Source organism: Spirosoma profusum (assembly GCF_014699005.1).
GTDB lineage: Bacteria > Bacteroidota > Bacteroidia > Cytophagales > Spirosomataceae > Spirosoma > Spirosoma profusum.
Genome location: NZ_JACWZY010000006.1, coordinates 173014 through 230684 on the forward strand (window position 1 = coordinate 173014; position 57671 = coordinate 230684).

The 57671-nt window shown below is 48.4% G+C and carries 50 protein-coding genes (2 of these 50 only partly in view); 30 read left to right on the top strand and 20 right to left on the bottom strand.

The window, feature by feature from the left end:
* The 3 genes from IC229_RS09595 to IC229_RS09605 all read left to right on the top strand — a co-directional run.
* On the top strand, positions 1-1147 hold the 3' portion of the coding sequence (locus tag IC229_RS09595) for a S9 family peptidase (RefSeq protein ID WP_190886865.1). It extends 935 nt beyond the left edge of the window; the window shows 1147 of its 2082 coding nt (coding positions 936-2082); its start codon lies beyond the left edge, outside the window; it ends in the stop codon at positions 1145-1147.
* A gap of 2 nt (positions 1148-1149) precedes the next feature.
* Positions 1150-2787 (top strand): M1 family metallopeptidase, encoded by a 1638-nt coding sequence (locus tag IC229_RS09600; RefSeq protein WP_190886748.1) that lies wholly within the window; start codon positions 1150-1152, stop codon positions 2785-2787.
* Between the two features lie 174 nt (positions 2788-2961).
* On the top strand, positions 2962-3597 hold the full coding sequence (locus IC229_RS09605; protein WP_190886749.1) for a transposase: 636 nt from the start codon (positions 2962-2964) through the stop codon (positions 3595-3597).
* A 62-nt stretch (positions 3598-3659) separates the two neighbouring features.
* On the opposite strand, the gene IC229_RS09610 is transcribed toward IC229_RS09605, so the two are convergent.
* Both IC229_RS09610 and IC229_RS09615 read right to left on the bottom strand, forming a co-directional pair.
* The gene (locus IC229_RS09610) at positions 3660-4607 is read right to left on the bottom strand and encodes a carbohydrate kinase family protein (RefSeq protein ID WP_190886750.1); all 948 of its coding nucleotides are present in this window, start codon (positions 4605-4607) and stop codon (positions 3660-3662) included.
* Positions 4608-4706: 99 nt separating this feature from the next.
* Positions 4707-6086, bottom strand: coding sequence for an MFS transporter (locus IC229_RS09615; RefSeq protein WP_190886751.1), 1380 nt, complete (start codon positions 6084-6086; stop codon positions 4707-4709).
* Positions 6087-6207: 121 nt separating this feature from the next.
* Here IC229_RS09615 and IC229_RS09620 point away from each other — a divergent pair, with 121 nt between their 5' ends.
* The 5 genes from IC229_RS09620 to IC229_RS09640 all read left to right on the top strand — a co-directional run bounded on the left by IC229_RS09620 (position 6208) and on the right by IC229_RS09640 (position 14160).
* Complete coding sequence (locus IC229_RS09620) at positions 6208-7644, top strand: BamA/TamA family outer membrane protein (RefSeq protein WP_190886752.1); 1437 nt, start codon at positions 6208-6210, stop codon at positions 7642-7644.
* A gap of 234 nt (positions 7645-7878) precedes the next feature.
* A complete protein-coding gene (locus IC229_RS09625; RefSeq protein WP_190886753.1) occupies positions 7879-9837 on the top strand; it encodes an SPFH domain-containing protein in 1959 nt (652 codons plus the stop codon).
* 158 nt (positions 9838-9995) lie between these two features.
* Complete coding sequence (locus tag IC229_RS09630) at positions 9996-11744, top strand: ABC transporter ATP-binding protein (protein WP_190886754.1); 1749 nt, start codon at positions 9996-9998, stop codon at positions 11742-11744.
* On the top strand, positions 11728-13491 hold the full coding sequence (locus IC229_RS09635; RefSeq protein WP_190886755.1) for an ABC transporter ATP-binding protein: 1764 nt from the start codon (positions 11728-11730) through the stop codon (positions 13489-13491). Before IC229_RS09630 ends, IC229_RS09635 begins: the two co-directional genes overlap by 17 nt.
* 102 nt (positions 13492-13593) lie before the next feature.
* On the top strand, positions 13594-14160 hold the full coding sequence (locus tag IC229_RS09640) for a hypothetical protein (RefSeq protein ID WP_190886756.1): 567 nt from the start codon (positions 13594-13596) through the stop codon (positions 14158-14160).
* A 45-nt stretch (positions 14161-14205) separates the two neighbouring features.
* On the opposite strand, the gene IC229_RS09645 is transcribed toward IC229_RS09640, so the two are convergent.
* The 6 genes from IC229_RS09645 to IC229_RS09670 form a co-directional block, all read right to left on the bottom strand.
* On the bottom strand, positions 14206-14970 hold the full coding sequence (locus IC229_RS09645) for an SDR family NAD(P)-dependent oxidoreductase (RefSeq protein WP_190886757.1): 765 nt from the start codon (positions 14968-14970) through the stop codon (positions 14206-14208).
* 25 nt (positions 14971-14995) lie between these two features.
* Entirely contained in the window at positions 14996-15772 is a 777-nt protein-coding gene (locus IC229_RS09650; RefSeq protein ID WP_190886758.1) for an SDR family oxidoreductase, read from the bottom strand.
* Positions 15773-15866: 94 nt separating this feature from the next.
* Complete coding sequence (locus IC229_RS09655) at positions 15867-16772, bottom strand: helix-turn-helix domain-containing protein (protein ID WP_190886759.1); 906 nt, start codon at positions 16770-16772, stop codon at positions 15867-15869.
* Between the two features lie 176 nt (positions 16773-16948).
* Positions 16949-17638 (bottom strand): porin family protein, encoded by a 690-nt coding sequence (locus tag IC229_RS09660; protein WP_190886760.1) that lies wholly within the window; start codon positions 17636-17638, stop codon positions 16949-16951.
* Positions 17639-17692: 54 nt separating this feature from the next.
* Complete coding sequence (locus IC229_RS09665) at positions 17693-18151, bottom strand: hypothetical protein (protein WP_223833933.1); 459 nt, start codon at positions 18149-18151, stop codon at positions 17693-17695.
* A 5-nt stretch (positions 18152-18156) separates the two neighbouring features.
* A complete protein-coding gene (locus IC229_RS09670; RefSeq protein WP_190886761.1) occupies positions 18157-18750 on the bottom strand; it encodes an RNA polymerase sigma factor in 594 nt (197 codons plus the stop codon).
* Positions 18751-18910: 160 nt separating this feature from the next.
* On the opposite strand from IC229_RS09670, the gene IC229_RS09675 reads away from it, so the two are divergent.
* Positions 18911-19222: a hypothetical protein gene (locus tag IC229_RS09675; RefSeq protein ID WP_190886762.1), complete on the top strand. Its 312-nt coding sequence runs from the start codon at positions 18911-18913 to the stop codon at positions 19220-19222.
* 19 nt (positions 19223-19241) lie between these two features.
* Here the strand turns inward: IC229_RS09675 and IC229_RS09680 are convergent, their stop codons facing one another.
* Both IC229_RS09680 and IC229_RS09685 read right to left on the bottom strand, forming a co-directional pair.
* A complete protein-coding gene (locus tag IC229_RS09680) occupies positions 19242-20435 on the bottom strand; it encodes an AsmA family protein (protein WP_190886763.1) in 1194 nt (397 codons plus the stop codon).
* A 192-nt stretch (positions 20436-20627) separates the two neighbouring features.
* Positions 20628-21404, bottom strand: coding sequence for a pentapeptide repeat-containing protein (locus IC229_RS09685; protein ID WP_190886764.1), 777 nt, complete (start codon positions 21402-21404; stop codon positions 20628-20630).
* A gap of 172 nt (positions 21405-21576) precedes the next feature.
* Here IC229_RS09685 and IC229_RS09690 point away from each other — a divergent pair, with 172 nt between their 5' ends.
* The 4 genes from IC229_RS09690 to IC229_RS09705 all read left to right on the top strand — a co-directional run bounded on the left by IC229_RS09690 (position 21577) and on the right by IC229_RS09705 (position 25694).
* The gene (locus tag IC229_RS09690) at positions 21577-22047 is read left to right on the top strand and encodes a MarR family winged helix-turn-helix transcriptional regulator (protein WP_190886765.1); all 471 of its coding nucleotides are present in this window, start codon (positions 21577-21579) and stop codon (positions 22045-22047) included.
* A gap of 12 nt (positions 22048-22059) precedes the next feature.
* Complete coding sequence (locus IC229_RS09695; RefSeq protein ID WP_223833934.1) at positions 22060-22650, top strand: nucleotidyltransferase; 591 nt, start codon at positions 22060-22062, stop codon at positions 22648-22650.
* A gap of 41 nt (positions 22651-22691) precedes the next feature.
* A complete protein-coding gene (locus tag IC229_RS09700; RefSeq protein WP_190886766.1) occupies positions 22692-25157 on the top strand; it encodes a 3-hydroxyacyl-CoA dehydrogenase/enoyl-CoA hydratase family protein in 2466 nt (821 codons plus the stop codon).
* Between the two features lie 114 nt (positions 25158-25271).
* Positions 25272-25694, top strand: a complete 423-nt coding sequence (locus IC229_RS09705; RefSeq protein ID WP_190886767.1) for a hypothetical protein — start codon at positions 25272-25274, stop codon at positions 25692-25694.
* A gap of 33 nt (positions 25695-25727) precedes the next feature.
* Here the strand turns inward: IC229_RS09705 and IC229_RS09710 are convergent, their stop codons facing one another.
* From IC229_RS09710 to IC229_RS09725, 4 genes are all read right to left on the bottom strand, one after another.
* On the bottom strand, positions 25728-26369 hold the full coding sequence (locus IC229_RS09710; RefSeq protein ID WP_190886768.1) for a DedA family protein: 642 nt from the start codon (positions 26367-26369) through the stop codon (positions 25728-25730).
* An 88-nt stretch (positions 26370-26457) separates the two neighbouring features.
* Complete coding sequence (locus tag IC229_RS09715) at positions 26458-28353, bottom strand: ABC-F family ATP-binding cassette domain-containing protein (protein ID WP_190886769.1); 1896 nt, start codon at positions 28351-28353, stop codon at positions 26458-26460.
* A gap of 28 nt (positions 28354-28381) precedes the next feature.
* A complete protein-coding gene (locus IC229_RS09720; protein ID WP_190886770.1) occupies positions 28382-28759 on the bottom strand; it encodes a PIN domain-containing protein in 378 nt (125 codons plus the stop codon).
* Positions 28752-28910: a hypothetical protein gene (locus IC229_RS09725; RefSeq protein ID WP_190886771.1), complete on the bottom strand. Its 159-nt coding sequence runs from the start codon at positions 28908-28910 to the stop codon at positions 28752-28754. The genes IC229_RS09720 and IC229_RS09725 overlap by 8 nt, the downstream gene beginning before the upstream one ends.
* A gap of 98 nt (positions 28911-29008) precedes the next feature.
* Between IC229_RS09725 and IC229_RS09730 the strand changes: the two genes are divergently transcribed.
* From IC229_RS09730 to IC229_RS09740, 3 genes are all read left to right on the top strand, one after another.
* On the top strand, positions 29009-30013 hold the full coding sequence (locus tag IC229_RS09730) for a formylglycine-generating enzyme family protein (RefSeq protein ID WP_190886772.1): 1005 nt from the start codon (positions 29009-29011) through the stop codon (positions 30011-30013).
* Positions 30014-30110: 97 nt separating this feature from the next.
* Positions 30111-30599, top strand: coding sequence for a 2-amino-4-hydroxy-6-hydroxymethyldihydropteridine diphosphokinase (gene folK / locus IC229_RS09735; RefSeq protein ID WP_223833935.1), 489 nt, complete (start codon positions 30111-30113; stop codon positions 30597-30599).
* A 115-nt stretch (positions 30600-30714) separates the two neighbouring features.
* Positions 30715-31773 carry a M48 family metalloprotease gene (locus IC229_RS09740; protein ID WP_190886773.1) on the top strand — a complete coding sequence of 353 codons (1059 nt, stop codon included), beginning with the start codon at positions 30715-30717 and terminating at the stop codon, positions 31771-31773.
* 76 nt (positions 31774-31849) lie between these two features.
* Here IC229_RS09740 and rocD read toward each other — a convergent pair whose 3' ends face one another.
* Positions 31850-33103, bottom strand: a complete 1254-nt coding sequence (gene rocD / locus IC229_RS09745; protein ID WP_190886774.1) for an ornithine--oxo-acid transaminase — start codon at positions 33101-33103, stop codon at positions 31850-31852.
* A 108-nt stretch (positions 33104-33211) separates the two neighbouring features.
* Here rocD and IC229_RS09750 point away from each other — a divergent pair, with 108 nt between their 5' ends.
* The 4 genes from IC229_RS09750 (at position 33212) to IC229_RS09765 (ending at position 34915) form a co-directional block, all read left to right on the top strand.
* Positions 33212-33382 (top strand): DUF5522 domain-containing protein, encoded by a 171-nt coding sequence (locus IC229_RS09750; protein WP_190886775.1) that lies wholly within the window; start codon positions 33212-33214, stop codon positions 33380-33382.
* A 60-nt stretch (positions 33383-33442) separates the two neighbouring features.
* Positions 33443-33682: a 50S ribosomal protein L28 gene (gene rpmB, locus IC229_RS09755; protein ID WP_190886776.1), complete on the top strand. Its 240-nt coding sequence runs from the start codon at positions 33443-33445 to the stop codon at positions 33680-33682.
* 136 nt (positions 33683-33818) lie between these two features.
* Positions 33819-34541 carry an RluA family pseudouridine synthase gene (locus tag IC229_RS09760; protein ID WP_190886777.1) on the top strand — a complete coding sequence of 241 codons (723 nt, stop codon included), beginning with the start codon at positions 33819-33821 and terminating at the stop codon, positions 34539-34541.
* A 74-nt stretch (positions 34542-34615) separates the two neighbouring features.
* Positions 34616-34915, top strand: a complete 300-nt coding sequence (locus IC229_RS09765; RefSeq protein WP_190886778.1) for a Dabb family protein — start codon at positions 34616-34618, stop codon at positions 34913-34915.
* Between the two features lie 78 nt (positions 34916-34993).
* Here the strand turns inward: IC229_RS09765 and IC229_RS09770 are convergent, their stop codons facing one another.
* Positions 34994-35407, bottom strand: coding sequence for an Ohr family peroxiredoxin (locus IC229_RS09770; protein ID WP_190886779.1), 414 nt, complete (start codon positions 35405-35407; stop codon positions 34994-34996).
* Between IC229_RS09770 and IC229_RS09775 the strand changes: the two genes are divergently transcribed.
* The 6 genes from IC229_RS09775 (at position 35406) to IC229_RS09800 (ending at position 41747) form a co-directional block, all read left to right on the top strand.
* The gene (locus tag IC229_RS09775) at positions 35406-35573 is read left to right on the top strand and encodes a hypothetical protein (protein WP_190886780.1); all 168 of its coding nucleotides are present in this window, start codon (positions 35406-35408) and stop codon (positions 35571-35573) included. The genes IC229_RS09770 and IC229_RS09775 overlap by 2 nt on opposite strands.
* A gap of 192 nt (positions 35574-35765) precedes the next feature.
* Positions 35766-37541, top strand: a complete 1776-nt coding sequence (locus IC229_RS09780) for a tetratricopeptide repeat protein (RefSeq protein ID WP_190886781.1) — start codon at positions 35766-35768, stop codon at positions 37539-37541.
* Positions 37542-37600: 59 nt separating this feature from the next.
* Complete coding sequence (locus IC229_RS09785) at positions 37601-38482, top strand: DUF4292 domain-containing protein (protein WP_190886782.1); 882 nt, start codon at positions 37601-37603, stop codon at positions 38480-38482.
* A gap of 166 nt (positions 38483-38648) precedes the next feature.
* Complete coding sequence (locus tag IC229_RS09790) at positions 38649-40004, top strand: murein hydrolase activator EnvC family protein (protein WP_223833943.1); 1356 nt, start codon at positions 38649-38651, stop codon at positions 40002-40004.
* Positions 40005-40108: 104 nt separating this feature from the next.
* Positions 40109-40927, top strand: coding sequence for a 3-methyl-2-oxobutanoate hydroxymethyltransferase (panB, locus tag IC229_RS09795; protein WP_190886783.1), 819 nt, complete (start codon positions 40109-40111; stop codon positions 40925-40927).
* Between the two features lie 88 nt (positions 40928-41015).
* Positions 41016-41747 (top strand): RluA family pseudouridine synthase, encoded by a 732-nt coding sequence (locus IC229_RS09800; protein ID WP_190886784.1) that lies wholly within the window; start codon positions 41016-41018, stop codon positions 41745-41747.
* Between the two features lie 85 nt (positions 41748-41832).
* On the opposite strand, the gene IC229_RS09805 is transcribed toward IC229_RS09800, so the two are convergent.
* The gene (locus tag IC229_RS09805) at positions 41833-42009 is read right to left on the bottom strand and encodes a hypothetical protein (protein ID WP_190886869.1); all 177 of its coding nucleotides are present in this window, start codon (positions 42007-42009) and stop codon (positions 41833-41835) included.
* 329 nt (positions 42010-42338) lie between these two features.
* On the opposite strand from IC229_RS09805, the gene IC229_RS09810 reads away from it, so the two are divergent.
* Both IC229_RS09810 and IC229_RS09815 read left to right on the top strand, forming a co-directional pair.
* Entirely contained in the window at positions 42339-42704 is a 366-nt protein-coding gene (locus IC229_RS09810) for a hypothetical protein (RefSeq protein WP_190886785.1), read from the top strand.
* 122 nt (positions 42705-42826) lie between these two features.
* Positions 42827-45253, top strand: coding sequence for a TonB-dependent receptor (locus tag IC229_RS09815; RefSeq protein WP_190886786.1), 2427 nt, complete (start codon positions 42827-42829; stop codon positions 45251-45253).
* An 82-nt stretch (positions 45254-45335) separates the two neighbouring features.
* Here IC229_RS09815 and IC229_RS09820 read toward each other — a convergent pair whose 3' ends face one another.
* The 3 genes from IC229_RS09820 to IC229_RS09830 form a co-directional block, all read right to left on the bottom strand.
* Complete coding sequence (locus IC229_RS09820; RefSeq protein ID WP_190886787.1) at positions 45336-46553, bottom strand: pyridoxal phosphate-dependent aminotransferase; 1218 nt, start codon at positions 46551-46553, stop codon at positions 45336-45338.
* A 199-nt stretch (positions 46554-46752) separates the two neighbouring features.
* Positions 46753-47775: a WD40/YVTN/BNR-like repeat-containing protein gene (locus tag IC229_RS09825; RefSeq protein WP_190886788.1), complete on the bottom strand. Its 1023-nt coding sequence runs from the start codon at positions 47773-47775 to the stop codon at positions 46753-46755.
* Positions 47772-48578: a Rossmann-like and DUF2520 domain-containing protein gene (locus IC229_RS09830; RefSeq protein ID WP_190886789.1), complete on the bottom strand. Its 807-nt coding sequence runs from the start codon at positions 48576-48578 to the stop codon at positions 47772-47774. Before IC229_RS09830 ends, IC229_RS09825 begins: the two co-directional genes overlap by 4 nt.
* 177 nt (positions 48579-48755) lie before the next feature.
* Here IC229_RS09830 and IC229_RS09835 point away from each other — a divergent pair, with 177 nt between their 5' ends.
* Both IC229_RS09835 and sov read left to right on the top strand, forming a co-directional pair.
* A complete protein-coding gene (locus tag IC229_RS09835) occupies positions 48756-50225 on the top strand; it encodes a cellulose synthase family protein (protein WP_190886790.1) in 1470 nt (489 codons plus the stop codon).
* 374 nt (positions 50226-50599) lie between these two features.
* On the top strand, positions 50600-57671 hold the 5' portion of the coding sequence (gene sov, locus IC229_RS09840; protein ID WP_190886791.1) for a T9SS outer membrane translocon Sov/SprA. The gene runs 557 nt beyond the window's last position; the window shows 7072 of its 7629 coding nt (coding positions 1-7072); its start codon is at positions 50600-50602; its stop codon lies beyond the right edge, outside the window.

Consider the following 57671-nt stretch of genomic DNA (forward strand, 5'->3'; position numbering starts at 1 on the left):
GCACTTGTATCAACTGAGTGCGGATGGTAAGAAAGAAACGCTCTTAACGCCCGGTGATTACGACGTAGCGTCTGTCACTCAGATTAATGAAGTTGCCAGCCAGATTTATTTTATCGCTTCACCCAAAACGACCAATCAGCGCTATTTGTATCGGACGAGTCTGGATGGCAAAGGTAAAGCCGAACGCGTAACGCCTGAAGGCTTGGCCGGAACGCACAGCTACGTTGTCTCGCCCAATGGCCGACTAGCGCAGCATACGTTCACGAATTATCAGACACCACCAGCTACCGAGTGGGTGAGTTTGCCAGAGCATAAAGCTGTTGGGGATGCCATGAAAGTCAGTTCGGTGGCAAAACCGAACGTCAGCTTTTTCAACCTTACGACGGAGGAAGGCATTACGTTGGATGGCTGGATGGCGAAACCCGTTGATTTTGACAGTACTAAAAAATATCCGATCGTTTTCTTCGTCTATGGTGAACCCGCCAACTGTACCGTCAACGACGTTTTTACGGTTGGTTCAAATCGACTTTTCGCGGGCGATATGGCGAAAGCAGGCTACCTCTACGTAGCACTCGATAATCGTGGAACGCCCAATCTGAAAGGCGCTAACTGGCGAAAGTCGATTTATCGGAATATTGGCCGGATTAACATAAAAGATCAGGCGATGGGTGCTAAGAAATTATTCTCGCAGCACTCGTATATTGATACCAGCCGGGTAGCGGTCTGGGGATGGAGTGGGGGAGGATCCACTACGCTGCACCTGCTTTTCCAGTATCCAGACATTTACAAAACCGGCATTGCTATTGCGGCCGTGGGCAATCAGTTGTTCTACGACAACATCTATCAGGAACGCTACATGGGACTTCCACAGGAGAATCGGGAGGATTTTGTTGCGGGATCGCCCGTTACGTATGCTAAGAATCTGAAAGGAAATCTGCTGTTTATTCACGGAACCGGCGATGATAACGTCCATTATGATAATGCCGAAGTGCTCATCAACGAACTGGTGAAATACAACAAACAGTTTCAGGTGATGCCCTACCCAAATCGGACGCACGGTATATTCGAAGGCCCCGGAACTACCGAACACCTACGCACTTTATACACGAATTATTTGCTGAAAAACTGCCCTCCTGGTCCCCGCTAACCATGACTCGACTATTGACACTCTGCCTGCTGGTATTGCCCTTTCTGGCGTCGGGGCAACAGTACGAATTCACGCACGACGATACGTTACGTGGCACTATTACACCCGAACGGGCCTGGTGGGATCTGGCTTTTTATCACCTGAAGGTGCGTGTTGGACCGAAAGACAGTACGTTGAGCGGCTCAACCCTGATTCGTTATCGAGTGGTGAAGCCGGGACAAACCATGCAGCTCGATTTGCAGCGCCCCATGCGAATTATTCGGGTTGAGCAGGACGGCCAGCCGCTGACGTTTCGGCAGGATGGGAATGCATATTTTGTAAAGCTCTCTAAACTTCAACAGCCCGGTCAGACGGAATCTGTTACGGTACAATATGCTGGCAAACCGCGCGTGGCTAAACGTCCGCCCTGGGATGGTGGCCTGGTTTGGTCGCACGACAAAGATGGTAACTGGTTCATTGCCACGGCCTGCCAGGGATTGGGGGCAAGTGCGTGGTGGCCCTGCAAAGACCACATGTACGATGAGCCTGATTCGATGGCCATCAGCGTAACAGTTCCTGAAGACTTGACCGACGTATCGAACGGACGTCTGCGCAAGGTAACGACCAACCCTGATCACACGCGTACCTTCGACTGGTACGTAGCGAATCCAATCAACAATTACGGTGTCAATTTAAATATCGCCCGTTACGAGCATTGGGAGGAAAAGTATCCTGGTGAAAAAGGCTCGCTTGCGCTCAATTACTACGTATTACCCCAAAATCTCGATTCGGCCCGTGTTCAATTTAAACAGGTGCCGCAGATGCTGAAGGTGTTTGAGCACTGGTTTGGTCCTTACCCGTTTTATGAAGATGGTTATAAACTGGTCGAAACGCCCTATTTGGGAATGGAACACCAGAGTTCCGTTACGTATGGCAACCGATACAAAAACGGCTACCTTGGCCGCGATTTATCCAGCACCGGTTGGGGACTCAAATGGGATTTTATCATCGTACACGAGTCGGGTCATGAGTGGTTCGCCAATAACATTACGTATAAAGATATTGCTGATATGTGGATTCACGAGAGTTTTACGAACTACTCAGAGAATCTGTACACGGAGTATTACTGGGGCAAAGCGGCTGGGGCGCAGTACGTTATCGGTTGCCGCGCGCTGATACGTAACGACAAACCTATTATTGGCGTCTATAACGTAAACCACGCAGGTTCGGGTGACATGTATTACAAGGGCGGCACTATGCTCCACATGATTCGGCAACTGGTCAACAACGATGAAAAATGGCGGCAGGTGCTACGTGGTATGAACAAAACCTTTTATCATCAGACCGTTACGACGCAGCAGATTGAACAATACATGATTCGGGAAACCCGCCTGAATCTGAAACCCGTTTTCGACCAGTACCTGCGGGATGTACGTATTCCGGTGCTTGAATACAAACTTGTTTCGGGCGGAGTTCAATATCGATGGGCCAATTGTGTTCCAGGTTTCGATATGCCCGTAAAGATTTGTTTCAACGAAACGGGGCCGTACCAGCAGATTCAACCGACCGCCCAGTGGAAAACGTTGTCAGCTAAAGGCGTTAACACAGTCACAGCCGACCCTAATTACTACGTATTGAGCAAAGGGGTAAGTAACATGTAAGGCAGTGATTTTAGTGAAGTGTGCTACGTTGCCAGTTTTCTTAAAACGTTGTTAAAATCAATACGTTAGACGTAACGTTTACTCAAAATAGTGCGATCTGTATGAGAAGAAAACGTAGCTTGCTTCTCAATAAACGATTACTCCATTCTTAAACTCATAGCATTGATAATGACCATGCAAACAAATCGAAATGTATTCTGGGCTCTACTGATTCCGGCCATGTTGGTGATCGGTTGTGGAAGCGAGAAGGACAAGGAAGAAAAAGAAGAGAAAAAAAAGGATGAAGAGTCTGTGTCGGCGCTGGGTGCGGTGAGTGCCCTGAAAGAAATGGCTAGTCAGGCTGAAGAATTGGGGAAAAACGGCCCCGTAGAAACGGTCGATTTTCGTACCTTGAAAGAATTACTTCCTGCTGACGCTGATGGATTACCTCGTAAAGAAGCAACGGGCGAGAAAAACGGCGCGGTTGGTTTTGTCGTCTCAACGGCTAATGGAAAATACGCCAATGAAGACGGTAGCGAGACAATTGAACTCTCACTCGTTGACGGTGGTGGTTCAGCAATGATGATTGGCCTGGCGGCCTGGTCGGTGGTTGAAATTGATAAGGAAACCGAGCATGGCTACGAAAAAACGGGTAAAATGGGTGATAATAAATCGTACGAAAAATACGATAACGCCAACAAAGATGGTGAAATCGCTCTGCTGGTCAACAAGCGGTTTATTGTGTCGGCGAAGGGACGAGGGGTGAGTATGGATAAAATTAAATCCGCTCTCGAAGATATTAACCTGGATAAACTGGCTGCGCTGAAGTAACAGAATAGTACTCAAACAGGTCGGCCCAATGCTACATAGCGTTGGGCCGACCTGTTTGAGTACTATTCAAAGTCTGTGTAAAGCAGTTTCCGGTCTACGGCGCTGGGTAATGGGCCTTGTCGGGTGAGTTTCAGTTTAGCCATAGCCGAGCCTGCAATGGCGCAGTTACCGGGTGCATATCCATCCAGATAGGCCGTTAGGAAACCGGCCCAATAGGCATCGCCAGCTCCCGTCACGTCCACTACGTCGATTTTTTTACCGGGTATGCGTGACTGTTTGGCCCCCCCATCATACGATACCAGACTACCCTCGGAGCCGAGAGTTAGACAAATAATGGTCGCGCCCATCTGGTGAAAATCAGCCAGTACCTGTTTGGTTTCCTGAGGTTTACCGTAGAGCCGCTCTACGTCGTCAAGGCTAATTTTAACCATCGCACCAGCCGCCAGATAACCACGTAGCACACGCCATGCTTCATCGCGGTCGGGCCAGATGCTGGGCGCGTAGTTGGCATCAATTGTAACCTGACAACCTAACGCTTTAGCACGTTGAGCTGCTTCTACAATGGTGTTCTGAGCGGGTTGGCGGCTCAGCGCAAAACAGGTTGTATGAAAAAGCTGCGTTTTGGCCAGTAGTGAATCGGGTAATTGTTCTGGATCGATCAGCGAATCGGCATGACGATACGCCACAAAATCGGGCGTCGTAGATGTTCGCGACACAACGACAATAGTGGTCGGTTCCAGTAAATCTGCTGTAATGTACTGGGTATCGACACCCGATTCAGCAATTTCGCGGGTCAGGTAGCGGCCAATACTGTCGTGCCCGACACACGCAATCAATGCACATTGATGGCCTAAACGAGCCATATTCGTTGCCATATTAGCCGGACTTCCGCCCTGATAACGACGAAAATCCTGCGTGTCGAGCAGGCTGGTTGATACGTGGTGCCCAATGAAGTCCGCGAGTAGTTCACCGACTGAAAGCAGAGCGTAAGGGCGTTCTGTAGAATTCATGTAGCTAAATTACGAGTTACGATGTGCGAATTACAACGTATTCGTGATACGCTACCTGTCAAGAGGAGCGCAATCACTACGTAGTAACTCTAAAACGCCCTAATTTCCGCCAGGCTCGATGGGAAAAGCAGCTTCTTCGCTCTGTCTATTTTCTTTCACCAGAAAACATGCCCCAGCTGCCAGCAAGAGACAAACACCGGCCAGGGCCAGCGCGTTACGTGGGTCGTTTTTTAGCAACGTAGGGTAGAAGAACTGTACAGTCAGGTTGTTCACGATCTGTGGCACAACGATAAACCCGTTGAAAATCCCCATATAAACACCCATGCGTTCGGCAGGCACCGAACTTGATAATAGTACGTAAGGCATGGAAAGGATGGAACCCCACGAAAGTCCAACCAGCGTCATTCCGACGAAGAAAATGTATTTGTCATCCGACAACAGCATTGATAAGAAACCTAGTCCGCCAATGGTCAGGAAAACGGCGTGCGTGGCTCGTCGGCCAATCATGTTGGCAATAGCGGGTAGGAAAAATGAAATGGTAAAACAGCCGACATTGAACATGGCGAAGCAAAGATTGCCCCACTCCGTACCTTCCTGAAAGCCTGGCGATTCGGCTGTGGGCGCATTAAAAGCATGCCGCGCAACAGCCAGCGTGAGGTATTGCCACATGAGCGGTAGCGCAAACCAGGTAAAGAATTTCACCCACCAGAGCTGTTTCATCGTAGTAGGCATTTCTTTGAAGGCATGGAAAATTTCGTTGAAAGCTCCGCTAATACCGCTGCTTTTCTGCTTCATTCGTTTGAATTCCTCCATGTCTTCGGGCGGATATTCATTCGTGGTGTACATGGTCCAGATCACGGCGAGCAACACCGCAATACCACCGATGTAAAAAGGATATTTGATACTATTGGGAATAACATTGGCGGCAACGACAGCCGTAGATGTGAGGCCAAGCAAACGAAAAATAGTAGGCATCAGGTTGGCGAGTGTTTGCCCGAATCCCACAAAAAAACTTTGAACAGCGAACCCTAAATCACGTTGTTTATCGTTTAGCTTATCACCGATGAACGCGCGAAATGGCTCTTGAGTAATGTTGAGACCAGTATCCAGAATCCACATCAGACTAGCCGCCATCCACAGTGCTGACGAGTTGGGCATCAGGAACAACGCTAAGCTGGTAACGATGGCACCGATCAGAAAGAATGGCTTCCGACGACCCCACTTTGTCGACCAGGTACGGTCGCTGATGGAGCCAATGATCGGCTGAACGATCAAACCAGTTATTGGGCCCGCTAACCATAAAATCGGGATACTGGCTTCGTCGGCGTGGAGGTATCGGAAAATGGGACTCATATTGGCTTGTTGAAGCCCAAATCCGTACTGTATGCCGAAAAAACCAAAACTCATGTTCCAGATTTGCCAGAAACTTAGGTTTGGCTTTGTGGTTTTGCCCGTTTGTGGTACGCTACCGGTTTGCATAGATTGTTGTATCTTTAAAAGGTCATCATAGGTTTTGCTCAAGAGCGAACAATTATACCACCGATTTGCAGGATATAGAGATATTCTTGTCTTATTTTTTTGAATTGACGTATTTTTGAGGATGTTTCCCAAAAAGTGCCTGGCCGTTATTACGCTTCTGACGGTTTTAATAATTTGTTCACAAACCGTCTTTGCCTCTATTTCGGTCGACTCGGCACGGAAGGTTATTGTCCGTTCTGTTACACTCAAAGGAAATATTCGCACCCGTGACCGTATCATTCTGCGGGAAATGACCCTTCATATCGGCGATTCTATTCGCCTGGCCGACCTGCCTGCCCGAACGGCCTGGGACCAACGTAACATCAACAATACCAACCTGTTTGTAACGGTCGACATGGGTACGCAACTGACCCAGCCCGCCGATACCACTCAACTCGCCCAGCTCGACCTGACCGTGACGATGAAGGAGCGCTGGTATTTCATAGCCTACCCCGTTTTTGATATTGCCGACCGAAATTTTAATGAATGGTGGTACGACCGGGGCCACGATTTCCGGCGGGTTATTTACGGAGGTAGACTCAGTTACCGAAACGTAACGGGCACCAACGACCGGCTTCAGGTCGAAATCGTGCGAGGATTTCTGCAACGTACCGTCGTCTCCTACCTGAAACCTTACATTGATCGGGCACAGAAAATCGGTCTTCGGGTAGATGTAGGCTATCTGACCAACAACGAAATACCGTATCGCACTCAGGCTGATAAACTGATCTTTGTTAAGTCGGAAGATCGACTTCGGGAGCGTTTGTACGCGGGCGTACTGCTGACACATCGGCGTGGTTTGTACCATTATCACTCAATCGAAGCACGTTATAATCACAATACAATTGCCGATACTATTGCTCAGATTAACCCCGATTATTTCCTGGATAGTCGAACGGAACAGCGTTATCTGTCAATTGGTTACGGCTACCGCTACGACCGTCGCGACAACGTAGCGTATCCATTGCAGGGAACTCTGTTCAACGCGGGTATTGGCGTGACCGGACTATTGCCAAGCGACAATTTCCGTTTTTTCGAGATGTCTTCCTCTATTACGCGCTACTGGCCGTTGGGTGGGCGTTTTTACGGTGCTATGAGCTTGCGTGGGCGTGCTACGTGGCCTAGCCGACAACCTTATTTTAATCTGCGAGGTCTGGGGAGTGGTAATGACGTAGTGCGGGGTTACGAGCTTTTTGTGATCGACGGACAACGTACCGCCGTCTTTCGTAACAGCCTTCGCTATCAACTATTTAATGTCCGGAAACAACTCAACTGGCTTCACATCCGGCAGTTTAATACGTTACCCATTGCAGCGTATGTGTCGGCTTTTGGTGATGCGGGCTACGTGAGCAGTACGGTGGCGGAGCGGTATCAGAGCCAGCTCGCCAATAAATTGCTGGTAGGTACTGGCCTGAGCCTGGATGTTGTTACGTTCTACAACCTGGTGATGCGCTTTAGTGGCACTATTAACGCGCAGGGCAAAACCGGTTTCTTCTTCAATCTGGTGCAGGAGTTGTAGACGTACATCCACTCATCAATTTCCTCTGCACAATCCAACTGCTACGTAACCAATCATCCGATTCTTGGTGCGCTACGTTCTGCGTTCACTACTTTTGACCCGTCAATCTGACCAATAAATCGCTACTCCGATGTAGACGTATCGGCTTCATTTTCCGCTTAGTAAGTGAGTAACCAACTCTGTTTCAATTCCGCGTACATTTCGTTTTCTTAACCAACAAACCTTGTTTCATTCATGGAACTATTATCGCTTATGTCGGCCTGGGGCTGGGTAATCCTGGTCTTTTTCGCTGTCGTACTCTATAAATGGGTACTACGTTTCCTGTTCGGGATGGTCATCGTGCCCGAAGACCGAATTGGTCTTGTTACAAAAAAATACGTGCTGGTCGGAACCGACCGGGGTTTGCCCGATGGTCGGATTATTGCCACCAAAGGAGAAGCTGGTTTTCAGGCGCAAACGCTGGCTCCCGGACTTTACTGGTGGATGTGGCCCTGGCAATATGGCATCACGATGCAACCGTTTACGGTAGTGCCCGAAGGCAATATCGGCCTTATCCTGTCGAACGATGGCGGTGAACTACCAACAGGTAATATTCTGGCACGACGGGTCGATTGCGACAATTTTCAGGATACCGAACGCTTCCTGTCGAGTGGCGGTCAAAAAGGCCGACAAACCTCGGTGCTGACGCCGGGAACATACCGGATCAATACGTTTGCCTTTACGGTAACGCTTGCCAATATGACCGTCATTAAGGAAAATATGGTCGGTATTATCACTACGTTGGATGGGGCACCTTTGCAGTCTGGACAGATAGCTGGTAAACAGGTTGAGGGACATAATAACTTCCAGAACGTCGATTTATTCCTGCAGAACGGCGGTAATCGAGGACTTCAGCCGCAGGTGGTGCTGGCCGGTTCATATTACATCAATCCGTGGGCAGTGCAAATCGAAGAAATTCCGATGACAACCGTTCCGATTGGGCATGTGGGCGTCGTGATTTCCTACATCGGCGAAGATGGTGAAGACATTACTGGTGATACGTTCAAGCACGGTAACATCGTTCGACGTGGTTTCCGGGGTGTGTGGATGGAGCCGCTGGGACCGGGTAAATACCCGATCAATACGTATACGATGAAAGTAGAGGGCGTTCCGACGACAAACCTGGTGCTCAACTGGGCCAACGCTCGTTCTGAATCACACGACCTTGACCGGAATCTCTCGACCATTACGGTACGTTCGAAAGACGGTTTCCCGTTCAATCTCGACGTAGCACAGATCATTCATATTCCGTCGGCGGAGGCTCCGAAAGTGATTGCCCGTTTTGGCAGCATGGATAATCTGGTATCGCAGGTGCTCGAACCGACAATTGGCAACTACTTCCGTAACTCGGCACAGGATTCTGACGTAATTGCCTTCTTAAGCACTCGGAAAGAGCGTCAGGAAGCCGCCCGCGAACATATTCGTACAGTATTGGAAGTCTACAACGTAAACGCCGTTGATACGTTGATTGGCGACATCGTACCGCCCGACAGCCTGATGAAAACCCTCACCGACCGGAAAATTGCGCAGGAAGAGGAAAAAACCTACGAAACGCAGCGTATGGCGCAGGAAAAACGACAAGGTATGGAACGCGAAACCGCTTTAGCCGATATTCAGCGCGAAGTGGTGAAGGCGCAGCAAAGCGTCGAAATTGCCCAACGTACCGCCGATGCCGCCGTGAAAAAATCAGAAGGGGAAGCCCGCAGCCTGAAATTGCAGGTCGGTGCTGAATCGGAAGCGACCAAAATACGGGCCGAAGCCAACGCCGAAGCGCGCCGTCGTCAGGCCGCTGCTGATGCCGAAGCCACCAAACTAACCGCCGACGCTGAAGCCGAACGTATCGCCAAAACGGGTAACGCCGAAGCCGAGAAAATTCTGGCTATCGGTCGCTCGACTGCTGAAGCGTACGAGTTGCAGGTACGTGCCATGGGCGACGAAAACTTCACCCGTTTCAAAATCACCGAAGAGATTGGCAAGGGACAGATTCGGGTTATTCCCGACATTGTTATCAACGGCGCGGGCAACGGTTCGGAAGGTTCGCTGAATGGGTTGATGGGTCTGAAACTGCTCGAACAGATTGAAGAACGTAAGACCGGGCAGACCACCAAAATTGTGGACGTAGTGAAGGCAGTAGAAAGTAAGCCTGGTAAATAGTAACGTAAATAATAAGTAGCTACCTATAAATCGCGGTTAGCCGACGTAACGCGGCTGGACTAGTACACCAGTCCAGCCGCGTTACGTCGGCTAACCGCGATTTTATCTGCTACGTCCATTCGTTTTATTACCTTTGTCCTACTTCACTCCTCGCCCTTATGGACAAAGCTGCTCCGCAGAGACCAGCGGCCCAAAAGTCTCCGCTACTGGGTCTGCTGAAACCCTATTCCCGAATGATTCTGTTGTTGATTGTTCTGGCGCTGGCCAGTAACGGAATCAACCTGATTTTGCCCATCATCATTTCTAAAGGAATCGACAACTACAGCGCCGGACAGTTTGTGCTGAAAACTGCTGTTGTCCAGTTCATGGGTGCCGCGTTGATCATCTTCGTGTTCACGTACCTGCAAAGTATCGTGCAAACCTATGCCTCAGAGCGCGTGGCGAAAGATTTACGAACTCAACTGGCCGATAAAATTTCGCGGCAGAGTTTCACGTACATCCAGCAGGCTAATCCTTCAAAGTTGCTGACCAACCTGACGTCGGACATTGATTCGGTGAAAACGTTTGTGTCGCAGGCTATCGTTTCCATTGTATCGTCGCTGTGTATCATCGTCGGAGCCAGCATTTTACTCATCAGCATTAACTGGCAATTGGCGTCGGCCGTGCTCATGATCATCCCGATTATTGGCGGTACGTTCTTTTGGGTACTGAAGCAGGTACGGGTACTGTTTATGAAGAGCCGGGAAGTGATTGACTGGCTCAACAAAGTCATCAACGAAAGTATTCTCGGTTCGGGTTTGATTCGAGTGATTAATTCGCAACAGCTTGAGTACGATAAGTTTCTGGCCGCCAATACAGAAGCAAAGGATTTAGGAATTTCCATTCTGCGTTTATTTGCCGGCCTTATCCCCATCATTACGTTCACCGCAAATATGGCTAGCCTGACAATTCTGGTGTTGGGCGGCCATTTTGTGATCACCGATCAAATGTCGCTGGGCGATTTTGCCGCTTTCAACAGCTATCTGGCGCTGCTGATTTTTCCAATCATCGTAATTGGGTTTATGAGTAACGTAATAGCACAAGCATCGGCGTCGTATCTGCGTGTCAATCAGGTGCTTCAGGCACCGGAAACGGTCAAGAACGGTACGTTAAAAACGGCCCTGAAAGGCGACGTAGCACTAGAGAACGTATCGGTTTCGTATGGCGAAAAACCTGTATTGAGAGATGTTACGTTCTCAGTGAAAGCCGGTACGCAAACCGCCATCGTTGGGCCAACAGCCGCCGGAAAAAGCCAACTTCTGTTTCTGCTGACGGGGCTTATCAAACCAACATCTGGTCAGATAAGCTTCGACGGAAAATCGATTGATGAGTACGACGAAGATACGTTTCATCAGCAGGTTGGGTTTGTGTTTCAGGACAGTATCATTTTCAATCTGAGTGTGCGCGAAAACGTTGCCTTCAACGAAACCGTAACCGAAGAATCAATGAACCGGGCGATTGCTACGTCGGAATTGAGTGACTTTGTGGAATCATTGCCTGATAAACTCGAAACGATTGTGTCAGAGCGGGGGAGTAGTTTGTCGGGCGGTCAGAAACAACGTATCATGCTGGCGCGAGCCTTGGCGTTGAACCCGAAAGTATTGCTGCTGGACGATTTTACGGCGCGGGTCGATGCCAATACCGAACAAAAAATTCTGGCGAACATTCGCCAGAATTACCCTGATATGACGGTGATTTCGGTGACGCAAAAGATTGCCGCCGTTGAACATTATGAGCAAATCATTCTGCTCATGGAAGGAGAACTCATTGACAAAGGCACGCACCAGGAACTCCTGACAATCAGCCCTGAATACGTTCAGATTTATCAGTCGCAACGTAGCACGAACCAGTATGAATTACGATCTTAATCAGTTTGTCGGACAGAAAGAAGAGAAAAACGCTACGTATAAAGCCCTGCGTAAATTGCTGGCGCTCATCAGCGACGAACATCGGACGTTGATGCTGGCGTTCGGTGCCATTTTTGTCAATTCGACGCTGAATCTGCTCGGCCCCATACTGATTGGCCGGGCGGTTGACAAATACATACAGACCAGGCAATTTCATGGACTCCTCGTGTATGGCAGCATTTTATTGGCTATGTATGTCTTCACGATTGGTGCGGGGTATCTGCAATCGCGTCTGATGGGAAACGTAGGCCAGCGAACGTTGTTCAAGCTACGTAATGCTGTGTTCAATAAGTTGCAGGAGTTGCCGGTGGCGTTTTTTAATCAGAATAAAGCGGGCGATCTGATTTCGCGCATCAACAACGACACCGATAAACTGAACCAGTTTTTTTCGCAGTCGCTGATGCAGTTTGTGGGAAGTATTGTAACCATGATCGGTTCGGGTTTATTTCTGCTTTTTATCGACTTGCCGTTGGGGGCTGCGGCTTTGTCGCCCGCTATTTTAATCTGGCTTTTTATCAAATTGACGTCGGCTTGGGTGAAGCAGAAAAACGCAGCTAACCTGAAGAGTGTCGGCAATCTCAGCGCCGAAATCCAGGAAAGCCTGACCAATTTCAAAGTCATCATTGCCTTTAATCGGCGCGATTATTTCCGCAAACGTTTTAACGAAGCGAACGAACAAAATTATAAAACCGCCATCGGAGCTGGCCTGGCCAGTAACGTTTACCTGCCTGTGTTCAGTCTGGCGGCAAGTATTGGTCAAATCATTGTACTGGGCTTCGGCATCTATTTAATTTCGACGGGGCATTTTACCATTGGATTGCTAATCAGTTTTTTATCCTACGTAACGCAATTTTATAATCCGCTACGTCAGCTTGCTGTGTTGTGGGCTAATTTTCAGGTTGCACTGGCTGGCTGGGATCGGATTTCGCACATGCTGGCTATGCAAACGAATCTGCAAACCGTCGAAAATCCGCTGACCGTACCTACTACGTCGTTATTGTCGTTTCAGAACGTATCGTTCAGCTATCCGAACGGACACGAAGTCCTGCACAACATAAGCTTTACGTTGGAACGCGGAAAAACCTACGCACTGGTCGGCCCAACGGGTGGCGGCAAAACCACTACGGCCTCGCTGATTGCCCGTTTGTATGACCCCACCAGCGGAACGGTATTACTCGACGGAAAAGATATTCGTTCATATAATGCTGCCGAACGTACCCAAAAAATTGGATTCATTTTGCAGGAGCCATTTTTGTTTACGGGTACCGTTCGCGAGAATATTTTGTACGGGAATGAGCACCATCAACAGTACAACAATGAGCAATTGACGGAAGTAATCCGACAGGCTGGACTGGAGGGTTTGCTGGAACGGTTCGATGAAGGGCTGAATACCAAAGTGCAGACAACCGGCGATTCGGTCAGTTTGGGGCAGAAACAGCTAATTGCGTTTATGCGGGCTGTGTTACGAAATCCAGAGTTGCTTATTCTGGATGAAGCCACTGCCAATATCGATACAGTAACGGAGCAACTGTTGGGCGAAATTCTGCAAAAACTCCCTGAATCGACAACCCGAATTCTGATCGCGCACCGATTAAATACCATCGAAAGCGCCGACGAAATATTCTTCGTCAATGCTGGACAGGTGACGCGGGCGGGCTCGCTGCATGACGCAGTCGATATGTTACTGCATGGTAAACGAGTGAGTTGATTTTCTTTGTCATGCTGAGGCACGAAGCATGACAAAAACACTGCGCAGCGAATATTTTAAATAGGTTCTATATATACCTTTGCCGGTCAATGCCTGAACTATATGAAACAAATCTATTGCCTGTTTATCTTCGCCATCTCATTCACTACGTTACAATCCTGTAACAATCGTAAGCAAACTGAAAATCAATCGCCTGACTCGTCCAACGTAGCAACAGATTCCGCTCCAGCTACGTCGCCGGAAGTACCAATTTCGCCCCGGCTCGCTGAATTGGGCTTAACCGCCGATAGCGATTGGCGTGGTATCAGTTTGGGCGATGATTTTTCGAAGGTAAAAGCAACTGAAAAAGGTGAATCGTTCGAGAGCGATGCCAAACACGTTGGCTATACCTTGGAACTGAAAGAACTTGAAACGGTAGACATGCTGTATTATCAGGCAGGCCAGAAAGTGTCCGCTATTGACGTCGATCTTTTCTTGAATAGTCGTGAAGCCGTTACCGAATTCCAGAAAGATTTAACGACCTATTTTACAGCGCGCTATGGTACTCCTAAATCCGATAAAAACGGTAATAGCTGGTCCAGTTCAGGCACCTTCGTTACGTTAAAAGACGTATCAAAAGGAAAGGACTTCGGCCTGAAAATCAACATGCTTCCATCCAGCGGAGCATAGGGATGTGGGCAGGGGCAAATGCCGGCTAGTTAATGCCCTCCACCATTAAATTCCCTGTCCGCCAGAGACTTCAATACGTTGTGCAGTTACCCAACGAGCTTCTTCTGTACACAGAAAAGCTACTACGCCCCCAATGTCGTCGGGTAACCCAACTCGACCTAGTGCGGTGATGCTGGCAACGGTTTTGTTATACTGTGGATTATCACGTATCACTCCACCCGCGAAATCCGTCTCGATGGCCCCCGGCGCTACGGTATTGACGGTAATACCCTTGGAACCAAGTTCTTTAGCCAGATAACGGGTCAACACTTCAATCGCTCCTTTCATGGAAGCATACGCCGAATAGCCGGGCGTACTGAAACGCGCCAGTCCCGTCGATAGGTTGATGATACGTCCGCCATCGTTCAGCAGCGGTAATGCCTTCTGCGTGAGGAAATAAACGCCTTTGAAATGGATGTTCATCAACGTATCAAAATCTTCCTCTTTGGTTTCGGCGAACGGAGCGTTGATGCCAATACCAGCGTTATTGATCAGAAAATCGAAATGGTCTGTTCCGAACGTATCGTTCAGTACGTTCGCTAGCCGACTGAAGAACGTATCGAAACTTTTTACGTCGCCGGCGTTGAGTTGAAGAGCGGCAGCTTTTAAGCCAATCTGTTCAATTTCAGCGACTACTGCGTCGGCTTCGTCTTTCTGCGTGTTGTAGGTTAATACTACGTTGATACCTTTCTGGGCCAGGTGAATGGCCATGTTTTTGCCTAATCCACGACTACCGCCGGTGATCAGGGCTATTTTTCGAGTAGTTATCATTGTTTACGAATTGTTACTACGTTGGTTATTGGGCCATTGAACGGGCACCTACTTTACTTGTCTGGCTGAGGGCGAGGCTGGGTGCAACTCGGCTTATAATTTTCATTACACAGGCTAGACCCGGGTAAATTTCATGTGTATCGTTTTGCAGTCCCTTAATGGCCTTATCGACCAGTTTTTCAGGCTCCATGAGCATGCTATCATTAAAGCCATCGACGTCACTAAACGTATCGTTCAAAGGCGTTTTGGCTCCAGGTGCGATCAGTTCAAACACCTTAACCGACGTGTTTTTTAGCTGTACACGTAACGACTGCGTGTATGAGCGAAGCCCCGATTTGGTAGCGCCGTAGATGGGCGAAATAGGAAACGGAATGAGGGCGATGCCCGACGTTACGTTGAGAATGGCCGCTGATTTCTGTTTTTTAAGATGAGGCAGAAACTGCTGCACCATGCGGATTGGCCCTATCAGGTTGATATCAATCTCGCGGGTAATGTTCAGTAGATCAATCGAAGGATCGTTCAGGTTGATTTTTCGCATCTCCCCAGCGTTGTTAATCAGTACGTTGAGGTCAGGAAATTTATGAGTGATCTGTTCGTATAGGGAGGCAATGGCCGATGGGTCGCTCACATCACTTTGAAAGGTGTGGACGCCAGGTAAACTGTTGCGGGTTTCGTCGAGTCGGGCCTGATTCCGGCCTGTGATGATAACGGTATTGCCCAGAGCGAGCAGCCGGGCGGCAAATTCGTAGCCAAAGCCACTAGTGCCGCCGGTTATTAAAATGGTGTTGTTTTGCAGTTCCATCGTAGTTGAAAGTTGATGGAACAAAAGTAGACTCGTTCACAACGTAGCTGTTTGCGAACTTCAATCCGAAGTTTGCAAAAATCAAATCTTAGCTTCAAGCTCGGAAAGTTACCGGAGCCAACGTAGTTTGCTTCTTGAAGAAATTAGAGAAGTGAGCCACCTCCTCAAAGCCGAGGCTGTACGCGATTTCGGAAATATTCCAGTCGGTTTGTTTCAGAAGGATTTTAGCTTCCTGAACAATTCGGTGACTGATGAGATCGGTGGTGGTTTTGCCCGTATTTTCCTTTAAAACTTTGTTGAGATGGTTCACGTGAACGGACAATCGTTCGGCGAAATCTTTAGCCGTACGCAGTCCTAATTTCTGCTGCGGAGATTCAATCGGAAACTGCCGTTCCAACAATTCAATAAATAACGACGAAACCCGCGCTGAAGCCGTGTGCGTAGGATACAAAGCCGTAGCAGGCTGCAATTTCTGGCCGTAATGAATTAGTTCAAGGACATAGTTACGTAACAAATCGTATTTGTATATGTAACTGGATGATAGCTCGTTATGCATCTTTTTGAAGATATAGCGAATATCTTCGGTATTTTCATCTGTGAGCTGAAAGATGGGATAGCCGCCCGGCTTGAAAATAGGTAAGTCATCCAGCACGACTCCACTTTTTTGCTGAATTAGAAAATCGTCGGTGAAAATGCAGAAGTAGCCGAACTGCTGGTCGTCGAGCGGAACGTAGTGGTAAGGAATTTTGGGCGTGGCAAATAACAGTGCGTTTTTCTCGATATTGATCACTTTATCGGCATACTCAGCCGTGTTACGTCCGCTTATCAAACTGATTTTGTAGTATGCCCGCCGGTTGTATGGCATCACCGGTTTCTTCTTGTAACTGGCCACAATGTCCTGCATACTAAATACATTAAAGTGGCCGATTTCTTTGTTTATGCCTTCGGGGATAAGAGCGGCTGTTTCCTTGTAAAACTCTTCCAGTGATGTAGTACCCATTGTTACGTCTGATTTGCAAAAATCAAATGTACGTACTTTTTTGTCATGCTTCCTTCGTCAGCATGACAAAAAAGCCGATTGCCATATTACTCAGGAATAAAACCTAAGCATTATGAGAATTGGCTTTTTTGCATTGACCGATGCGTATCAGTCAACGTAGCATTTAACTGTTTTGACTATCGACGGTAACGGCTTGGGTGTTCGCGGCCAACGCCGAAACTGTAGCCTAAGGCCAGCGTAAAAGTCGAGTTTTGCAGCGGACTGCGATTTCCCCATATATTAGGCAGGTTGCTTTGTACATTGCTGAGGCCGAGCGTGTAGCGGGCATCAATCAGGAAATGTTGCCGATTGCCGGTACCCCAGTTGAGCTGAAAACCACCCGCAGCGCCCAGATCAAGATCGTTAAAATCGCTGCCATTGTCGGAATTAATAGCGGGACCCGTACCCGACAGGTATTCGCCGTCGAGTCGCTTGGCGTTGAGCTTAATAGCAAGCGATGGGCCGATAAAAACGTTAGGTCTGAAATTGCCTTCCAATGTCAAAAAATAACGGGCCAGCACTGGAATTTCCAGGTAATTCACCCGCTGCTTAAACTTGATACGCCCGTCGTTATAATCAGTACCCCGTTGTGAATAAAGAAAATCAGCGGAGAGTCCGAAATGGTTCAGCGAACTGTACATCAGAAACACACCAGCTGATACGCCGGGTGTGAATTTCATATTGTCTGATTTTCCCCAATAATTAGACAAATTCAAGCCGACGCGCGGACCGGCACTAAAGCGTTGTTGGGCTAAACTGCCTGATAGACAGGTTGAAATGAGGAATAAAGATAAAGCGATTGAACGTAGTGAATTTGCGCGAAACATGGATGATTCGTTATGATGGTATGCCGGGTTAACGTTGGAGCTTTGCGAATTGTTTTACGAAATACGCAAACAAACCGCATTTTTTAGCGCCCGAACGCCATCAATACGTTCATAGATAAACGCCCGATGGCTATCCGTAAATGGGGTAACCAGCGTAGTTTTGGGGCGCTGAATGGGCTGTGATTTATTCGGCCGTTTCGGCGCAAAATAGATGAAGTAAATAGCCATCGCCAGCATAAACAAAATGGCGGCTGTGGTAGTCGCAATCCAGAGGGGCCACAGTCGTTTTTTATTGGCCGACTCATGAATACGCTGGTGCAGTGTCGTTCGTAAATCAGCGAGTTGGTTCGGCAACGTATCGGCGGCTGTTTGTTGCATGGCCTCCAAACCCGCCAGGGCATCGGCATAGAACGGATTTTCCAATAGCAGCCGCTCCACACGATAGCGCGCCGGGCCGCTGAGTTGACCAGCCCGGTAAGCCTGTAAATCGTCGAAAGTCAGTTTGTCGTTCATGGCTGCTACTTACTCATACAAATTTTCAAATTCCGACGCCCATTTTGCAAATAACTTTTCACCTGTTTCAAATCGTAACCCGTCAGTTCAGCTACTTCTGTATACGTCTTTCGTTCCAGATAGAACAACCGAAGGCAGCTTTGTTGTTCCACGGCCAGCGTTTGCAGGCAAGCTTCCATCCGCGTTAAATCTTCCTCGTGTTCGGCCAGCGTATCGTCATCGTCTGTCAGATTTAATAGTGGCTCGTCGCTGTCGGTTGGCGAGTCACTGACTAACGCTATGTTCGGATGGGCCTGATGTTTACGCAAATGCATCAAACAATAATTCCGCGCTACGCTGTGCAGCCACGGTCCAAACTGATGTACCTCATGCCGTCGTAAATCATTGACTAACTGCTCGAATAGATTCATGACGGCGTCTTTAGCCTCGTCTTCGTCGCGCAGGTAGTTGTAGCAAACGGCGTAAATCATATCCATATGCTGTTCATAGAGTTCACCCAAAATAGCCAGATCACCCGTAGCGCGGTAGCGTGCTACGTAGTCGGCCGCGTCGCGGGGAGAGCGTTCGGTTCTGGATTTACGGAACAGTTTCAGGAACATGTACTAACGAATGCTACGTACGATTTTATCGGTTGTTGCTTTGCAAACGGACATCGTGTTACGTCGTTTCTCTGTAGATGCAGAACCGAGCGAAATTCCATATTTAAACGCATATAGTAATTGATTCGCTTACTAAACGGCACAAATCGTAACCGAACAGGTGCGCGCTTCGTTATTACGTAATACCAATACGTTCAATGTTATGAAACGCTACGTGTTTTTCATCAGTTTACTGACCGGCGGACTGGCCAGCGCTAGTTTCGGGCAGAATAACTCGTTGCCGCAATCAGCTTCCACAACCGAATCATTTCAGACTGCTCCAGTCATGAATAAAGCGGACGAGCAAAGACGATTACAAAGAGATATAAGCCAGGATACGACGAAAACGAAGCCTAAAAATCGCAAACAAAAACGGCTACGTCCAGATTCGCTACGTAGGGGAGGGGCTACCCGCGTTGACACAGTACGTTGATATGTACTGAGTTAAGGCGTTAATTCTTTTTCTTTTCTCGTTCTCGTTTACGGGCTTCCCGTTTCTGCCGACGTTCGGCTTTACGTTCGGCGCGGGCTTCTTTACGTTCCGCTTTGCGCTCTTTACGTTTTTCTTTTAAATCGGCCCTTACGTCTTTCAGGGCGTCCTTAAGCGTTACGTTATTATCGAATTCGCCTTTAAAAGCTTCTACATAAGCGTTACGTAACAGACCGAAAATAGTAGGCCATGTCAACGTTTCGATATTGTCGACAGTACCGGTGAGAGGAATTCGGGTGGCTACCTGATCGTGTCGCTGATTTTTCAGAATGACAGTACCGGCCTGTGCCGCTAGCTCAGTAAAAAACTTGCCTGGCGTACGATTTTCGTGCTCGTTGAGTTTGAAAATCTGCATGCCTTTCGTGAGCGGTTTTACGTAACCGTTCAATTTCTTGTTCAGCATCGCCATCTCACTATAAACGCTCAACGTACCTCGCTCGAAATCAATATTTCCGTATTCGCGGGCAAGAGGGTTGAGTTTAACCATCTGAAGATTAGCAAACTGCATATTGTAATCGAAGTCGGGAACAACTTTCAGCAGGTTCATATTGGCCGAAAATTTCATAGTCCCACCGTAACCCGGTACGTCGCCCGAAGCCACTACCGGCGACGGTAACTGTTTGGCCTTGTCCTCTACGTTACGTATGTTCCGGATTTCGCCCTGAAAGCGTTTCAACGACAAATCGGCGCGGGGGTGAGTAATCAAACTTGCCAGGTTTACGGTGCCATCGATGATCGCAAACCGGTTGATGTTGATAGGCAGCAGTTTTTTCAGGAACTCGGTCCAGTCGACATCGGCACCGGTCTGACTAGTAGCCTCATCATCGCTAAAGGCAAAGTTGATTTCCGGATTATAACACTCTACTTCGCTTACCAGCTTGCCTTTAAAGAGTGATTTCCATTCAACGGATAAATCGATTTTCGGGATGAACAGAAACGGTTCTTTGATCTTCCCGCTGATTTTCCGAATGCGTAAATTGTCTATCTGATACGCCCCGCGAATGAGCTGAATATCAATATCTTCAACGTGTCCTGTATAGTCACCCATGTCGACCAGGGTTTTGTTGACGTAACGTAGCACGAAATACGGCAGCAGCAACCGGGCAATGATGAGCAGGACAACGAGCGCAATCAGAATTTTGTAAGTACGTTTCACAACGTTAAGTGATTGGTTTAACGTTCTGATAAACGAGGAATTAGAGAAATAGTTAAGCTTCTGGTAAAAAGTAGAAAGACGTAAGCGAAAAGATTACGCCTTTCTGAAGAGCAGCCTTTTCACTTACGTCTTACCTATAATTTTTTGTCATGCTGACCGGGCCGGCGGCCCGGTCAGCATGACAAAAACGCTCTAATCCCGACCTGGATTGAATCGCTGGCCGTCGAGTTTGGTGTATTTGAAGTCGGTGATACCCGAAAATTTCGTGTTTTCGAATTGAGTACCCCGAGGGAAATTAGTGTATTTAAAATCGGCGCTTCCCGTAAAACTAGCCTGCCGGAAATCAACGCCTTCGTCGAATTTCGTGTATTTAAAGTCAGCCGCACGGGTGAAACTGGCCTTCTGGAACGAAGACTTTTCGTCAAATTTCGTGTATTTGAAGTCACTATGCCCTTTGAATGTCGAGTTGCTAAAATCAGCTGCGTCGCGGAATTTGGTGTATTTAAATAGTGCTTCGTCGCGGAACGTAGTACCCGTAAAAATGGCGCGCTGGCTGAATGTCGAATATTTGAATGCCGCGTCTTCTTCAAACGTACAGTTTTCGATGGTTACCGATTCCGGGAAATCAGCGTTATAGACAGTGTTGCTGTTGTTAAAGACTCTTTTGACGTTATTCTCTTCTGAGCGATACGCCAGAAATTTTCCCTGGAATACACAGTTTTTGAACGTAATAGGCGCTTCAACAATACTCAGATAATGTTGTGTATCTCCCCAGTTTCCATCCTGTACTTCTTTTCGATTGGCCAGATCTGTCAGGTCCAAATCGCCGGTAATGGTAGCATTTTGATACGTAACGGCCTCTTTACGGTTAATTTTTTCGATAATTTCTTTAGCCGAAACCGACGTTTGGGCAAAGGTGGACGTTAGCGCAACGAGCGTAAGCAGAAAGAACGTAGTAAGAAGTTTCATGAGCAATTGATTTGTTGTGTTGGTTTTTTATAAAGATGCACATTGATCTCGACGGGTTGCATGATGCCGATGCAGTTCACTTTTTTGCGTATAAGAAAATTAGTATGCTTGCATAATAATTCGCGAAAATCTACTAGATTTACACGGCTAACCATGATTGGAGGGCACGACGATGAAGAAGGAAAAGACAGTTGATTTTCATATAAAATGGGCCTGGCATTCCATTTCGCGGATGTACAATGCCTACGCAGCCCGGTTCGGCATTACGATGGCCATTGGCTACGTACTGCTGAACATCGACCTGGAAGAAGGCACGCCAGCCACTAAAATAGGGCCACTGCTGGGTATGGAACCTCGTTCGCTGGTACGTATGCTGAAAAATCTGGAAGAGCGTGGTCTGATACGTCGGGAAGTGGATGATAATGACAAACGCTTTGTGCGCATTTATCTGACGGAAGCTGGTAAAATCAAGCGCGAAATGGCTCGTGATGGTGTGATTCAATTCAACCAGGCCATCCGCGAACGTATACCGCTCGACAAACTGGTTGTTTTTCTGGACGTTATCAAGGAAATCAATCGGATGGTCGAAGAAGAAAATTCGAAGATTAAAACGACTGAAGCAGAAGAGTTATCGTTGGACTAACGCGCTGAAACTATGCCTGAAATTCTCGAAAATCCTGCTGAGAACCGGCTAAAAGCGTTTACGCGACTCATGCATACGGCGTCGAAACTGTATCATGCCAACCCGAAAAATCCGCCGAAATCAATGGATATTGCCGATTCTGACGTAGAGCAGCTGCTGGAAAGTTTGAATCGTCATCAGGTTCAATATTTGCTGGTTGGCGGCATGGCGGGGGTTGTGCATGGGCATGTTCGCACTACGCAGGACATGGATATCTGGCTTAAATCTGACGATCAGAACAAAGCTAATTTGATTCAGGCGTTGGACGAGAATGGCGTGGCTGGAGCGGCTTATCTAAAAGACGTACCACTTATTTTCGGCTGGACATCGGTCGCGGTGGGGAAATATGGCTTCACGCTCGATATGGGCTATTCGCTCAAAGCATTTGGTGAAATTGATTTTGACGTTTGTTATGAACGGGCAATCGATGCTACGTTTGATGGAATTACGTTCAAAGTAATTCACCTGAATGATTTAATTGCTGAGAAGAAAGCTACGAATCGGCCTAAAGATCAAATTGACGTAGACGAATTAATTAAAATCAAAGACAGGAACGCCGAGTAAACGTAGCACTGTTTGATTCGCGTTCCGGGTAAATCAAAACCATGGAAGCTACCTTAGAAAAACCCAAATCGGAGGGTCGCACCCCACAGACAAAAAAACGTACCATTCGGCGGGTCGCCGTGCTCGGTTCGGGTATTATGGGGTCGCGGATTGCGGCTCATTTTGCGAACATCGGCGCCGATGTGTTGCTGCTCGACATTGTCCCGAAAGAACCAAATGCTATTGAACAGGCGAAAGGCCTTACAACCGATAGCCCGCTGGTTCGCAACCGACCTGTAACCGACGCGTTCCAGACGATGCTCAAAGCTAGTCCGGCGTCGCTCTACAGCCCCAAATTTGCCGAACGTATCAAACTGGGGAATTTCGATGATAACCTGAAAGAGATTGCTACGTATGATTGGGTTATCGAGGTGGTTGTCGAGCGACTGGATATTAAACGGTCTGTTTATGAACGGGTTGAACAATACCGCAAACCCGGTACGTTGATTACGTCCAATACGTCGGGGATTCCGATGCATTTGCTGATTGAGGGACGTAGCGACGATTTTCGCCGGAATTTCTGCGGTACACACTTTTTCAATCCACCCCGTTACCTCCGCCTGCTTGAAGTTATTCCCGGCCCCGATACCGATCCGGATGTCATTGATTTCCTGATGAACTACGGTGATTTGTATCTCGGTAAAACCACCGTATTGTGTAAAGACACGCCGGGCTTCATCGCCAACCGATTGGGTATTCAGTCGCTGATTCAGACCATTCGCGTATCCGAAGAACTGGGTTTGACGGTAGAAGAAGTTGACAAACTTACGGGGCCAGTGGTTGGTCGGCCGAAATCTGGTACGTTCCGGCTGTCGGACGTAGTGGGGCTGGATACAACCGTCAACGTAGCGAACAACCTCGTGAAAATGGAGCACGACGAATCACGGGCGTCGTTCGAGTTGCCGCCGTCAATGCAGAAGTTGATGGAAAATAAATGGCTGGGCGATAAAACCGGTCAGGGTTATTACAAGAAAATAAAGGACGAAAAAGGCCAGACGCTAATTCTGGCTCTCGATCTGAAAACCTTCGAATACAAGCCGTCGGTCAAGGTTAAGTTTGCTACGTTGGAGGGCACCAAAGCCATTGATAGCCTGAAGAAACGATTCCCGATACTGCTCGCTGGCAAAGACAAAGCGGGCGAGTTCTACCGCCAAACGTTTGCCGATGGATTCCGCTACGCTACGTATCGCATTCCCGAAATCTCGGACGAACTTTACCGGATCGATGCGGCCATTACAGCGGGCTTCGGGTGGCAAATGGGTTTGTTCGAAACCTGGGATGCTATCGGCGTTCGGAAAGGCGTAGAGCTGATTGAATCGCTTGGGCAGAAGCCTGCTCAATGGGTTTACGACATGCTCGACGCTGGTTTCGATGCATTCTATAAAATCGAAGGGGGCAAGCGGATGTATTACGACATTCCGACGAAAAGCTACAAAGCCATTCCCGGTACGGAAGCGTTTACGATTCTTGAGAATCTCCGGGGGGACGGTCCCAGCAACAACGTCGTCTGGAAAAATAATGACGCATCGATTTACGATCTGGGTGATGGTATTCTGAACGTCGAGTTTCATAGCAAAATGAATACGTTCGGACAGGGCGTATCGGAGGCTTTACAGAAAGGCGTTTCGCTGGCTGAGAAAGATTTCCGCGGGCTCGTTGTTGGCAATGATTCGACTGAAGCGTTTTCGGCAGGTGCCAATCTGGCGATGCTCTTCATGTTTGCCGTTGAGCAGGAATTCGACGAGGTGAATCTAATGATTGCCCAGTTTCAGAAACTGATTACGCGGCTTCGGTATTCGTCTGTTCCGGTGGTGGTAGCTCCACATACACTTACGCTAGGGGGCGGTTGCGAAGCCGTACTTCATGCCGATAAAGTGGTAGCGCACGCTGAAAGCTACATTGGGCTAGTGGAAGTGGGCGTCGGCCTGATTCCGGCGGGTGGAGGTACTAAAGAGATGGCCGCTCGTGCGTCGGACCTGTACCAGACCGGCGACCCAGAACTGAACATTCTTCAGAGTGCGTTCATGAACATCGCTACGGCTAAAGTTTCGACTTCGGCGCAGGAAGCCCGCGACATGAACTACCTCCGTTCCACTGATCAGATTGTCCTGAACCGAAGTCGATTACTGGCCGAAGCCAAACAAGCCGCCATCGAACTGGCCGAAAATGGCTACACGCAGCCCAAGCCACGTAAGGACATTAAAGTTCAGGGAAAAACCGGTATTGCGCTGTTCAAAGCAGGCGTTGCGGCTATGCGCATGGGCAACTACATCTCAGACCACGATGCAAAAATAGCAGATAAACTGGCCTACGTTATTTGCGGTGGCGATTTAAGCAGTCCACAGAACGTATCAGAGCAGTACTTACTTGATTTGGAACGGGAAGCATTCTTATCTCTGACAGGTGAGAAAAAGACGCTGGAACGGATTCAGAGTTTGTTGACAGGTGGTAAGGCGTTACGGAATTAAATGATTGATAGCCTGGGTGTTTGATATATGGCAACTGCTACGTCAAACACCCAGGCTTGTTTTATCCAGATCACTAGAGTCTGATTTGTTGAAGTGCTTACCTAAAATTTTGGTATGAGTACAAGCGTCACTATAAAGGAAGGAATGACGTATCGGCAAATTCAGGAAGCTGTCTCAGCGGAATGGCCTTTGTTGACGCTTGTACTTTATTTCCCTACGACTGCTTTCTATAAAGAAGGGCATTTTGCGGAAGATTGCTACGTTGATCCTGACTATGAACTTGTCAGGAAAAAACCAACCGCCGAACCTATCCACGTAACAGGTGATATGTTTCAGACAACGTTGCGGGATCTGTTCTATAAAGATTATTATTTAGAGGTAGACATTGCCTATCGATACAACCCGAATACGTTCAACCTACCCGGCAAAACGCTGGATCAAAAACAGGAAGATGTTCAGCGCTGGTGGCAAAGGGTTGAAATGACGCATGGCCGAAAACCAAATGCCGCCGACATATTTGAGCCCGTCAATTCCTGAGGAATGTAGTAAGCATGAAAACGGGATTTCACATTATACTTTCTCGACCCGGTTCTCTTTTCTGGCATTCAGGTAACCTTTCACAACGGTGAACGTAGTGACAGCCAGGAAGAAAATAATAATCCAGTGGACGTAGTTGATAATCCACGGAAATTTCTCGCCGAAATAAAAACCACCCCCCACCAACGTAATGACCCAAATCGCACCGCCGATTACGTTATAGAGCATGAAATAGGGGAAAGGCATGTGAATCAGACCCGCCAGCAGTGGCGCAAACGTGCGGACAACCGGCAGAAACCGAGCTACAATCAGCGCACTGTTTCCATAACGTAGGAAAGCCGCCCGCGTATTCTCAATATATTTTTGTTTAAAAAATAGCGAGTCGGGCCGGTCCTTGATTTTTCCACCGAAATAGTAGCCCGTTACGTAGCCGGTAAGTGAACCGAGCACAGCCGCGCCGAAAATGCAGATGAGTAATAGCCAAAGCGGTACGTTTAGCAGTTTAGTCCCGGCAAAAACGCCCGATAGAAACAAGAGATAATCGCCCGGCAGGAAGAAGCCAAAGAACAGACCATTTTCTACGAAGATAATCAACGTAATAAGCACCAGTCCCCCCGTCCGAATAATCTCTTCGGAATTCAACAGATACCGGAAAAATTCAATAATCTGATCCATGGTTAAGAGTGAAACCGGGCCGCCGGTGCGGAGTGAAAGAGTAAAAGAGCGAATGAAGGAGAGAATCACTCATTCGCTCTTTCACTCTTTAAATATAGTCCGCTAACTCCAGCCAGCGGTCTGATTTTTCGGCGATACTTTTGTCAATCTCTTCAATTTCACGTGCCCAGGCTGTTAGCTGTTCGTGATGCCCACCGGTATTCAGTAGACCGACAACTTCGGCTTTCCGTTGCTCCAGCGACTCAATTTCTTTTTCAAGAGTTTCGTACTCGCGTATTTCCTTGAACGACAGCTTTTTCTTGGCACCAGCAGCCGGGCTTGTTGCGGATGAAACTACAACGGGCGTCGATTGGTTCTTTGCCGGCGACGCTACTGGTTTATCATTTTGTGACGTACCCGTTTTCGGCTGCGAATCACGCCAAATTCGGTAGTCGGTATAATTGCCCGGATAATCACGGACTTTGCCTTCACCCTCCAGCACAAATACGTGCTCAACAAGCCGATCCATGAAGTAGCGATCGTGCGTAACAATCAGAACACATCCCGAAAAATTGAGCAAGAACTCTTCTAGTACGTTCAGTGTCGTGATGTCGAGGTCGTTGGTGGGCTCGTCTAGGATCAGGAAATTCGGGTTTTGCACCAGCACCAGCAACAATTGCAACCTACGTTTTTCGCCCCCGCTCAGTTTCGATACGAAGTCATATTGTTTCTGGCGATTGAACAAAAAACGAGTTAGCAACTGTGTAGCGGTAATTGTGTCGCCATTCGCGAGTTTCATAACTTCCGCTACGTCCTGTACTACGTCGATAACGCGCTGATTTTCGGGTAAATCGAGTTCAGTTTGGGTATAGTAGCCAAATTTTACCGTACCGCCCGTCGTGATCTTGCCTGAATCGGGACGTAGCAGACCGGTTAGCATATTCATCAGCGTGGTTTTACCCATGCCGTTTTTGCCGATGAGACCAACGCGGTCGGGGCGTTTGAACGTGTAGTTGAAATGGTCGAGTAATACCTTGTCGCCGAAGCGTTTACTCAGGTTTTCGACTTCCAGAATTTTGCTGCCCAACCGCGTCATGCGCAGGTTCAGATCAAGTTCGCCGTCGCTACGTTTGCCGCCGACTTTATCTTTCAGTTCGTCAAACGCATCGATTCGGTACTGTGCTTTGGTGCCCCGCGCTTTCGGTTGCCGACGCATCCATTCTAGTTCGCGCCGAAACGTATTTCTGTCTTTGGTTAACTCAGAGGCTGCGGCTGCTTCGCGCTCGTCTTTCTTTTCCAGAAAGTAGGCGTAATTGCCTTTGTACGTATAAAGTTGCCCTTCGTCCATCTCCGCAATCTGATTGCAGACCCGGTCTAGAAAATAACGGTCGTGCGATACCATTAGCAACGTACCGTTATTAGTATTCAGGTGATTTTCGAGGTATTCAATGGCTTCCAGATCGAGGTGGTTGGTCGGCTCGTCGAGGATAAGCAGATCAGGATTCTGAATCAGCACCCGCGCCAGTGCTACCCGCTTCCGCTGACCACCCGACAGCAAATGAACCGGCTGCGTTACGTCCTGAATGCCCAGTTCACCCAGAATCTGCCGGATTTGCGACTCATAATCCCAGGCTTCTAGCTTTTCCATGTCGGCCATGGCGCGTTCGAGTGCAGCCGGATCATCGTTGACGAGGGCGTGTTCATAGGCACGTACCGCGTCGAGTTGAGCACTTTCACCCGCCAGCACTACTTCCATAACGGTCAGTGCATTGTTGAGTTCGGGCTGCTGGTCGAGATAGCCTACGCTGATGTCTTTCCGTTGGCTGACAATTCCTGAATCGGGCGGCATGGCTCCTGCCAGAATCGACAGCAAGGTTGTTTTGCCTGATCCATTGGCACCGACGATAGCTACTTTATCGCCCCGATTAACGCCAAAGGTCAGGTTTTTGAAGAGAATGCGGTCGCCGTAGGACTTGGTTAAATTTTCGGCTGATAGGTAATTCATGAGGTGAAGCTTTCTCGCTAAAGTTCTGTTAACGAGGAGGTAAAAGAATCAAGTCTAACTGGGAAACACGTTCGAATGCGTTGTCGCCAGTTATGAGTGGTAGGCCTGTCATTCGGGCTGAAGCTGCTACAATTGAATCCATAAGTTTCATTCGTGAAGCCCTGCGAACTTTAATCGCTTCTGTTTTAACTTGTGGAGTTAACTCGACTATAACGCAGTCGTTTAGCAAGCTTTTAATCAGTTTACGTTCTTCAGCAGGTTGATTGGGTTTACATTGCATCTCTAACTCTGTGAATACAGAGATATAAACTATCTGGTCTGCCAGTAAGGTACTGAGCAATTCGTCACCTTCCAGCAGGCGGATTAATCCATTTGTGTCCACAAAAAGGCCAGTTGGATTATTCATCTCGTAATTCACGCTGGTATGAGAGGCTATCTTTCCCCCATTTCAATTTGCCAGCATATTTTTGAACATTCAACTCATTAGGCTGCTTCAATTGCCGAAGTTTCTCAACAATCTCACCCTTTGAGGCTGCTTTACTAAGTTTGATCGTCATATTAATGCAGGAAATAAAACTGTGACTCCACAAAGGTACAACAAAGCAATCGTTCGTACTTTTGCGGTTCAAGATGAATTCCTAATTCATAACCAACAATGCTCGTAAAACGTCTCCTTATCGCAGTTGGCTTGCTCGCTGGAGCTATATATACAACACAGGCTCAAACCTCCACTGATTTCAAATCCTACACGCAGGTAGTACCGGGGAGCAACCAGACGTATGCAATGGTAGCCATTCCGGGCGGAAAATTTATGATGGGTAGTCCTGCCGCTGAGAAAGACCGTAAACCCGATGAAGGGCCTCAGCACAACGTAGCAATTGAGCCGTTCTACATGGGGAAATACGAAGTTACCTGGGACTTGTACGACCTGTTCGCTTTCACGACGATGGAGAAAGAAATGGCGGCTAAGTATAACCAGGTGGACGCCAATCTGGCGAAAACCGACGCCACTACGCGGCCTAGTCCGCCCTATGTCGACATGTCGTTTGGGATGGGCCGGGCGGGTTATCCGGCTATTAATATGACGCAATATGCCGCCATCAAGTTCTGTGCGTGGCTGTATGCTAAAACGGGTATGTTCTTCCGATTGCCTACCGAAGCTGAATGGGAATATGCCTGTCGGGCCAATACGACTACGCCTTATTCGTTCGGGGCTGATGCGAGTAAATTGGGTGAATACGCCGTATTTAACGGGAACAGCGATGGTGGTTATAAAAAAATTGGCACCAAAAAACCGAACCCGTTTGGCCTTTACGACATGCACGGCAACGTAATGGAATGGACCAAAGATCAGTACGTTGAAGATTATTACCAGCAGGTAGCCAGCGGAAAAGTGAAAGAAGCCTATGCACCAACCACTACGTTGTATCCGAACAGCGTTCGAGGTGGTTCATGGGACGACGGTCCGGAAGTGCTACGTTCGGCAGCTCGCACACCATCGGCACCTGCCTGGAAAGTACTCGATCCACAAAGCCCGAAATCAGACTGGTGGCTGACGTCGGCTTCGTTCGTCGGTTTCCGTCTGGTACGTCCGGCCAAAACGCCATCGGAAGAAGAAATCAAGACGTACTACGATATTAAGGCAATTAAGGATTATTGAGTGATAAATGATGAGAGATGAGTTTGCTGACGCATTCAACAAATGCTGGCGTCAGCAAACTCATCTCTTATCACTTATCACTAATAACATCGCTCTTTTGAAAACCTTTCTTCTCCTCGGCGCAAATCTCGGCGACCGTGTTGCTACGTTGCAACGGGCGGTTGATTTGATTTGGCAATACGTTGGTGCGATTGAACAACAGTCGCCTTTGTACGAAACCACACCCTGGGGTATCATCGATCAGCCTGCTTTTCTGAATCAGGTGATACGTGTTAAAACGACGCTGGAGCCAGAAGTTTTGCTAAAACAAACCCAGGCGATTGAACAGGATTTGGGGCGTATCAGAAAGGAGAAATGGGGCGCGCGTGTGATTGATATTGACATTCTCTATTACGACCAGCTCATTTCGAGCAGCTCTACACTCACATTGCCGCATCCATATCTGCATCAACGACGGTTTACGCTGGTTCCACTGGCCGACGTAGCGCCAGATTTTGTGCATCCACTTCTCCATAAAACAACGCTTGAGTTATTAGCTGCGTGTACGGATGAGGGCGTAGTGAGTCGGTGGAAAACGACTACGTAACAATGCATCATGGACTGGAAATACTCGTTTCATGACGCATTTTCTAATCAGAAAACAATGCCTGCCGGTTCTAATTCGTTATTCAGCCGTGTTGTACGATTAACCCTCTTTGGTTATGCATGTGCGAGTGGCTTTCTCTCTCCCTTTTTTACTGATTACTACCCTGATTCATGAGCCGCTGATGGCTCAAAACGATACTCCGGTACGTCCGTTTGGCTCCGGAGCCTTCATTTGCAGCTACACCGGCGGCAAACTAGGTCCGCAGGTTATTTGTTCGCCTAAAACAGCTTCCAACGGTCACGCCGAACGGGTTGTCGACCGCATTCTGAAACCCATCGGGCTGATGCGTAATTTTAAAGTTATTGAGTGTTCGAACACTGATAACTGCTTTGCAACGGTACTAAAAGGACAGCGCTTTATTGTGTACGACGGTGCATTTATGGCGCAAATTGATCAGGATACCGAAACCGACTGGGCGGCTATCAGCATTATGGCGCACGAAATTGGGCACCATTTGCAGGGGCATACCATTGACGGTACGGGGGGGCAACCTCAGAAAGAAATCGAAGCGGATAAATTCTCGGGTTTTGTGCTGCACCAGTTAGGCGCTTCGCTTGAAGAAGCGTCGATTGCTGTTAAAACCCTTGGCGATGAACACGCTACGTTAACGCACCCTGCTAAGCCAGCTCGCGTCGAAGCGATTCGGAAAGGCTGGCTGGAAGCTGAAGCGATGTACCCGAAAAGCCGGGTGTTGGTGAAAGCGCCGACAGCTATGGCTCCGAAACCGATCACTACGTCTAGTGCTCCTGTTATGGCGGCACGTTCTGTTGTTGCACCTACTGCTCCCAAACGCGCTACTGTTGGCTGTGTATCAGGCGATTGCCAGGACGGGACAGGTACGTTTGTTTATCCGACGCAGGAGCGTTACGTCGGTGAGTTTGAAGAAGGGGACAAACATGGTGAAGGCATAGAGTATTACGCCGATGGAAAAATAAAGTACAAAGGCAACTTTCGGGATAACCTTCGGTGGGACTACGGTGCTTACTATTACCGGAATGGCGATAAATACGTTGGCTGGTTCAAGAATAATATGCCCAATGGTAAGGGAACGTATTACTTTGCCGATGGCGAACGTATAGCTGCTACGTTCAAAAACGGGCAACCGATGCAATGATTAAGCACGTAGCGAATATAACGTAGCATTTTTGTCATGCTGACGAAGGAAGCATGACAAAAATGCTACGTCGTTTTTAAAACTCCAGAATAGTTTTCTCAATGATGTCGCAGGCTTCGTGAATCTGCGCTTCGGTGATGACCAATGGGGGAGCAAAGCGGATTTTGTCGCCGTGCGTCGGGCGGGCTAGTAATCCGTTCGCTTTAAGTTTCATGCAGATTTCCCAGGCCGTTTCTTTTCCGAAATCAGGCCGTTCGGCAATCACAACGGCGTTCAGCAACCCTTTGCCGCGAATCGATTTAATTAAGTCAGTCTGGTGACTCAAAGCGATCATTCGCGACCGGAAAATTTCGCCCATCGAGGCTGCGTTTTCGGCTAGCTTTTCATCTTCTACCACCTGAAGTGCTTCCATCGTAACGGCGCAGGCCAACGGATTTCCGCCATACGTACTACCGTGTTCGCCAGGTTTGATAGTTAGCATAACTTCATCCGAAGTCAGCACCGCCGATACGGGCATAGTGCCGCCCGATAGTGCCTTACCCAGCACGAGCAAATCTGGTTTTACACCTTCGTGGTCGCAAGCGATACGTTTGCCGGTACGTCCGATGCCCGTTTGCACTTCATCAGCAATGAATAGTACGTTGTATTTCGTGCATAAATCACGAACGCCACGCAAATAACCTTCAGCAGGAACCACAACGCCCGCTTCGCCCTGAATGGGCTCAACCATGAAACCGGCAATGTTTGGAACGCTTTTGAACGTATCTTCCAATGCATTGAGGTCGTTGTACGGAATAACGATATAACCGGGCAGCAGCGGCCCAAAATCATTGGTACTACTGGGGTCGGTCGATGATGAAATGGCGGCTATGGTACGTCCCCAGAAATTTCCGGCAGCATAAACTGTTTTAGCCTGATTCTGTGGAATACCTTTGACTTTATAGGCCCATTTTCGGGTGAGTTTCAGCGATGTTTCGCCCGCTTCTGCCCCGGAGTTCATCATTATAGCTTTGTCGTAGCCGAAGTAATCGCAGAGGTATTTTTCGCAAACTCCCGTTTTGTCGTTGTAAAAAGCGCGCGAGGTGAGCGTCAATTGCTGCGCCTGTCGGATCAGGGCATTAATGATACGTGGGTGACAATGGCCCTGACTCACAGCGCTGTAAGCAGAAAGAAAATCGAAATATCGATTCTGTTCAACATCCCACACAAAAACGCCTTCACCCCGCGTAAGTACTACCGGAATGGGGTGGTAATTATGGGCGCCGTATTGCCATTCTAACTGCATGGCGTTCTCGGCCGATGCGATAGATAGTGTTGGTTCGAGTATCATGGTGAATGTGGTTATGTGTCCGTTGATGTAGTGCTAGGTTGCTGAAACTTCCACGTGCAGATGCCCGTTTCTCAAAAATACGGTTTCTTGCAGAGACCCCCAAAACCAATGCCAGCGCAGTCATCAAAGAAAAAAATCCCTGACTTAGCCAACGAAGATTACTACTACACGCCTGAGGGATATATCGTATTTACGGCAACGTATCACCTTAAACGTGGCAACTGCTGCCAGAATGGATGCCGACATTGTCCGTATGGATTCAAAAAAAAGGAGAAATGACTTGCAGATTATGAATTATTTAGCCAATTTTGCGCCCTCATACGGAAAACGAGTACGGTAATGGCCAGAGTTTGTCAAATAACAGGAAAGCGCACGCGGTCGGGAAACAACGTTTCTCACGCTAATAATAAAACCAAGCGTAAATTTTACCCGAACTTGCAAAAGAAGCGGTTCTTCGTTGAATCAACTGGAGAATGGGTTACGCTGAAAGTGGCTACGTCGGCCATTAAAACCATCAACAAAAACGGGCTGGAAGCTACGTTACGTAAAGCTCACGAGCGCGGTACGTTGTCTTTATAGTCTTTGTTACGAAGATATTATCTGTGAGCCTCTTCCGGTTAGGAGGGGGCTTTTCGTTTATAGTCATAAGACGATAGAAGTTTCTTTACGACCGCTCACTTTCGATTGATGACGAACGACTATCGACCAAACGCCCATGAAACAGAATTTTGAAGACCTTATTCTTTTTGAGAACGAGGATTATATCATCATCAACAAGCCACCCCACGTAGCCTCGCTCGATGAGCGGACCACCGACCGGGGAGGGCAGAGCATCGTGCGGATGGCAAAAGCGTATTGGCCTGATGCACAACTCGGCCACCGGCTCGATAAGGAAACCTCTGGAATTCTGGCTATTGCTAAAAATCCGGAGGCTTATCGGCATATAGCCATGCAGTTTGAACACCGCGAGGTGACCAAGCGCTATCACGCTGTCACGAATGGCGTTCACGATTTCGATGGTATTTCGGTGTTTCTACCTATATCGCCCATTAAAGACGGTACGGCGGTACGTATCGACCGGGAAAAGGGAAAAGTGGCAGAGACGATTTTCAATACGTTGCAGGCGTTTCGAACTACTACGTTGGTAGAGTGTATGCCCATTACAGGACGGATGCACCAGATACGGGTTCACCTGATGTGCCTCAAAGCACCTATTGTCAATGATGCTACGTATGGTGGAAAACCCGTTTTTCTATCAGATATAAAACGGAAGTTTAATCTGAAGCAGGATACGGAGGAATTGCCTTTGATTCAGCGCGTTGCGCTCCATGCTCACTCACTGACATTTGCCCTGCTCGATGGCGAAGAGCAGACCTTTGAAGCACCTTATCCGAAAGATTTTAACGTACTAGTGAAGCAGTTGGAGAAAAATAATTAGAAGTTTGCAGTTCGATGATTATACACAAGTCAATAATCTCGGACAGTTCATTCTAAAACTTCTCTTCTTTTCTCATGTTTGTTCATACTGTTTTCTTCTGGCTGAAACATCCCGAAAGCCAGGCCGACCACGATGCACTACGTGCGGGTCTCGGATCACTCAAGGAAATTACCGACATTTCTGCGGCCTACGTCGGTACGCCCGCCGAAACTCGCCGACCTGTTATCGACCATTCCTATGATTTCTCGATAACCTTTGTTTTCGCCGACAAAGCTGCCCACGATACGTATCAGGAACATCCCATTCACTTGAAATTCGTCGACACCTGCGCTCATCTATGGACCCGTGTGCAGGTGTACGACGCGGTGGGGTAGATGAGCGCAAGGATAGTGGGGGTAGCAGGGATTGCTGAGTTACAAACAATCCCTGCTACCCCCACTATCCTTGCAAACCTAAACCAGTACTTCAATCTTCATATCCATGTTACCCTTCACAGCTTTGGAATAGGGACATACGGCGTGGGCGGTTTCGGCCAGCTGCTGAAGTTGGTCGTGGTCCATGTGTGGGGCTTTAACCGTAATTTTCCCGGATAAGAACATGTTGTTGCCGTCTTTATTCAGCGAAATACTGACTTCTACGGCGTGTTCGGGTAGTATAACTTTCCGTCGTTCGGCAACAGACATTAGAGCCCCGTTATAGCACGCACTATACGCTGCTGCAAATAACATCTCAGGGTTAGTTGCTCCCCCTTCACCGTGCATTTCTACCGGACGTTTAACGTTTAATTCCAGAATGCCATCCAGCGATTTTACATCGCCCTCGCGTCCACCCACATTGCTGACGGTGGCAGTATACAAAGTTTCCATGAATGTGATTTTATGGGCTTGCACTTTCTGCGCAAGCATAACCGATAAACTAGAGCCTGCCCGAAAAGTTATAAGTACTACGTATCATTTTCGAGATTTCTGGCCTATCACTACGTTGCCAGTGCTACGTAATGGGCAAGGTATTTGTTGGGGTAACGTAGCGTAGCCGGGCACGAATCGGGTGTCAAACGGAATTGTCTCAAAGACTGTTTTGGTCCACTACGTAAGGTATTCAGCGTATATAAATCATTCCGTCATTTTGAACTACCTTTGTTTAAGAGGATTCGTTGTACGAAAGCTGCAATAGAACGAGACAGAGCACGTTTTGATAAGTAAGTCTCTCTGTATATTAATCAGTATGAATACGTTATACATCCGTTACGGCAATCGACGCTTACTTGGAAGCCTAATTAGCTTCGGGCTGATTTTGTGGGTTTGTCTGCTTCCTGCCTCGGCTCAGCGCCGACCCGTCAAGGCTGATACGGCGCTGGCAAAGGCTGGCTCGACCACAACGGTACGTATTGAAGCCGAGACGCAGTTTACAGAGGGTATACGGTATCTGATGACCGACGAGCCAGCAAAAGCGATTGCGCAGTTTGAGAAAATACTGCAAAAAGATCCGTCGAATGCCGCTGCTCATTATTCGCTGGCGAATGCGCAGGTCAAAAGTGGTAAAATCAACGATGCCATTACGCACGCGGTTAAGGCGCATAACCTGAGCAACGACAACAAATATTATTCATTACTGCTGGCCGAATTGTACGTAAAACAGAAAAGGTACGGTGAAGCCGAAGCTCTCTACGAAGCCATCCTGAAAAAAGGACCCGAAAATGCTGAATACGGTGTTGAACTGGCGGCAATTTACCTATTCGATGAAAAACCAGATCAGGCGCTTGCGACCTATAACCTGGTAGAACGTGAATTAGGCACGAACGAAGAAATTACTCGCCAGAAGCAACGTATTTATCTGAAACAGAACAAGATAGAAAAGGCTATTGAAGAGGCCGAAAAACTGGTTGCCTCAGAACCCGGTGAACCAGATTATTTGCTCGAAGGAGCCGAATTGCTCATCGCTAACGACCGCTCCGATCAGGCAATTAGCTGGATTGATAAGGCACTTAAACTCAATTCCGACCTGCCGCAGGCCCACGTATTACTCGCTGATATTTACCGGAAGAAAGGCGACATGGCCCGCGTTAAAAAAGAGCTCGATCAGGTATTGGCGAATCCAAATCTGGAGGCTGGTCTGAAGGCCCGGATTTTATCCAGCTACGTAAATCTCACTAGTGAAAACCCCACAGCGCAGCAGGATGCTTTGGGTATGGCACAGCAATTAGCGAAATCATCTCCAAATGACCCTAAATCACAGGTTATGCTGGCTGATTTACTGGTTCAGCAGGGGAAAAAAGCCGAGGCCCGCGATACGTACGCCAAAGCCACCCGGCTCGATGGCTCGATCTATGAAGTGTGGGGGGCATTGCTACAATTGGATGGAGAACTGAATCAGGTCGATAGTTTGCTGGTGCATTCGGAACAGGCGCTTGAAGTATTTCCAACGCAAGGAATGTTCTGGTATTCAAATGGTTCAGCCAATTTGTTCAAGCGGAAATATCAACAAGCCGTTGATGCGCTGGAGGAGAGCCGCAAACTGCTGGCGGCAACTGCCACTACAGAATTGAAAAAAGGAATAGATGCGCAGTTGGGTGATGCTTATAATGGTCTAGGCGATTACGCCAAATCTGATGAAGCTTACGAAGCCGTTTTAAAGGTAGACCCGCTAAACGACCACGTATTAAATAACTACAGCTATTTTCTGTCGCTGCGGAAAGAAAATCTTCAACGGGCGCAGCAACTGGCTCAGAAGCTGGTCGAGCGTAATCCAACCAATGCTACGTATCTGGATACCTACGCCTGGGTGCTGTACGTAGCGAAAGACTACGCTAAAGCCCGGCAATATCTGGAAAAGGCAATGGCTAATCCGGCTAATCTTAGCGGAACAATCATTGAACATTACGGTGATGTACTTTACCAACTCGGACAACCTGATAAGGCCCTGGAGCAGTGGAAGCAGGCGAAGACTAAAGGCGGAGGCAGTTCGGAATTGGATAAAAAAATTGCTACTGGCAAGTTGTAAAACAGTTTCTGGTTTTTGGCCAACACTCGTCTTAAGCTATGAACTGAAACTACCCCTAAATGAATAAATACCTCTTGTTTACGCTGTTACTGAGCGTATTCGTCACTATCGAAGGGTGCCGACGACACCATATATCCCGTACTAATCCCTCAACTACCCCTGCTACGTTGCCCGATACGGCGAAGGTTGTTGTCAACTCGCCGACCACTCCGGCTACCCCCAACAAGGATACAGCAACAGCAACCCGGCCAGCTCGTCCCGGCATTGAAGAGGCCCGTGCCAACGTAGCAGAAATTGATTTTAGTTATCTGACAGCTAAATCGAAGATTTCCTTCAAAAGCCCCACACAGGATATCGATAACGCCAATATCACTATTCGGGCACGTAAAGACAGCCTGATCTGGGTCTCCATTTCTAAGCTTGGTCTTGAAGCGGTTCGGGCGCTGATTACGCGCGATTCCATTACCATTATCGACAAAATTCACCGGGAATATTCGATGTATGATTTTCCGACTTTGAGCAAACAGTTCAATTTTCAGATGAATTTCCAGTTATTACAGGCCCTTATTGTCGGAAATCTGCCTCTTCCTAAACGACCGGCCCAAAAAATAAAAAACGAACACGATTACCTGCTCCTGCGGCAGAGCGAAGGCAAAGTGCTGGTTGAAAACTATATTGGTGAAGAGGATCGGAAACTGAAAAAGCTAATGGTAACCGAACAACCGACCAAAAACACGCTTCGGCTGGATTACGAAGATTTTACATCGCTGAATAATTTCCTGTTTCCATACACGAGTTTGGTAACACTTGATTATCAGTCTAAAGCCGATGGACAATTTTACCAGACTTTATTACGTATCAAGCATAGTAAAGTAGAATTGGTCGATAAAAATCCGGGATTTCCCTTTACGATTCCGGCTAGTTATAAACGTCGGCCTTAGTTTTGCAGGGAATTGTTCTTAATAGCGTGATACACACCATGTAATCCCTAATTTGTTTTTGGTTTCAGTACGTATGCGTTTCCTCTTTTGGTCTTCTTTCTGGTTTATGTGTCGGTTTCTTATTGTGCTGATCGGGTTGAGTTTATGCTGGCTATCGGGCTCAGTAATGGCTCAACAACAGCAGACGCAGACCTTGCGTAACCGTCAGGCGCTGGAAAAGGAAAAAAGGCAGAATCTGGAGCGGATGACTCAGATAAATACAATTCTGAAACAGACAACTTCGGAGAAACAAGTAGGGCTAGGTCAGTTAAAAGCGCTGAATCAACAAATTCAGGCTCAGTCGAATCAGATTGGTTTATTAAATAAGGACATCCGCCTGACCGAAACCGAAATCTTCGAACTCCGCCAGGCCAGCGAAGCGCTCACCAAAGATTTGAATAAACTGAAGAGCGAATATGCCTCGATGGTTTACGCGGCCGACAAACGACGTCAGCAAATCAATCCCCTGGGTTTTCTGTTCGCGGCTGATAATTTCAATCAGTTAGTAGCCCGATATCGTTACCTGCGGCAATATTCTAACGCCCGGCAAAGTCAGGTTCGCCAGATGAATAATGTACGAACCATGCTCGATGGCAAACAGCAGGCTACGCAGCGTAAACGTCAGGAGCAACGTAGCACACTGGTTACTAAGTTGGGTGAAAGTAAGAAATTGGAGTCGCTGAAGAATGAGAAAAATCTGGTTGTCAAGGAATTAAGCCAAAAAGAATCCGAACTGGCTACTGAACTGGCAGAAAGCCGCCGGGCAGTTGATCGTCTTGAAGCCATGATTACGCGGATTATTGCCCGTGAAGCCAGAGAACGCGCCGAACGAGAGGCCCGTGAGCGAGCCGAACGGGAACGACTGGCGAAACTTGAAGCGGCCCGTAAAGCGGCAGAACGTAAAAAAGCCGAAGATGCCATTGCTGCGGCTGCAAAAGCTGGCGAAAAACCGGCCCCCGCCGACGTAGCAAAAGTAGAAAGTATTGATAAGGCGGCCGAAACAGAAACAGCAGCGAAGAAACCTGACGAACGACGTAACAACAACCTCAATGACGAAGAATCTGCCCTGGCTTCGTCATTCACGGCATCTCGGACACGCTTGCCCTGGCCCGTAACGAAGGGTTTTATCTCTGACCACTTCGGACGTAAAGCGCACCCTGTTCTGAAAGGTATTTATGTTGAAAATCAAGGTATTGATATTCAAACAAATGCGGGTGAAGGCGTTCGCTCGGTGTATGATGGGGTAGTTCAGGACGTAACGAGTATGCCGGGTATGAATAACGTAGTGGCCATTCAGCACGGCGATTATTTTACCGTTTACGCAAAATTGAAGAGCGTATCGGTCCAGATTGGCCAAAAAGTAAAAGCCCGCGAGTCCATCGGTACAGTGGCCACCGACAAGAACGGTGTCTCCGAAATCCAGTTTCAAATCTGGAAAGAGTTTACCAAACTCAACCCCGAAACCTGGCTCATTCCTCGTTAAGTTGTGTGGTTACAGAGTTATAAGGTTGTAAAGTTTATAAGTGTGGTAGCCAACTTTACAACCTTATAACTCTATAACTTTACAACTTCATAACAACTTCCCCAATGTCTGTCCATAATCCCGATATCAAGCGCGTTACGACGCATACTATTCAGGAATTAAAAAATAAAGGCGAGAAAATTTCGGCGCTCACTGCCTACGATTATTCCATGGCTCGTGTGGTCGATACGGCTGGTGTAGAGGTGATTCTGGTTGGAGATTCGGCTTCGAACGTAATGGCCGGCCATGAAACGACCCTGCCTATTACGCTGGATCAGATGATTTACCACGCCAGTTCAGTGGTGCGGGCGGTTAAACGGGCGTTGGTTGTAGTTGATTTACCGTTTGGATCGTATCAGGGAAATTCGTCGGAAGCGCTACGTTCGGCCATTCGGATAATGAAAGAATCGGGTGCGCACGCCGTGAAGATGGAAGGAGGCCTTGAAATTAAAGAATCAGTCATACGGGTGTTGAGTGCAGGCGTGCCGGTAATGGGTCATTTGGGTCTGACTCCTCAATCCATCTATAAATTTGGTACGTATGCCGTGCGTGCTAAAGAAGAAGCCGAAGCTGAGAAACTGATGGAAGATGCCCTGATGCTTGAGTCGCTGGGTTGTTTTGGCGTTGTGCTCGAAAAAATTCCGGCTACTCTGACTAAGAGCGTTTCTCACAAACTCCGTATTCCGACCATCGGCATCGGCGCAGGCCCCGACGCTGACGGCCAGATTCTGGTTTTTCATGATCTATTAGGCATCAACAATGAATTCAAGCCACGTTTCCTGCGTCGGTACGCCGAGCTTCATAAAGTCATGACAGAAGCCATTGCTCACTACGTTGATGACGTAAAAGCCAATACGTTCCCGAACGAGAAAGAAGCGTATTGAGTTAGGGTAATGAATAATGATCCGCACGGGCGGCCCTGAATGTATAATGATAAATACATTGTCCATTATTCATTTTGCATTATTCATTATGAGAAAGAAGCCATTTCAGGTAATTTACGAAGATAATCACCTGCTGATTGTTAATAAGGAACCCGGCATTCTGGTGCAGGGCGACCGAACTGGTGACACTACGTTACTGGACGTATTAAAAGCATATATCAAGGAAAAATACAATAAACCCGGCGAAGTATTTCTTGGGTTAGTACACCGACTCGACCGCCCCGTAAGCGGTCTGGTGGTATTTGCCCGTACATCGAAGGCGCTGGAGCGTATGAATGAAATTTTCCGGAAACGGCAGGTTCAGAAGACGTATTGGGCTGTTGTTCGTCAGAAACCGCCTACAGATGCTGATAAACTGATTAACTGGCTGGTAAAAGATGAGCAGAAAAATCAGGTAACAGTATATGATTATGAGGTACCGGGCTCTCAGAAAGCAGAATTAACGTATCGGGTACTGGGAAAAATTAACGAGCATTATCTGCTGGAAGTGAATCCTATAACGGGTCGTCCGCACCAGATTCGGTCACAACTGGCGCACATGGGTTGTCCGATACGTGGTGACGTTAAATATGGTTACGATAGAGCAGTAGCCGATAAAAAAATCTACCTGCACGCCCGCCGTCTGTATTTTATTCATCCGGTGAAGAAGGAGCCAATTATTTGCCGGGCGGGCTTACCCAACGACCCGTTCTGGGAGGAGTTTCTGGAACTGGAACCCGAAACGTATAAGGACAAGGATATAGATAACCTGTACGAATAGGTTGTCTGAATTTCCTCAAAAAGATAAGCCGCGTCTGGTTCTGAAACGTACAGGCGCGGCTTATCTTTGGGTCATCATAGCTCTATCAGTCTACGGTAGGATGTGGTTTACCGTTCGGAATGACGTCGGCTACGAGTTGATCCATCACACGCTCAGCCATTTGCATTGCTCCCCGTATTGCGCCATAAATGAGGCAGAGTGGCAAAATAATGGGAAGAAAAACGACCCATTGAAAAATCATGTAAAGTCTAACGTTTCTCATTGGCTCAGGACTAAAATGTTGTAGTTAAGTGTACGGTTAGGGAGAGACAACAACTTATAAACTTCTGACAAAAGCCCCACTTTTAATTAAAATCAAAGTTAACCTTGTATTAATACAAAATCAAGACCATCTAAAAAAGTTAATTAAAAGTTTCTTTTTAACAGACAGTAAAATACGTAAAATTGTTGTCACTGCCGTAACCTTCTTTTTAAATTTTTCAAATCTCAATTTTAATGCCAAAGCATAAAATTCATTTGTTGGTTCTATAAAATAAAAAGAGAATATCTACGTTGATTCGTATTTTTGTAGAATAATAGCTCACTATTCGTGTGTTTCGTCTAGCAAATTATCGGTTTGGGATCGCCCGCTTTCTGCTTGGCTTGTACGTTGCCGTACTAGTCAATGGCGTAGTGTTTCGGCATGCTCACCGATTGGCCGACGGAACAATTATTTGCCATGCGCACCCTTATAAATCATCGCCGGGTACGCAGTTTCCCAAGCACGCCCACAGCCGCGATGAACTCATTTGGCTGGATGGTTTTACGAATGCGTTCTATACTAATCCTGCTGTAATTGGGTTGGTATTTCTGGCAGTCATTTGTTTTTTAACACGAGTAGGGGCGGAGCCGTTCCGCACGGTTCGTTTTCAATCCGGTCATACGGCATTTCAGCATCGCGGTCCTCCGTGCGTTTAGAGTAATCTCCGTTTTTCATGATTGATGTTTTTCACCTCGACGCTCTGTTTTGGGCGTGGATTGGTATGGCATTTTAGACATAACTAACGTATCGATTTTTCTCAAACGCTACTTCCCGCTTCATGCTTCGACTACTCCTCATTTTCATGCTGGTGCCTTATCTGGTATCAGCACAAGCTACACTGACTGGTAAGATTACCGATAAAACCAACCAGCAACCTATCATTGGGGCAACGATTTATTTTCCTGGTCTGCAAAAAGGCACCAGTACAGATACACTCGGACAGTATCAATTAGCCGATTTGCCGGCCGGGTCGCACAAGGTGGATATTCGCTTTCTGGGCTTCAAAAACCAGCTACGTACTGTTCGGCTCCTTACCGGAACCACTACAGTCGACTTTGCTCTTGAGCCCGATGCTACTCAACTTCAGGAAGTTGTGGTGACTGGCCTGACGACTGGCTCGACTGTGAAAGACAGCCCGGTGCCTATAATGACGTATAATAAAATTCAGTGGCTTCAGAACAGCTCTACCAATCTGGTCGATGCAGTTGGTAAACTTCCCGGTATGTCGCAGATAACGACGGGCGTAGGTCTGTCGAAGCCGGTTATTCGTGGGCTGGGCTTCAACCGGGTAATTACGGTTCACGACGGTGTTCGGCAGGAAGACAATCAGTGGGGAGAAGAACACGCCCTGCAAATTGACGAATACAGCATCGACCGTTACGAGATTATTAAAGGGTCGGGCAGTTTGCTATATGGCTCTGATGGACTGGGTGGCGTTATGAGCCTGATTTCGGCCCGCCCGCCCGAAGTTGGTGTGTTTCGTGGGCAGGTATTGACCAATTATCAGACTAACAACGGTATGATTGGTGGGTCGGTTATGGCAGAAGGAACAGGCCGGAATGGTTTATTTACTCGAGTACGGATTAGCTCCAAGAGTGCGGGCAATTATCAGAATCAGTATGATGGACGAGTTTACGGCTCGGCCTATCGTGAATTTGACCTCAACGGAACCATCGGCATCACCCGTTCATGGGGATATTCACAATTTTATGTATCGAATTGGCATCAGGACATCAACATCGTAACCGGTGAGCGCGACCGGACTGGGCGTTTTCAGGAGCTGGTTCGCGTATCGCGCGATTCTGAAGCGTTAGCTCCCGTTTCCGACGCTACGTTACATGGGCGCACCATTGACCTAGCTAACTATCAGAACCTGAACCACCTGAAGTTTTCCTGGAATTCGTTTGTAAAGCTGGGGAGCCGGGGAAACCTATCTGCTATTGTTAGCTACAGCCAGAACCGTCGGCAGGAATTTGCCAGTACGTTGACGCCTGGTCAACCGGCGCTTTACTTCTACCTGCAAAACGTATTTTATGACCTTAAATACTATCTCAGCGCAGGTAATGGCTGGGATGTTACGATAGGTGGCAACGGCCTTTCGCAATACAATCAAAACCTCGGACTGGACGTATTGTATCCCGGCTATCGGTCGCTCGATAATGGCTTGTTTCTGTTCGCGCAGAAGAAAACGGACCGATTGACTCTGAACGGTGGCATTCGGATGGATGTCCGAAATATGCGTATCAATAAGCTATATGCCAGTGCCGATGGCGTATTTAGTGAAAATCCGGTTACAGGCGGACAAACGCGCTTTGGTGGTCTGGATAAAACGTATTCGAACCCGACAGCGAGCTTTGGTGCTACGTATTCATTATCAAAACGCTGGATCGTAAAAGCCAATCTGGGGCGGGGATTCCGGGCCCCTGCTACGTCGGAATTATCGGCTAATGGCGAACACGCCGGTACGTTCCGATATGAAATCGGGAGCACGAGTTTGCAGTCAGAAACGTCGTTTCAGGCTGACTTGGGCATCAATTACGAATCGCCAGACGTAACGGTAACGGCCAGTTTATTCCAGAATCGAATCAACAATTATACGTATTCCGAAAAAATGCTCGACCGTTTTGGCCGCGATTCGATTGTTGATCCAGCTCGCCCAATTCTAACGTATCGCTACGCGCAGGGGAATGCCGTTTTGTTTGGGGGCGAAGCGCAGGTTACCGTTAATCCGCGTTCGGCCCGCTGGTTTCACTTCAACACGAGTTATTCGCTGGTACGTTCGCGGAATTTATCAGCAAAAAACGATTCAGCGAAATACCTGCCTTTTTTGCCGCCCCCTCGGATAATCAGTCAGTTGAAGTTCACGAAATCAGAAGCGGGTAATCATTGGCGAAACATGTATGTTTTGCTGGAAATGGAAAATAACTGGCGACAGAACGAAGCGCTGCTTGCCTACGGCACTGAAACCGAAACTCCGGGCTATACACTTGTCAACATAGGGGCGGGCAGCGACATCATCAATGGCAAAGGACGAACGATGGTGTCCATTTACCTGACCGTGCAAAATTTATTTGACGTTGCCTACCAGAGCCATCAGAACCGACTCAAATATTTTGGCGTCAACGAAGCGACAGGACGTACCGGCGTTTTCAACATGGGACGTAATGCCAGTCTGAAAATAGTGGTGCCGTTTGGGAAGAGATAAAAAGTCGATAGTCGTAAGTCAACAGTTGTCAGGAGAACCTGCTATAGACTGTTGACTTACGACTATCGGCCTTTTTTACTCCTTATTTTAACGTAGCAACGGCGTTTTTGATACGTAGTACAGCTTCGGTAAGGGCTTCATCGGAAGCGGCAGTCGAGATGCGTAGACAATCGGGCGCGCCAAATCCTGAACCTGCTACAGTTGCTACGTGGGCTGAATTAAGCAGCCATTCCGCAAAGTCATCTGAATTTTCGATGGTCGTCGTGCCATCCGATTTGCCATAATAATAGCTGATATCGGGGAACGCGTAGAAAGCACCTTCCGGTACGTTGGTCCGGAAATGTGGTACGTCCTTCAGCAGTTTCACCACCAAATCGCGACGACGATGATATGCTTTGGTCATTTCCATCGAAGGCTCCAGTGGGCCATTTAAAGCGGCAACTGTCGCTTTTTGAGCAATCGAGTTGGTGCCTGATGTGATCTGGCCCTGAAGCTTTTCAACACCTTCCGCAATCCACTTGGCCGCTCCTATGTAGCCAATACGCCAGCCCGTCATTGCAAACCCTTTGGCAACACCGTTTACCGTGATAACACGATCGGCAATGGCTGGAATGGAACCGATGCTGAAATGGCCTTCGGGCGTGAAGTTGATGTATTCATAAATTTCGTCGGCCAGTACGTAAATGTTTTCGTGCTTGGCCACTACGTCGGCAATCGCGCGCAACTCGGCTTCCGAATAAATAGAACCGGTTGGGTTGTTGGGCGATGCGTACATCACGATTTTGGTACGTTCAGTGATAGCGGCTTCGAACTGTTCAGGAGTTACTTTGAAATTATTGTCGAACGCACCGTCGAGCACAACGGCTTTGCCCTCAGCCAACTTCACCATTTCCGAGTAGCTAACCCAATAAGGTGAGAAGATAATTACCTCATCGCCAGGGTTAATAAGTACCTGAATCACATTGGCTAACGAATGCTTGGCACCAGTCGATACGACAATGTTTTCAGGTTTCCAATCGATATTATTATCACGCTTGAATTTATCCGCGATCGCTTTCCGAAGGTCAGGATAACCAGCCACAGGAGAATAGCCGTGGAAACCATCATCGATGGCTTGCTTGGCGGCTTCGCAAATGTGTTTCGGGGTTTTAAAATCGGGCTCTCCGACACTCAGGCTAATCACTTTGTGGCCTTGTGCGGCTAGTTCACGGGCTTTCTTGGTCATCGCCAGCGTGGACGATTCTTCCAGCGCGTTGATGCGATCTGCTAGCAAACTCACGGTGTCAAGCGTGGCAGACATAATCGGTTGTTGTTTTTTTATGAAAATGATAACAAACTGGGCGCAAAGGTACTACGTTTTCAGCGGAGGGCCGTAAATAATTCGAAAATAAAAACGCATAGGGCAGAGTGGAACAACATTGTATGATGTATAAAAGATGAAGTCTGTTAGCTCCGTGATACTTGTTGCTAACAGACTTCATCTTTTATACATCATACATTTACTTAAACCGCTGTATAGCGACTCTCCCTTTGGCGCCGACGGCGTAACAGGTTCCTTTGGCGCAGGCTACGGAATGAAAACCTTCGTTGTCAAGACGTTGCCAGGTTTGCCCCTGGTCGGCGGAAAGGGTTGTGCCAGATGGACCAACTGCTAATAGTCTATCATTGGGAAGCAGGGCGATGGCTTCTTTTAATCCGGGAGGGTCGGTAGGAGTAACCCGCTGCCAGGTTTGCCCCCCATCGCGTGTGATGGCGGCATTTGGTCCGGGCAATTGCTCCTGTTTGTAATTGCCGCCGACAACCATACCCACTTTTTCGTTGAAAAACTGCATTCCGAATAGCCCCGTTGCCTCCCCGGACGGTAGGGGAGCGATGGTGGCACCCCACGTTCGACCTTGGTCAATCGAGCGAAATACGCGTGCATTCGTGCCGCCACCCGACGCAATCCAGGCGTTACGTTTCCCCTGTACGACCAGCGACGTACCACTGGCCGCAAAAGCCGCTTCGTTGGGTTCCATAATGGGTAAGGATGTTTCCGGAACCTGCTGCCAGGTTTGTCCGCCATCATCCGTAGTCAGCATGAACCAGCGGCCACCAATTGGATCGCTGAAGATAAGACCACGTTGTTTATCCCAGAAAGCGATTCCGTCGAAGAAAACGCCTTTCTTTTTAGTTTCGTAAAGTAATGCCCAGGTCTGGCCTCCGTTTGTAGTTTTATAAATTCTCGCCTGTCCCTGTTCGGCTGGGCCGGCACTCATGAGGTATGCGGTCTGTTCGTCAATAGCCTGCACATCGCGGAAATCGCAGTTTTGGGCGTCTGGTACGTTCCCGGTTAACCAGGTTTTTCCGCCGTCGGTAGTACGTAGAAAAGTGCCTTTGGTACCGCCAACCCAGGCAATGTTTGCACCGGCGATACTGACGGCCCGGAAATTAGCATCCGTGGCCACCGTCTGAAGCTGCCATTGCCCGAACGCTGGCCAATAGAAGCAATACGTTGTTAAAGAGAAGACAAGAAACTTCATGGGAGCGGGCTATAATACTGTTGAATACTGCTAGTCATTACCTGATAAATCTCCGAAATTCCGGGCATATTTTTTAGATAATCCAGATGTGTTTCAAGGGTTGTCTGGTCGCCACGACGGGCGGGGCCTGTCTGTACATCGGCGGGGCTGTCGGCGGCTAAGCCTTTGCGAAATGTTTCGGTAATAAGCGGACGTAGTAAATCGAATTCCAATCCTTCGCGAGCGGTCAGGTCATAGGCGAGGGCGAGCAGATGGTTCGTGAAATTGCAGGACAGCACCGCTGCTACGTGCAGTGCCCGACGTTCTTCGGACGTAATCAAATAAACAATGTCACTGACCGACTGCCCTAATGTAACGAGCGCTTCTTCAGTAGCCGGATCGCTGGCTTCCAAGCAAAGCGGTACGTCCTCGAAAGGCATAGGCGCTTGCCCCCGCGTGAATGTCTGCAGGGCATAAAACACGCCCGTTTGAACCGGTACGTCGCTGTAAATAGCCATCCACTGCTCAAGTGACACCAGCGACCGCCCCCCCGACGTATGGACGAGCATGGCATTTTCGGGCAGAACCAGTCGGCTACAGACTTCTTCCAGAGCGTCGTCGGGAACCGCCAGTATAAAGAGTTGTGAAGGACTATCGGCAAAATTTAATTCTTCGAGGGTATGTGCATCATACAAGTTGCTAACCAGCTGCCGCGAATGCGTTAGCTGACGACTGTATATTTCGTTGATGTGATGGCCTGCATTTTCGAGGGCAGGAGCCAGATGCCAGGCTAGATTACCCGCACCGATAAATGAAATTTCCATACCCAAGTATAGCCTATTTTGAGAGAATAGTTGTGATAGACTCTTGTGAGTATGCGAGTAGGGTGCCGTAGCTAACTAAGTTAAACCTTTTTCAACCATTTGCTTAATCACCCCGTTTACCTGGTTGGCAAGAGATGTTCCGATAGAACGTGGAAACTGACATGCCTGCTCATCTTTATGGAAATCGTAATTCTAGTGATTTATGCAACAGCATTGACGCTGTTGTTTTTGTACAACTGTGGTCAGTTAAGCTTGATTATCAAGTACCTGCGCTCTAAGGGCACAAAATCGGTAATTAATAAAATAACGAAAACGCTTCCAACCGACTATCAGCCTACAGTCACGGTTCAGTTACCCGTATATAATGAGTTGTATGTGATTGAACGACTTATCGACGCTGTGGTTCAACTGCGTTACCCACAGGACAAGCTGGATATTCAGGTACTGGACGATTCGACCGATGAAACCACCGACCTGATTGCCCGGAAAGTAGCCCATTACAAGCAGCAGGGTATCGCCATCGAGCACGTCCGGCGACCAGAGCGAACCGGTTTCAAAGCCGGAGCATTGGCGTATGGACTTCCGTTTGCGAAAGGAGAGCTATTGGCTATTTTCGACGCCGATTTTGTGCCCGATGTAGATTTCCTACTAAAGACCGTACCCCACTTTGCTGACTCGGACGTAGGAATAGTGCAAACGCGCTGGGAGCACCTCAACGAAGATTATTCGCTAATCACTCAATTACAGGCGTTTGGCTTAAACGCACATTTCACGATCGAACAAAGCGGGCGGTATGCCGCTGGACTATTGGCTAACTTCAATGGTACTGGCGGGGTTTGGCGGAAATCAGCTATCATAGACGCGGGTGGATGGCAAAGTGATACACTGACAGAAGATCTGGACCTAAGCTATCGGGCGCAACTGCGGGGCTGGAAGTTCGTTTACCGTGAAGATATTGGTTCGCCTGCCGAGTTGCCCGTAGCCATGAACGCCCTTAAGTCGCAGCAATACCGCTGGATGAAGGGCGCTGCCGAGTGTGCCCGCAAGTTATTCAGTCAGGTACTTCGAACGCCGGGCGTGTCATTCTCAGGAAAAATCCACGCCTTTTTTCACCTTTTCAGCAGTGCTACGTTCATTCTGTTGCTTCTGCTGGGGGTTATGAGTGTGCCGCTTCTATATATCCGCAGCCGCCACCCCGAATGGGAATGGGCTTTCTGGATTATTAATCTTTTTCAGGTGAACCTCTTGATTCTGATCGTGTTTTATGGAGTTCCACTCTGGTTCCTGAAATCAGACCATAAAGTCCGGTTTATCTGGTACTTTCCGATGTATTCGTCACTGATGATGGGGTTGTCGCTGCATAACACTATTGCCGTCATTGAAGGGTATATAGGTCGTAAAACGCCATTTGTCAGAACTCCAAAATTTAACGTAAACGCTCCCGGCGATAGCTGGTCGTCCAACAAATACATAAATCGTCGTCCCGGCGGGCTAGCGATCGCAGAAGCACTCCTAGCCTTGTATTTTCTGGGGGGGCTGGCTTTGGCTTTTACAATTCATGATTTCCGCATGTTTTTTTTACATATCATGCTTATGGTTGGTTTTGGTATGGTAGCTCTCTACTCTCTTCTCCAGTCTGTGCGCTAAAAAAGCCAGAGACTTACCTTTCTAAACTTCTTCAGATATACTATAGTCGTCGGTGCCTTATCGGCGGACTAGTAATTTTTATAGCTATACGTGGCTGATTTATTCTGATCGGGAAACACCTCGATGGGGAAATTGGCTTGGTAATTGCAGACACCTTGGTGGGACACATAGCGAGGATAGTCGAAAAGCAAAGAATGTCGACTTACCTATATGTATGAAGTTAGCTTAATGCTTACTTTTGTCACCGTTTGGGAAATCGGCCTTAAGGTTTGATTAAAAATTTAAGGTATCATTAGACGATAGGCCATATACTTGCCGTTTGATAGAAGGACGACCCACACGCTACTAACACTGAACCCGAAAGTACCCTCTCAATGGTGAACCCTTACTTTGTTCACAATACTGTAATCAACTCTCGTTTTGCCTTTATCTGCCGGTACCTGATCGTGCCGAACGGTTGGTTGGCAGTGGGATGCTGGTTGCTGTTGGGAGCCAGCCTTAGTTTTGGTCAGGATAGACCAACACCCGCCCCGCGTGGAGCTGCAGCCCGACGACAACAGGCGGCTGCCGATTCGGCCCGCGCCCAGGCACGACGTCGAGCGCTTGCCCAGGCGGACTCGGCTAAAAAAGCGGTTCAGGACCGCACCGATAGCATTCGGGCGCTACGTAATGCCAACCGAAGAGCGACTATCAACTGGCCCGACCGTCGAGCGACCCGTTTCTCTGAACGGCCTTCAAAATCGCCGTTTATTCTTCGCGACCCCAAAGGCGTTTCAACCGACTTCCGGCTTTCTCCCGATGGGGGCGTAGGCGTATCGGAGCGCGTTCGAACGGGGGTATCGCTGTCAGGGGCACCTCTATCCAATACAGCTGTGGGACGTACTGATACGTCCACACCTGCTACGTCGGGTACGGCTACGCCTAGTACTAGTCCAATATTACCACCGTCGCAGTTCGGATTGCCATACCGACCGGCCGAAACTATTCCGTTCTCTACGTTCAATCAGCTTCAGAATCAGAACGTTGAGCAGAGCTTGCTACGTGAAAATAGTGCCCGGCGCGACGGGCAAAGTGCACTGACGGGGCGAGGCTTGATTCCAAAACTCGAACTGCCGCCGATTATCGACCGGATTTTTGGTGGCAGTCAGGTCGATTTCAAACCAAACGGATTCGTTACGCTCGATTTTGGGTATCTGTATCAGTTCAATGACCGGCCCGATATTCCGGTGCAGCAGCGTCGAAACGGGAACTTCATTTTCAACGAACAGATCAGCATCAACTTCAACGGGAAGATTGGCGAACGGCTGGGCGTTTTGGCCAATTTCGATACGAAAGCCAGTTTTAACTTCGAAAACGCGCTTAAACTGAATTATAAACCGGGCGGAGGACTGCCCGCGTTCGGTTCTGGACAGGGCTTACCAAACCTGCCGAACGTACCGAGCCTGCCTAATGCACCTAACTTACCCGGTGCCAATGGCCAACTGCCTGGGTTTACACCCCAGAACGAAAGTATTTTGCAGGGACTCGAGTTGGGAAACATTAGCTGGGCCGTTAACAGCCAGTTGATTCCGGGTGTACAGAATCTGTTTGGGATAAAAACGCAGCTACGTTTTGGTAAACTCAACGCTACGTTGGTGGCCTCGCAGCAGCGTTCACGGAAACAGGAGATCGTGCTGCGTGGTGGTACGTCAAACCGTGGTTTCGAGATTCGGGCTGATCAATACGACGAAAACCGGCACTTCTTCCTGTCGCAGTTTTTCCGGTCTAACTACGAAGCGTCGCTGAAAACGCTGCCTCAGGTAACATCGGGCGTCAATATTACACGTATCGAAGTTTACGTAACGAACAGGACGAATACGACCGAATCACTGCGGAACGTAGTGGGTTTTCAGGATTTGGGCGAAGGCGCTCCCTATAACCAGACGAACCCCAACCTGAATCCGTTTACACGTACCAACCGAACACCGACTGATAACGTAGCAAACGGTCTTTTCGGCAAACTGACAGCCAATTCAGCGGATGCTTTTCGATCAGTTGACCGCACCAACGAAGCGTTGACCGGAACGTATAATCTGGCGAAAGGAACCGACTATGACCTGCTACGTGGTGCCAAACGTCTGACCGAACGTGAGTACAAACTTCAACCCGAACTGGGGTATATTTCGCTGGTTACACCGCTACGTAACGACGAAATTCTGGCTGTGGCCTATGAATACACGTATCAGGGCCGACGCTATAAAGTTGGAGAATTGACCGAAGATTATCAGGCTCGTCCGGATGATCAGGTGCTGATACTTAAGCTGTTGAAATCAGCCACGCTACGTAACAATCTTCAGTTACCCATGTGGAACCTGATGATGAAAAACATCTACTCGCTCAACACGGCGCAGGTGACCCGGCAGGGATTTCAACTACGTATCATTTACAAAGACGACCTGACCGGTATCGACAACCCAAACTTACAGGAGGGACGTCTTACTCAGAACCGACCGCTTGTGCAGTTGTTTGGGATGGACCGTCTGAACCAGCAGTTGGACGCGCAGCCCGACGGCAACTTCGACTTTGTTGAAAACATAACGATTGATAGTCGTTACGGGAAAATTATCTTCCCGGTGCTGGAGCCTTTTGGTTCGTATCTCGACCGTCAGTTTGGAGCTGATGAAACCGACCTGAAGGCCAAGTACGTATTTAACCAACTCTACCGCACTACGTTGGCTGATGCGCAACAGATTGCCGATAAAAATAAGTTCTTCCTGAAAGGCTCTTTTCAGTCGGGCAATGGAGCTGAGGTTCAGTTGCCTTACGGTGTTAATGAGCAGTCGGTGCAGGTAACGGCTGGGGGCGTACCGCTCACGGCGGGGCAAGACTATATACTGGAAGCACAGGTTGGCCGACTACGTATCATCAACGAAAGCGTGACCAACTCCGGCCGTGAGATACGTATCAGTTACGAACAGCCGGATTTGTTTCAGAATCAGATCCGAACGCTTATCGGTACGCGACTCGACTATGCGTTTAATAAAGATTTCAGTGTGGGGCTTACCGCCATGCACATGAAAGAAACGCCCGCTGGTTATCTGACCCGGGTAGCCCTTGGTAATGAGCCGGTCAATAACACCATTCTGGGGTTGAGTGCTAACTACCGCAAGGATTCACCTGGCCTGACGCGTTTGCTGGATGCGTTACCGATTGTGCAGACTAAAGAATTATCGACCATTCAGGTTACGGGCGAGGTAGCACAGTTGTTTCCGGGAACGAACCAACGTGCCAAGAATGAAAGCTATCTGGATGATTTTGAAGCGGCCCGGACCATCTTTGACTTAACGCGACAGCCTACCCGCTGGCGACTGGGTGCTACGCCCCAGCAGTTCCCGCAGGGTTCATTTGCCGATCCGCTCCCATATGCCTATAACCGCGCCCGAATTTCGGTTTATTCAGTCGATCCCAGTATTTATTCACAGGGGTCGCTGGCGGTGAATTCCAACGTCGATCCCGAAGATGCAAACAGGCACGTTTACGAACGTTATTTTTTGCCAACTGATCTATTTCCAGGCCGTTCAGCTCGGCCAGTTCAGCTTCCCGAAAGTATTCTGGACGTAGCGTATTTTCCGAGCGAACGGGGTATTTACAATTACAACACAAACCTGACAGCAGCAGGTTTGTTACCCAATCCGAGGCAGAATTTTGGGGCTGTTACGCGGGCAATTGCTTCAGATATCGATTTCGATAACGCCAACGTAGAAAACGTTACGTTCTGGCTGATGGACCCGTTTGTAGATGGAGAAGCTGGTAGAGTTCGGGGTAGTAATGACGATAGTAAAAATATTAATAATACATCGGGAGGGAAGCTGATTTTTAACCTCGGTGATATTTCAGAGGACGTAATGAAGGATGGCCGATACGAGTTTGAAAACGGCTTTCCAATTAATGGTGATACCGCTACTACAGCACGCCAGCGAGGCACCGAAACAACACCCTGGGGACGGGCACCACTGCAGCAGTTTGTAACCAATGCATTTCCGAGTGGTGGTCGCGACCAGCAGGATATTGGTCTGGATGGTTTGAGAAATGAGAATGAAATTACCCATTTCAAAAATTACCTGACGGCTGTTGGGACGCGTGTTTCGGACGCCAACGCCCTGGCCGAGATTCAGGGTGACCCGTCGGGCGATGATTTTAAGTTTTATCTGGGCGACGAGGCCGACGCGCAGAAATACATTGTAGCACGGTATAAGCGGTTCATGGGCATGGAAAACAACTCGCCCGAAAGCACGGGTGGAAACCAGCTTCTAACACCGGCTTCAACCATTCTTCCCGATATCGAAGACCTGAACATCGACAATACGGTAAACGACAATGAAGCGTATTATGAGTATGAAATCGATCTGCGGAAGGGCCGTCTGGAAGTAGGGCAGCGCTACATTGTCGATAAAGTGTCGGTGCCTACACCGGGTGCACCCGGTGGCGTGGTGAACTGGTATCAGTTTCGGATTCCGGTGCGGGAACCGTTACGTAAAGTGGGGAGCATCAACGGGTTCAAATCCATTCGATTCATGCGGATGTATCTGACTGATTTTGCTGAGCCGGTTGTGCTACGTTTCGCTCAGCTGCAGATGGAAGCCAATCAGTACCGCAAATACACTGGCGACCTTACCCAGCGTGGTTTGCAGGAAGTGCCTGAACCCTACGACGCTAATTTTACGGTTTCGACGGTAAACATTGAAGAGAACAGCAGTACGCAGACGACCGCGCAGGGTGGTGATAAATATCCCTACACCGTGCCTCCGGGTTACGAGCGCGACCGTGATTTCACAGCAGTAAACACCGTTGAACTGAATGAGCAGTCGATGCGCCTGAGCGTAACGAACCTGCGCGATGGTGATTCGCGGGGTGCATTCCGAAACACGAATTTCAATCTGTTGTTCCGGGAGCGGCTTAAGATGTTTATCCACATGCACAATCCCGATAACGAGAGTGGGCAAGTGTCGGCTTTTGTTCGGTTGGGTACGGACTACACCGATAACTATTACGAAATTGAAATTCCCGGTCTTCAAGCGACGCCCCCTGGTAATCAGCCCGATAATGTTGTCTGGCCTGCTGCCAATGAGCTGGATATCGCACTGGAGGAATTGATTAATCTCAAAGCCGACCGCAACCGCGCCCTCACTCGGCGAACTTCGCTGCCGTTTTCAGCAACTTCAGCCAGCGGTCATTACGTGTTAACGGTGGTAGGTAACCCGGATTTGAGTTCGGTGCAATCGGTTATGATTGGGGTACGTAATCCCAGAATAACAGGTGATGGCGAACGACCGAAAACGTTCACTGTCTGGGTCGATGAACTTCGGGCCAACGGCTATGATCAGCACGCAGGAACGGCGGCTATTGGTGCCGTGAACATGAAACTAGCTGACCTCGGTACGTTAACCGCATCGGGACGTATCACTACGTTCGGATTTGGTGGGGTGCAGACACGTATCGGTGAACGCGCGCTTGAAACGACGTCTGAGTTTGGTATTTCGTCGGCTATTTCGGTCGATAAGTTTCTGCCTGCAAGTTGGGGGCTACGTATTCCGCTTTATATCAACTACGATCATCGCAACGTAGATCCGCACTTCGATCCGCTGGACCCGGACATGCCGCTGGAAACATCGCTTTCGACCAAAAACTCAGAAGCTGAGCGAGATAGCTATCGCCAACTGGTGCAGGATAATACGACGCGTCGCGGTTATAATTTCTCCAACGTTCGGAAAGTGAAAACTAATCAGAATGCCAAATCGCATTTCTGGGACATTGAGAATTTTGCGTTTACCTACGCTTTCAATGATACTAAACGGACAAATATTCTGACGCAGGAATACCTTCAGGAGCAGTATCGCGGTGGCATTTCGTACACATTCAGTGGTCAGCCAAAAGCGTTCGAGCCATTCCGGAATGTACAATCGTTCGAAGCTCCGTATCTGCGCTGGCTGAAAGATTTTAACCTGACGCTGCTGCCCTCGCTGGTATCGATTCGGGCCGATATGGACCGCAGCTTCATTAAAACACAGCTTCGTTCGTCGGATTTGACCACGAACGGTATTGTGCCGCAGTTTGAGAAGTACTTCCTCTTCAACCGCTATTACGACCTGACATTTAACCTGACGCGTAACCTGGTGCTAACGTATCACGCACAGGCCAACGCCATCATCGACGAACCGGCGGGCGACATCAATACGCAGGCCAAACGCGATTCGATTCTAAACAGCGTCAAACGACTTGGCCGACTGAAAAATTTCGTTCAGGACATTCGTGCTACGTATCGGATTCCATTGGACAAAATTCCACTGCTCGACTGGATGTCTGCTGATGCCATTTATGCCGTTGGGTATCAGTTCCAGGCGAACTCGTTTGGCGTTTCCGATACGTTGGGTGTGCCTTTCGGTAATGTTATACGTAACAACCGCGAGCGGGGCATTACAGGACGGGTCGACCTGATTCGCCTGTACAACAAGATACGTTACCTGCGTTTTGCCAATACGCCCGCGCCGGTTCGGAAGAATTTTGCCCGGAACCCCGGCGACATCGAGGAGATTGAGCGGGGCGAAAGCAAAGTGCTGAAAAATTTCACACGTGCGTTGCTAACCGTTCGAGGAATCAATTTCTCGTATACGTTGCAGGAATCGACGATTTTGCCCGGTTTTCTGCCTACACCCCGCTTCTTTGGCGTCGATGAAAACAATGCGCCCGGTCTGGGTTTTGTGCTGGGTAGTCAGGATGGAAACATAGTTACGCGAGCGGCTCAAAAAGGGTGGCTATCGCCTAGTACGGTGCAGAACACTGCTTTTCAGCAGAACATCACCAAGAAGTTTTCGGCCAATACTACGCTGGAACCATTCAAAGACTTCCGAATGGTCATCAACTGGCGCTTAGATCGTACGGATGCGTATCAGGAATACTTCCGACCCGGTTCGCAGGGGGGACCATTTGAAACGTTCTCGCCAGTGCGAAACGGGCAATTTAGTATGTCGTTCTGGTCGTTCCGAACGGCGTTTATTGGTCTACGCCCCGATAATACGTCGCCCATCTTCGACAAGTTTGAAAGTTATAGGGAGTATTTCATCAATAAACTGACAGCGGCCAACCCTGAAAAGAGCGGTAAATACACGAAAACATCCCAGGACGTATTGATTCCGGCGTTTTTTGCCGCCTATAGCGGCCAGCCTATCGAGAAAGCGCAATTGTCGCCGTTCTATAATTTCCCGCTGCCCAACTGGCAAGTGACGTATAATGGGTTGTCGGGACTGGAGTTTATTCGGAAGCGGTTTACGTCGTTCACGGTGAATCATAGTTACTCATCGACGTACAGCGTGGGAAACTTTATCTCAAATCTGGATTATACGGCGGCTTACGTAAATCTGGCGGTGCAGGGCTACCCAATGGCGGCTTCAATTAACCAGCAAGGGCAGT

Excerpts from the sequence above, each read along its gene's own strand:
- IC229_RS09600 (WP_190886748.1), top strand. The coding sequence starts at position 1,150 with ATGACTCGACTATTGACACTCTGCCTGCTGGTATTGCCCTTTCTGGCG.
- IC229_RS09605 (WP_190886749.1), top strand. The coding sequence starts at position 2,962 with ATGCAAACAAATCGAAATGTATTCTGGGCTCTACTGATTCCGGCCATG.
- IC229_RS09610 (WP_190886750.1), bottom strand. The coding sequence starts at position 4,607 with ATGAATTCTACAGAACGCCCTTACGCTCTGCTTTCAGTCGGTGAACTA.
- IC229_RS09615 (WP_190886751.1), bottom strand. The coding sequence starts at position 6,086 with ATGCAAACCGGTAGCGTACCACAAACGGGCAAAACCACAAAGCCAAAC.
- IC229_RS09620 (WP_190886752.1), top strand. The coding sequence starts at position 6,208 with ATGTTTCCCAAAAAGTGCCTGGCCGTTATTACGCTTCTGACGGTTTTA.
- IC229_RS09625 (WP_190886753.1), top strand. The coding sequence starts at position 7,879 with ATGGAACTATTATCGCTTATGTCGGCCTGGGGCTGGGTAATCCTGGTC.
- IC229_RS09630 (WP_190886754.1), top strand. The coding sequence starts at position 9,996 with ATGGACAAAGCTGCTCCGCAGAGACCAGCGGCCCAAAAGTCTCCGCTA.
- IC229_RS09635 (WP_190886755.1), top strand. The coding sequence starts at position 11,728 with ATGAATTACGATCTTAATCAGTTTGTCGGACAGAAAGAAGAGAAAAAC.
- IC229_RS09640 (WP_190886756.1), top strand. The coding sequence starts at position 13,594 with ATGAAACAAATCTATTGCCTGTTTATCTTCGCCATCTCATTCACTACG.
- IC229_RS09645 (WP_190886757.1), bottom strand. The coding sequence starts at position 14,970 with ATGATAACTACTCGAAAAATAGCCCTGATCACCGGCGGTAGTCGTGGA.
- IC229_RS09650 (WP_190886758.1), bottom strand. The coding sequence starts at position 15,772 with ATGGAACTGCAAAACAACACCATTTTAATAACCGGCGGCACTAGTGGC.
- IC229_RS09655 (WP_190886759.1), bottom strand. The coding sequence starts at position 16,772 with ATGGGTACTACATCACTGGAAGAGTTTTACAAGGAAACAGCCGCTCTT.
- IC229_RS09660 (WP_190886760.1), bottom strand. The coding sequence starts at position 17,638 with ATGTTTCGCGCAAATTCACTACGTTCAATCGCTTTATCTTTATTCCTC.
- IC229_RS09665 (WP_223833933.1), bottom strand. The coding sequence starts at position 18,151 with ATGAACGACAAACTGACTTTCGACGATTTACAGGCTTACCGGGCTGGT.
- IC229_RS09670 (WP_190886761.1), bottom strand. The coding sequence starts at position 18,750 with ATGTTCCTGAAACTGTTCCGTAAATCCAGAACCGAACGCTCTCCCCGC.
- IC229_RS09685 (WP_190886764.1), bottom strand. The coding sequence starts at position 21,404 with ATGAAACTTCTTACTACGTTCTTTCTGCTTACGCTCGTTGCGCTAACG.
- IC229_RS09690 (WP_190886765.1), top strand. The coding sequence starts at position 21,577 with ATGAAGAAGGAAAAGACAGTTGATTTTCATATAAAATGGGCCTGGCAT.
- IC229_RS09695 (WP_223833934.1), top strand. The coding sequence starts at position 22,060 with ATGCCTGAAATTCTCGAAAATCCTGCTGAGAACCGGCTAAAAGCGTTT.
- IC229_RS09700 (WP_190886766.1), top strand. The coding sequence starts at position 22,692 with ATGGAAGCTACCTTAGAAAAACCCAAATCGGAGGGTCGCACCCCACAG.
- IC229_RS09705 (WP_190886767.1), top strand. The coding sequence starts at position 25,272 with ATGAGTACAAGCGTCACTATAAAGGAAGGAATGACGTATCGGCAAATT.
- IC229_RS09710 (WP_190886768.1), bottom strand. The coding sequence starts at position 26,369 with ATGGATCAGATTATTGAATTTTTCCGGTATCTGTTGAATTCCGAAGAG.
- IC229_RS09715 (WP_190886769.1), bottom strand. The coding sequence starts at position 28,353 with ATGAATTACCTATCAGCCGAAAATTTAACCAAGTCCTACGGCGACCGC.
- IC229_RS09720 (WP_190886770.1), bottom strand. The coding sequence starts at position 28,759 with ATGAATAATCCAACTGGCCTTTTTGTGGACACAAATGGATTAATCCGC.
- IC229_RS09725 (WP_190886771.1), bottom strand. The coding sequence starts at position 28,910 with ATGACGATCAAACTTAGTAAAGCAGCCTCAAAGGGTGAGATTGTTGAG.
- IC229_RS09730 (WP_190886772.1), top strand. The coding sequence starts at position 29,009 with ATGCTCGTAAAACGTCTCCTTATCGCAGTTGGCTTGCTCGCTGGAGCT.
- IC229_RS09740 (WP_190886773.1), top strand. The coding sequence starts at position 30,715 with ATGCATGTGCGAGTGGCTTTCTCTCTCCCTTTTTTACTGATTACTACC.
- rocD (WP_190886774.1), bottom strand. The coding sequence starts at position 33,103 with ATGATACTCGAACCAACACTATCTATCGCATCGGCCGAGAACGCCATG.
- IC229_RS09750 (WP_190886775.1), top strand. The coding sequence starts at position 33,212 with ATGCCAGCGCAGTCATCAAAGAAAAAAATCCCTGACTTAGCCAACGAA.
- rpmB (WP_190886776.1), top strand. The coding sequence starts at position 33,443 with ATGGCCAGAGTTTGTCAAATAACAGGAAAGCGCACGCGGTCGGGAAAC.
- IC229_RS09760 (WP_190886777.1), top strand. The coding sequence starts at position 33,819 with ATGAAACAGAATTTTGAAGACCTTATTCTTTTTGAGAACGAGGATTAT.
- IC229_RS09765 (WP_190886778.1), top strand. The coding sequence starts at position 34,616 with ATGTTTGTTCATACTGTTTTCTTCTGGCTGAAACATCCCGAAAGCCAG.
- IC229_RS09775 (WP_190886780.1), top strand. The coding sequence starts at position 35,406 with ATGAATGTGATTTTATGGGCTTGCACTTTCTGCGCAAGCATAACCGAT.
- IC229_RS09770 (WP_190886779.1), bottom strand. The coding sequence starts at position 35,407 with ATGGAAACTTTGTATACTGCCACCGTCAGCAATGTGGGTGGACGCGAG.
- IC229_RS09780 (WP_190886781.1), top strand. The coding sequence starts at position 35,766 with ATGAATACGTTATACATCCGTTACGGCAATCGACGCTTACTTGGAAGC.
- IC229_RS09785 (WP_190886782.1), top strand. The coding sequence starts at position 37,601 with ATGAATAAATACCTCTTGTTTACGCTGTTACTGAGCGTATTCGTCACT.
- IC229_RS09790 (WP_223833943.1), top strand. The coding sequence starts at position 38,649 with ATGGCTCAACAACAGCAGACGCAGACCTTGCGTAACCGTCAGGCGCTG.
- panB (WP_190886783.1), top strand. The coding sequence starts at position 40,109 with ATGTCTGTCCATAATCCCGATATCAAGCGCGTTACGACGCATACTATT.
- IC229_RS09800 (WP_190886784.1), top strand. The coding sequence starts at position 41,016 with ATGAGAAAGAAGCCATTTCAGGTAATTTACGAAGATAATCACCTGCTG.
- IC229_RS09805 (WP_190886869.1), bottom strand. The coding sequence starts at position 42,009 with ATGAGAAACGTTAGACTTTACATGATTTTTCAATGGGTCGTTTTTCTT.
- IC229_RS09815 (WP_190886786.1), top strand. The coding sequence starts at position 42,827 with ATGCTTCGACTACTCCTCATTTTCATGCTGGTGCCTTATCTGGTATCA.
- IC229_RS09820 (WP_190886787.1), bottom strand. The coding sequence starts at position 46,553 with ATGTCTGCCACGCTTGACACCGTGAGTTTGCTAGCAGATCGCATCAAC.
- IC229_RS09825 (WP_190886788.1), bottom strand. The coding sequence starts at position 47,775 with ATGAAGTTTCTTGTCTTCTCTTTAACAACGTATTGCTTCTATTGGCCA.
- IC229_RS09830 (WP_190886789.1), bottom strand. The coding sequence starts at position 48,578 with ATGGAAATTTCATTTATCGGTGCGGGTAATCTAGCCTGGCATCTGGCT.
- IC229_RS09835 (WP_190886790.1), top strand. The coding sequence starts at position 48,756 with ATGGAAATCGTAATTCTAGTGATTTATGCAACAGCATTGACGCTGTTG.